General features: G+C 43.9%; 37 protein-coding genes. 21 read left to right on the top strand and 16 right to left on the bottom strand.

Features of this window, described 5'->3' with window-relative positions; genetic code table 11:
• Window positions 1–17 precede the first annotated feature (17 nt).
• Window positions 18–902 (bottom strand): acyltransferase, encoded by an 885-nt coding sequence (locus C7Y69_RS18145; protein WP_260563684.1) that lies wholly within the window; start codon window positions 900–902, stop codon window positions 18–20.
• 461 nt (window positions 903–1,363) lie between these two features.
• Between C7Y69_RS18145 and C7Y69_RS18140 the strand changes: the two genes are divergently transcribed.
• Window positions 1,364–2,476, top strand: coding sequence for a glycosyltransferase family 4 protein (locus C7Y69_RS18140; RefSeq protein ID WP_126873717.1), 1,113 nt, complete (start codon window positions 1,364–1,366; stop codon window positions 2,474–2,476).
• On the opposite strand, the gene C7Y69_RS18135 is transcribed toward C7Y69_RS18140, so the two are convergent.
• The gene (locus C7Y69_RS18135; RefSeq protein WP_126873716.1) at window positions 2,465–3,601 is read right to left on the bottom strand and encodes a glycosyltransferase; all 1,137 of its coding nucleotides are present in this window, start codon (window positions 3,599–3,601) and stop codon (window positions 2,465–2,467) included. The genes C7Y69_RS18140 and C7Y69_RS18135 overlap by 12 nt on opposite strands.
• Before the next feature lie 69 nt (window positions 3,602–3,670).
• Complete coding sequence (locus C7Y69_RS18130) at window positions 3,671–4,459, bottom strand: hypothetical protein (RefSeq protein ID WP_126873715.1); 789 nt, start codon at window positions 4,457–4,459, stop codon at window positions 3,671–3,673.
• A gap of 392 nt (window positions 4,460–4,851) precedes the next feature.
• Here C7Y69_RS18130 and pheS point away from each other — a divergent pair, with 392 nt between their 5' ends.
• The 6 genes from pheS to C7Y69_RS18100 all read left to right on the top strand — a co-directional run bounded on the left by pheS (window position 4,852) and on the right by C7Y69_RS18100 (window position 9,951).
• Entirely contained in the window at window positions 4,852–5,832 is a 981-nt protein-coding gene (gene pheS, locus C7Y69_RS18125; protein WP_013784552.1) for a phenylalanine--tRNA ligase subunit alpha, read from the top strand.
• 14 nt (window positions 5,833–5,846) lie between these two features.
• Entirely contained in the window at window positions 5,847–8,234 is a 2,388-nt protein-coding gene (gene pheT, locus C7Y69_RS18120; protein WP_126873714.1) for a phenylalanine--tRNA ligase subunit beta, read from the top strand.
• Between the two features lie 3 nt (window positions 8,235–8,237).
• Window positions 8,238–8,537 (top strand): integration host factor subunit alpha, encoded by a 300-nt coding sequence (ihfA, locus tag C7Y69_RS18115; RefSeq protein ID WP_013784550.1) that lies wholly within the window; start codon window positions 8,238–8,240, stop codon window positions 8,535–8,537.
• A 117-nt stretch (window positions 8,538–8,654) separates the two neighbouring features.
• Entirely contained in the window at window positions 8,655–9,257 is a 603-nt protein-coding gene (locus tag C7Y69_RS18110; protein WP_126873713.1) for a hypothetical protein, read from the top strand.
• A 189-nt stretch (window positions 9,258–9,446) separates the two neighbouring features.
• Window positions 9,447–9,668, top strand: a complete 222-nt coding sequence (locus C7Y69_RS18105) for a TA system antitoxin ParD family protein (protein ID WP_013784548.1) — start codon at window positions 9,447–9,449, stop codon at window positions 9,666–9,668.
• Window positions 9,661–9,951, top strand: a complete 291-nt coding sequence (locus C7Y69_RS18100) for a type II toxin-antitoxin system RelE/ParE family toxin (protein ID WP_061997674.1) — start codon at window positions 9,661–9,663, stop codon at window positions 9,949–9,951. The genes C7Y69_RS18105 and C7Y69_RS18100 overlap by 8 nt, the downstream gene beginning before the upstream one ends.
• 38 nt (window positions 9,952–9,989) lie before the next feature.
• Here C7Y69_RS18100 and ybaK read toward each other — a convergent pair whose 3' ends face one another.
• Both ybaK and C7Y69_RS18090 read right to left on the bottom strand, forming a co-directional pair.
• Window positions 9,990–10,460, bottom strand: coding sequence for a Cys-tRNA(Pro) deacylase (ybaK, locus tag C7Y69_RS18095; protein WP_126873712.1), 471 nt, complete (start codon window positions 10,458–10,460; stop codon window positions 9,990–9,992).
• Between the two features lie 18 nt (window positions 10,461–10,478).
• Complete coding sequence (locus C7Y69_RS18090; protein WP_126873711.1) at window positions 10,479–13,019, bottom strand: penicillin acylase family protein; 2,541 nt, start codon at window positions 13,017–13,019, stop codon at window positions 10,479–10,481.
• Window positions 13,020–13,117: 98 nt separating this feature from the next.
• On the opposite strand from C7Y69_RS18090, the gene nagZ reads away from it, so the two are divergent.
• Both nagZ and C7Y69_RS18080 read left to right on the top strand, forming a co-directional pair.
• Window positions 13,118–14,176, top strand: coding sequence for a beta-N-acetylhexosaminidase (nagZ, locus tag C7Y69_RS18085; protein WP_312847920.1), 1,059 nt, complete (start codon window positions 13,118–13,120; stop codon window positions 14,174–14,176).
• Window positions 14,163–15,554 carry an SLC13 family permease gene (locus tag C7Y69_RS18080; RefSeq protein ID WP_126873709.1) on the top strand — a complete coding sequence of 464 codons (1,392 nt, stop codon included), beginning with the start codon at window positions 14,163–14,165 and terminating at the stop codon, window positions 15,552–15,554. The genes nagZ and C7Y69_RS18080 overlap by 14 nt, the downstream gene beginning before the upstream one ends.
• Before the next feature lie 102 nt (window positions 15,555–15,656).
• On the opposite strand, the gene C7Y69_RS18075 is transcribed toward C7Y69_RS18080, so the two are convergent.
• The 4 genes from C7Y69_RS18075 to C7Y69_RS18060 all read right to left on the bottom strand — a co-directional run bounded on the left by C7Y69_RS18075 (window position 15,657) and on the right by C7Y69_RS18060 (window position 22,022).
• Entirely contained in the window at window positions 15,657–16,172 is a 516-nt protein-coding gene (locus C7Y69_RS18075; RefSeq protein ID WP_126873708.1) for a cob(I)yrinic acid a,c-diamide adenosyltransferase, read from the bottom strand.
• Between the two features lie 20 nt (window positions 16,173–16,192).
• Window positions 16,193–17,803 carry a CsiV family protein gene (locus C7Y69_RS18070; RefSeq protein WP_126873707.1) on the bottom strand — a complete coding sequence of 537 codons (1,611 nt, stop codon included), beginning with the start codon at window positions 17,801–17,803 and terminating at the stop codon, window positions 16,193–16,195.
• Between the two features lies 1 nt (window position 17,804).
• Window positions 17,805–21,323, bottom strand: a complete 3,519-nt coding sequence (gene mfd / locus C7Y69_RS18065; protein ID WP_126873706.1) for a transcription-repair coupling factor — start codon at window positions 21,321–21,323, stop codon at window positions 17,805–17,807.
• A 99-nt stretch (window positions 21,324–21,422) separates the two neighbouring features.
• Entirely contained in the window at window positions 21,423–22,022 is a 600-nt protein-coding gene (locus C7Y69_RS18060; protein WP_013784539.1) for a PilZ domain-containing protein, read from the bottom strand.
• Between the two features lie 107 nt (window positions 22,023–22,129).
• Here C7Y69_RS18060 and C7Y69_RS18055 point away from each other — a divergent pair, with 107 nt between their 5' ends.
• Window positions 22,130–23,344 carry a lipoprotein-releasing ABC transporter permease subunit gene (locus C7Y69_RS18055; RefSeq protein ID WP_126873705.1) on the top strand — a complete coding sequence of 405 codons (1,215 nt, stop codon included), beginning with the start codon at window positions 22,130–22,132 and terminating at the stop codon, window positions 23,342–23,344.
• Between the two features lie 76 nt (window positions 23,345–23,420).
• The gene (locus C7Y69_RS18050) at window positions 23,421–23,987 is read left to right on the top strand and encodes a phosphoribosyltransferase (RefSeq protein ID WP_013784537.1); all 567 of its coding nucleotides are present in this window, start codon (window positions 23,421–23,423) and stop codon (window positions 23,985–23,987) included.
• Between the two features lie 422 nt (window positions 23,988–24,409).
• On the opposite strand, the gene C7Y69_RS18045 is transcribed toward C7Y69_RS18050, so the two are convergent.
• From C7Y69_RS18045 to C7Y69_RS18035, 3 genes are read right to left on the bottom strand one after another with little or no spacing between them, the layout of a single operon-like run.
• On the bottom strand, window positions 24,410–25,051 hold the full coding sequence (locus tag C7Y69_RS18045) for an energy-coupling factor ABC transporter permease (protein ID WP_126873704.1): 642 nt from the start codon (window positions 25,049–25,051) through the stop codon (window positions 24,410–24,412).
• Window positions 25,052–25,083: 32 nt separating this feature from the next.
• The gene (gene xthA / locus C7Y69_RS18040; RefSeq protein WP_126873703.1) at window positions 25,084–25,893 is read right to left on the bottom strand and encodes an exodeoxyribonuclease III; all 810 of its coding nucleotides are present in this window, start codon (window positions 25,891–25,893) and stop codon (window positions 25,084–25,086) included.
• Between the two features lie 49 nt (window positions 25,894–25,942).
• Window positions 25,943–26,680 (bottom strand): hypothetical protein, encoded by a 738-nt coding sequence (locus C7Y69_RS18035; protein WP_126873702.1) that lies wholly within the window; start codon window positions 26,678–26,680, stop codon window positions 25,943–25,945.
• A 279-nt stretch (window positions 26,681–26,959) separates the two neighbouring features.
• Here C7Y69_RS18035 and C7Y69_RS18030 point away from each other — a divergent pair, with 279 nt between their 5' ends.
• Both C7Y69_RS18030 and C7Y69_RS18025 read left to right on the top strand, forming a co-directional pair.
• Window positions 26,960–27,364 carry a DUF2750 domain-containing protein gene (locus C7Y69_RS18030; RefSeq protein ID WP_126873701.1) on the top strand — a complete coding sequence of 135 codons (405 nt, stop codon included), beginning with the start codon at window positions 26,960–26,962 and terminating at the stop codon, window positions 27,362–27,364.
• 60 nt (window positions 27,365–27,424) lie between these two features.
• Window positions 27,425–27,829: a SufE family protein gene (locus C7Y69_RS18025; RefSeq protein ID WP_126873700.1), complete on the top strand. Its 405-nt coding sequence runs from the start codon at window positions 27,425–27,427 to the stop codon at window positions 27,827–27,829.
• Here C7Y69_RS18025 and C7Y69_RS18020 read toward each other — a convergent pair.
• Window positions 27,824–29,203, bottom strand: coding sequence for a glycosyltransferase (locus C7Y69_RS18020; protein ID WP_260563676.1), 1,380 nt, complete (start codon window positions 29,201–29,203; stop codon window positions 27,824–27,826). The genes C7Y69_RS18025 and C7Y69_RS18020 overlap by 6 nt on opposite strands.
• 360 nt (window positions 29,204–29,563) lie before the next feature.
• On the opposite strand from C7Y69_RS18020, the gene C7Y69_RS18015 reads away from it, so the two are divergent.
• Window positions 29,564–30,409, top strand: coding sequence for an HDOD domain-containing protein (locus tag C7Y69_RS18015; protein ID WP_013784530.1), 846 nt, complete (start codon window positions 29,564–29,566; stop codon window positions 30,407–30,409).
• Between the two features lie 99 nt (window positions 30,410–30,508).
• On the opposite strand, the gene C7Y69_RS18010 is transcribed toward C7Y69_RS18015, so the two are convergent.
• The gene (locus tag C7Y69_RS18010; protein ID WP_126873698.1) at window positions 30,509–31,324 is read right to left on the bottom strand and encodes an acyl-CoA thioesterase; all 816 of its coding nucleotides are present in this window, start codon (window positions 31,322–31,324) and stop codon (window positions 30,509–30,511) included.
• Window positions 31,325–31,494: 170 nt separating this feature from the next.
• Between C7Y69_RS18010 and C7Y69_RS18005 the strand changes: the two genes are divergently transcribed.
• Both C7Y69_RS18005 and C7Y69_RS18000 read left to right on the top strand, forming a co-directional pair.
• Window positions 31,495–32,814: a spinster family MFS transporter gene (locus tag C7Y69_RS18005; protein WP_126873697.1), complete on the top strand. Its 1,320-nt coding sequence runs from the start codon at window positions 31,495–31,497 to the stop codon at window positions 32,812–32,814.
• A 122-nt stretch (window positions 32,815–32,936) separates the two neighbouring features.
• Window positions 32,937–33,740, top strand: coding sequence for an alpha/beta fold hydrolase (locus tag C7Y69_RS18000; protein WP_126873696.1), 804 nt, complete (start codon window positions 32,937–32,939; stop codon window positions 33,738–33,740).
• Window positions 33,741–33,743: 3 nt separating this feature from the next.
• Here the strand turns inward: C7Y69_RS18000 and glgC are convergent, their stop codons facing one another.
• A complete protein-coding gene (gene glgC / locus C7Y69_RS17995; protein ID WP_013784526.1) occupies window positions 33,744–35,018 on the bottom strand; it encodes a glucose-1-phosphate adenylyltransferase in 1,275 nt (424 codons plus the stop codon).
• Between the two features lie 222 nt (window positions 35,019–35,240).
• On the opposite strand from glgC, the gene C7Y69_RS17990 reads away from it, so the two are divergent.
• The 5 genes from C7Y69_RS17990 (at window position 35,241) to C7Y69_RS21955 (ending at window position 41,647) form a co-directional block, all read left to right on the top strand.
• Window positions 35,241–36,212, top strand: a complete 972-nt coding sequence (locus tag C7Y69_RS17990) for a nucleoside hydrolase (protein WP_126873695.1) — start codon at window positions 35,241–35,243, stop codon at window positions 36,210–36,212.
• A gap of 44 nt (window positions 36,213–36,256) precedes the next feature.
• Window positions 36,257–36,790 carry an SRPBCC family protein gene (locus tag C7Y69_RS17985; RefSeq protein ID WP_126873694.1) on the top strand — a complete coding sequence of 178 codons (534 nt, stop codon included), beginning with the start codon at window positions 36,257–36,259 and terminating at the stop codon, window positions 36,788–36,790.
• A gap of 598 nt (window positions 36,791–37,388) precedes the next feature.
• Window positions 37,389–38,549, top strand: a complete 1,161-nt coding sequence (locus tag C7Y69_RS17980) for an MFS transporter (protein ID WP_013784523.1) — start codon at window positions 37,389–37,391, stop codon at window positions 38,547–38,549.
• 115 nt (window positions 38,550–38,664) lie between these two features.
• Window positions 38,665–41,298: an EAL domain-containing protein gene (locus tag C7Y69_RS17975; RefSeq protein WP_126873693.1), complete on the top strand. Its 2,634-nt coding sequence runs from the start codon at window positions 38,665–38,667 to the stop codon at window positions 41,296–41,298.
• 214 nt (window positions 41,299–41,512) lie between these two features.
• The gene (locus tag C7Y69_RS21955; RefSeq protein ID WP_013784521.1) at window positions 41,513–41,647 is read left to right on the top strand and encodes a hypothetical protein; all 135 of its coding nucleotides are present in this window, start codon (window positions 41,513–41,515) and stop codon (window positions 41,645–41,647) included.
• Window positions 41,648–41,787: 140 nt separating this feature from the next.
• On the opposite strand, the gene C7Y69_RS21625 is transcribed toward C7Y69_RS21955, so the two are convergent.
• A complete protein-coding gene (locus C7Y69_RS21625; protein WP_185864196.1) occupies window positions 41,788–42,135 on the bottom strand; it encodes a hypothetical protein in 348 nt (115 codons plus the stop codon).
• Window positions 42,136–42,345 lie beyond the last annotated feature (210 nt).

The following is a 42,345-nucleotide window of genomic DNA, read 5'->3' as shown; positions in this document are numbered from 1 at the left end:
GGGTCTATATTGATCGCTTACACTACAATCGGCCAATGCCAAAGATAAATAGAGTATGACCATTTTCCAAGGGCATGAGTTACACTATTGTTTACAAGTTTAGATTCACCATTATTAGAAACAAGTACTATACAAGCCCCAATAATTGGTAACAAAGATGCGTAACCGGGCCATGGAGTGGCAGATGTGTAAATAACAAACGAGCTTACTATCAAAAGTAAACCTAATAATTGCAAGGGGCTTTTTACACTATCTTTTAGCTGGATGGGATAAAGGAATACCAGACCGCCGGCTAACATTTGCCATGCTCTTGTTGGAAGCAAAAAATATGCGGCACTGCTTGATTTCATGGTTACTAAAACTGAAAGGATAAAGGCTAAAATAGTCCCAGCTACAAGAGCTAATTTTAATTGGTTCAGCGTTAGAAATTTCCTCAAAAAAACTAAAGCGATTGGGTAAATAAGATAAAACTGCCATTCAACGGAAAGGCTCCAAGTGTGTAAAAGCCACTTTTCATTAGAAGACGAGTCAAAGTAATTGGATTCAGTCCAATAAACCATATTGGATAAAAACGTCAAACTAGCAGCAGAGTGTTTCCCTAAATTTAAATAGTCTATTGGTGAAAGTAGAAATAGACCTAAAAACATGAGCACGAAGCAAAGAAACGCTAAAGCAGGAATAATTCGTCTAACCCGCGCCTTATAGAACGATAATGTTGAGAAAGTTTCTTTTTCTAAACCTTTTATTATGATCATGGTCATTAAAAAGCCAGAAATAACGAAAAAGACGTCTACACCTGCGAAACCGCCAGGTAGCCAGTCATGATTGAAATGAAATATAACGACAGAAGCCACAGCAATTGCTCGTAGCGCATTTATATCTTCCCTGAACTTCATTTGCATTTACTTCTTATGATTGAGGAATTTTAAACGGTTAAGCACAGCGTGCTTCTCTTATTGCTATTGTCTTATAGAATTCATTATTAGTCGAGCGCATTAGACTTTAGTTCAGATATTGCGAAAGGCTGATATTCATAATATATGCAAGCTTACAGCCAACTTTATATGCTTGTTCCAATACAACTGTCATCTGTTTTGTTTAAACTAATCAAACTGATTCCTTAAATGATCACAGAAAAAAGCAATACAACTAGTTGCACTAATTTGGTGATGCTTCGTTTTTTCTGCTCGATAATTATCATTTAACCGATTTATACCTCCCTTGATTTCTCTTTACAGACTAAGTAAAACCATATTCAATATCTTTTATTCAGTACTGTGCGAAATTATTTTGTGTATCTGAATCTAGTTCATACTAAACTTACGAAAAACTCAGGTAACGTAGGCTAATAGGGAAATTATTGATGTCACATGTGTGTGTTGTCGGCACAAGAGGGGTACCTAACTTTGTTGGCGGTGTGGAAACAATTTGTCAAAAGCTGTATCCATTGATACTTAAAGAAAACCCTTCATATAAAGTTACCGTTATCACTAGGTTGCCCTATAAACAGCAAGAAAGCTACCAATACGAAAAAGTTGATATAAAAGTAATAAAGGCGCTCAAAATCTCTGGGTTTGAAACTTTTTTTCATACGTTTGTCGCTTTGTGTTATGCCCGTATCTTCATTCACCCTAAAATTATGCATCTTCATGGAATAGGTCCTGGCTTCTTTAGTTTGTTCTCGCGGCTATTAGGGTTCAAAACGGTGGTCACACACCATTCGCCTGACTATAAACGGCCTAAATGGAAATGGTATGCCAAGCTAATACTGAAATTAGGGGAGTTGTGTACTGTTCTGTTTGCTTCACGAATTATTTGCGTAAGCGCTTCGGTAAAAGAAGAGTTAGATGCCCGCTTTCCGTTTTTATTACAAAAACGCTTAGTTATTCGTAATGCTGGCTCACTCAATACCTTGACCGCTGGAACCGAGCAAGATGCGCTTTTGAAGGCGTTAGGTTTAAAACCAAAACAATATATTTTAGCGGTCGGAAGGTTAGACGCAACAAAAGGCTTTGATAACCTTATAGATGCTTACCTAGCAATGAATCCTACTAAATTAAAGCTGGTCATTGTAGGCGATAATTATATCGCTAATGATTACGTTAAAAAGATTATTCAGTTTAGAAGCGTGAATATTATATTTGCAGGTGCTCATACTGGTGCCAATTTGGCTACTGTTTACCAAAATGCTGCACTTCTAGTGAATCCCTCATATATGGAGGGGTATTGCCTAGTAGTAGCTGAAGCTTTGTCGGCCAACACACCTATAGTGGCCAGTGATATACCAGCCCACCGTGAGTTCAAACTCAATGAAGAAAGCTATGTTAAAAAGGGCGACGTGCTCGCGCTTACTGCAAAACTAAATGCTGAAGATTATTCGATTTACAGAAGTAAATCGGCTGAATTTCTACAATCGAATAATACATGGGAGGCAAACGCCCACGAACACCTTAATTTATTCAACTCAATGCTGTAGTAACGTTTGTCGCAAAAATTGCCAATATTCGTTAGCAATCGCCTCTATGGAAAAATCTTCAGCTCGTTTCCTAGCTTTTTCAGCGAAATTGGCGCGAATACGTTCTTCGCTGTACAGGTTAAAGGCTCGAGTTAATTCTGAGGTGTTATTCAATGGTGCTAATAAGCCGTGTTTGGCTTCTGTGAGTTTATCACTCGTATATTGTGGATTTTCGTTTAGTATTTCGGCAGGGCCAGAAGGGCAGTTTGTCATTATTACTGGTAAACCTAAAACCATGGCCTCTACAAGCGCATTGGGAAAACCTTCATTCAATGATGCAGAAACATAATATTTTGCTTTTGATACAATGGCGAAGGGGTTTTCAGCATACCCAAGTAGTAACACTTTCTGCTTCGCATTTTTAAGTAAAATGTAATTTTCTATTTCTTCCTTTTGCTCACCTTCTCCTAAAATACATAGGGGAGCGCTCTCGTTCGATGCCAAGTAAGCATCTATCAGACCTTTTACGTTTTTGCTTGGGGTTAGTCTTCCAGTACTAATAACAAAAGAGCTAGGCAATTCAAATTCAGGTTCCATTTTTGAATGTTTTTCAATTTGTGAAATATTGTAGGGGTTAAATATGGTTGTGGCTTTGGTAGCTGGAACGCTGAAGTTTTCAACAAGATCACTTGTTACGCCAGTTGAAACGCCAATTACAGCGTCGGCAAGGCGATAGGTCAATTTAGGCAATATACCCGCCAAAAACCGCTTCATGTTTTTAAACTGCCCGTCTAGATGACTACTTAAATGCATGCGTTCACATAAAACGACCTTCCTGTTTTTAGAAGTCAATTTAAGTGCAGCGTTCACGACATTAGCCCTAACCAGAAAACTCACGCATAAATCAGGTTTACACTCGCGCTGAAGGCGCATTAAATTAATAAAGCTACGAACTAAACCTCTTTTACTTTCTAATTGATGTAGCGTGATATTATCAGGAAGAGCGCGAACGATGGGCTCATCATCTAGAAGGGCAACATGTACATCGAACTCAGAGTAGAACGCAGGTTTACTCAATAAATTTACCAGTGCCCTTTCTGCGCCACCATACCCAATAGAATTTATAACAAACAAAACTCTCTTCACTAAACTTCCTTTTTATTATGGATTTTGACAGCAAACGTCCATGCTTGATGCAGCATTTTCTGGGGGAGTCTATTTAACAATTATTCGTTTTCTTATAAGGATACCCATAGAGAATATCATAATTAACCAAGTACTTGGCGAATCCACCCTTACCGCACTAACACTTGCCAGCGTAAACGCTAGCGTTGAATCAATATTACGTTCAAAACCGCCAACATCAGGATAAAAGCTCTCGTATACGTTAAACGTTCCTGAACCTCGTTGGTTGTCATCAGTAAAATCTGTATCTTCCCAGAAAAACGATTGCGAGAAGTCGGGTTGTTTGTCGAACAGTTCAGTTTCTTCGCTGAATACCAGAAAGTCATTAATTAAATCGAAGAAATAAATGCTTAAATCGTAGGTTAAGTTTGTTTCACCCTGGGGTGTTGTTTCTGTAAACCTAGCAAAATCGCTAAAATATTCGCCATCACCAATAGGGCCGCCGTCATAATACGGCCCGTTATACATTTCAATGTGCTCCTCAGGAAAGAAGTCATCCTCAAATGCGTTGTAAATACCTTGATTGGCAAGACTGTATGTTTCACTCCCCAGGTTTAATTGGGAAGTTAGTACGGGTAATCCAGACTCAACTTGCCCCCACCAGTACCAGCTGGTTTCCAGTCTGCCTCTTACTTCGTTAGAAAGATCTAATGTGAACGAACCGCTTACAGGCTGGCCAAGTAAAGTAGCTTCGTCGAAAAACGTGGCTTCATAATTTTCAACACTAGAAACTAAGCCTGTGAAATTGAATTGCATGAACGCGGAATGCGCGTTGTAGGAAGTAAATAATAAGAGTACAGCTAATATCTTGGTGTGCATAAAAGCTCCTTTTTACACAATGCGAGTTAAGGCTTGGGTAGGAATTGGTACTGCTTAACCATACTGCGCTTTAATAATAAGCTTTGTATGAAATTTGTTCTATGGTTTATTTAACCAATCTAAAAACTACCTAAAGTCTTGTTTGCCACCAAAGTAACCCCGCATTCAACAACTTTTATTCTAGCTTGGTACAAAAATCTGCCAATATCAGCCATATAGGGTAGCGGTTATGTCTATCAGTCGTGTAAACTGTCGCCTTTATTCAGGCAAGCCACACTTTAACGCACTATATTTAGCCTTTACGGATTTAATCTATTACAAGATTTAGCCTAATTACAGGGCAATGCATAGCGCATCGTGGTTATCCAGTCATCATGTCAATTGAGGAAAACATGGAGCTTGACGCTATTATCAATCAGGCAAAAGAACTGATTGACGCTGCACAAGATGCAGCCACACTAGACCAAGTTAGGGTCGAATTCATGGGTAAGAAAGGTAAACTTACCGACTTACTTAAAGGGCTTGGGAAGCTTTCTAACGAAGAGCGCCCAGCGGCTGGTCAAAAAATTAACGTGGCCAAACAGCAAATTCAACAAGCTATTTCTGCAAAAGGCGAAGCCCTGCGCAGTGAAGAGCTAAACAAGAAGCTTGCTGAAGAAGCCATTGATGTAACGTTACCTGGCCGTACTGAAGCGCCGGGCAACTTGCATCCGGTTAGCCGTACCATTGCGCGTATTGAATCGTTCTTTGGCGAGTTGGGTTTTGCGGTTAAAACCGGCCCTGAAATTGAAGATGGTTTTCATAACTTCGATGCCTTGAACATTCCGGCTAATCACCCAGCGCGTGCCGATCACGACACCTTCTATTTTAATCCAGACATGATGCTGCGTACCCAAACATCGGGTGTTCAAATTCGTACTATGGAAGCTGAACAGCCGCCGCTACGTATTATTTCACCTGGGCGCGTTTATCGTAACGATTACGATCAAACCCATACGCCTATGTTCCATCAGGTTGAAGGCTTGATGGTAGACAAAAACGTTAGCTTTACCGACCTTAAAGGTATATTGCACGACTTCTTGCATCACTTCTTTGAAGAGTCGCTTGAAGTGCGTTTTCGTCCGTCTTACTTCCCGTTTACTGAGCCTTCAGCAGAAGTAGATGTAATGGGTAAAAACGGTCAGTGGTTAGAAGTATTAGGTTGCGGAATGGTGCACCCAAATGTACTTAAGGCCGTAAACATCGACCCTGAAGAATACACTGGCTTTGCCTTTGGTATGGGCGTAGAGCGTTTAACCATGTTGCGCTATGGCGTGAATGATTTGCGTTCGTTTTTTGAAAACGATCTTCGTTTCCTTAAACAGTTCAACTAAGGCAGAGAGTAAGCATGAAATTCAGTGAAAAGTGGTTAAGAGAATGGGTTAACCCTGCTTTGTCGGCTAACGAACTGTCTGAACAGTTAAGCATGGCTGGCCTTGAAGTTGATGGTGTTGAACCTGTTGCAGGCGAATTTAGCGGCGTATTAGTAGGTGAGGTGGTTGAATGTGGCCAGCACCCGAATGCCGATAAATTACGTGTTACTAAAGTAAACGTAGGTGACGGTGAGCTTCGCGACATTGTTTGCGGTGCCCCGAATTGCCGTGAAGGCATTAAAGTAGCCGTTGCTGTTGTAGGCGCGGTACTGCCTGGTAACTTTAAAATTAAAAAAGCAAAACTACGCGGCGAACCTTCTATGGGTATGTTGTGTAGTTTTTCTGAGCTAGGCATTAGCGACGATCACGACGGCATTATTGAATTGCCAGCCGATGCCCCAGTAGGCACGAACATTCGTGAATACCTAGACCTAGACGATACCTCTATTGAAGTAGATTTAACCCCTAACCGAGCAGACTGCTTGGGTATTCGTGGTATTGCCCGCGAAGTAGGCGTGTTGAACAACTTAGATGTATGCGAGCCGGCTATTAGCCCTGTGGCAGCCACTATTGACGATAGCATAGCTATTAACTTAAGCGCGCCAGAAGCGTGCCCACGTTATGTAGGTCGTGTGCTTCGTAACGTTAATGTAGCAGCCGCTACGCCGCTATGGTTAAGCGAAAAGCTTCGCCGCTGTGGTATTCGTAGCATCGACCCTATTGTAGATGTCACCAACTTTATCTTGTTAGAGCTTGGCCAGCCTATGCACGCGTTTAACCTTGCTGCTATTGAAGGCAGCGTAAACGTGCGTATGGCGAATAAGGGTGAAACCCTTACGTTGCTAGATGAAACCGAAGCTAAGCTTAACGACGATACTTTGGTGATTGCCGACGACAACAAAGCCCTTGCTATGGCGGGTATTTTTGGTGGTTTACATTCAGGTGTAAACACAGAAACCAAAGATATTTTGCTAGAAAGTGCGTTCTTTAGCCGCGATGCCATTATGGGCCGTGCACGTCAGTATGGTTTACATACCGATGCGTCGCACCGCTACGAGCGTGGCGTAGACTCACAGCTTCAACGTAACGCTATGGAGCGTGCTACTGCCCTTATCTTAGATATTTGTGGTGGTGAAGCAGGGCCGGTTGTTGAAGCCTGTGAAGAAGACAAATTGCCTAAGCAGGCCAGTGTTTTATTACGACGTGATCGTTTAGCCCGCGTGTTGGGTATAACCATTGATGATGCTCAAGTGCTTGAAATGCTTGAACGTCTTGGTTTAGACGTTGTCCAAACCAATGAAGGTTGGGAAGCGAAGGCGCCAAGCTATCGTTTCGACATTGCTATTGAAGAAGACCTAATAGAAGAAGTAGCGCGTGTGTATGGCTATAACAACATTCCACATGTTGCGCCAACCGCTGCATTGTCTATGTTGCCTTCTCAAGAAGCGGTGTTGCCGATTAACACCATGAAGTCGTTATTATTAAGCCGTGGCTATAATGAAGCGATTACATATTCGTTTGTCGACCCTAAAATTCAAAGTGCACTATTTCCTGATGCGAAAAGCATGGTATTGCCGCATCCTATTTCGTCAGACATGTCTGTGATGCGTGTTAGCTTGTGGCCTGGGTTACTAGGTGCAACGGCTTACAACCAAAAGCGTCAGCAGGGCAGAGTACGTTTGTTTGAAACTGGATTACGCTTTATTCCTCAACAAGATACGCCTAATGGTGTATTGCAACAGCAGGTTATTGGTGGTGTAGTAGCAGGGCGTCGTAACGAAGAACACTGGGACTTAGGCGACAACCCAGTAGATTTCTTTGATGCAAAAGCAGATGTAGAGGCATTACTGGCCTTAACGGGTAAAACCGGTGAGTTTAGTTTTGTAAGTGCCCAGCATAGTGCGTTGCATCCGGGTATGACTGCAAAAATTTTGCTTAATGATGAAGAAGTTGGCTATATTGGTGCTATACATCCACAGTTTACAAAATTGTTGGGTGTTAATGGTCGGGTATTTGTGTTCGAGCTTGAAGTGGAAGCTGTTGTCGCACGTAAATTACCGTCTGCCGCGCCTGTATCGCGCTTCCCATCGAACCGCCGTGATATTGCTATTACGGTGAAAGATGAAGTGAGTGTAGGAAATATTCTTTCTTACATAGAAGAAATTGGCGTAAATCAACTAGTTGGCTTAAACTTGTTTGACGTGTACAAAGGCAAGGGAATTGAACCTGGTTACAAGAGCCTTGCTTTGTCACTTCACTTACAAGATCCGGAAAAAACCTTGGAAGAAGCTGAAATTCAGCAGGCTGTAGATACTGTGGTTAAAGGTCTGGAATCTGAGTTTGAGGCCGCGTTAAGAGAGTAAACTATGGCATTGACCAAAGCCGAGATGGCTGAACACCTATTCGAAAAGTTAGGCATTAACAAGCGTGATGCTAAAGATCTGGTAGAGCTTTTTTTCGAAGAGATAAAAGGCGCTTTAGAAGCTGGTGAGCAAGTAAAACTGTCAGGTTTTGGCAACTTTGACTTGCGTGATAAAAACGAACGTCCGGGCCGGAACCCTAAAACCGGTGAAGACATTCCTATTAAAGCGCGCCGAGTGGTAACGTTCCGCCCGGGTCAGAAATTGAAGAGTCGCGTAGAAAACTCTTCGCCTATCGACCAGTAATCTACCGGTCGTTACAATACTGATAAAAGAGCGGGGTAACTCGCTCTTTTTTGTATTGCCTATTAAAAGCCAGTAACCTTGTTGCTGCGTTTCATTTCATTTTGTCTGGAGGAAAGTGTGGCTAAAGCGCTTCTGATTATTGTTGCTGTTATCACGTGTATTGTTTTTGCCATTGCGGGTTGGTTTGTTTATTTGGCAGAAGATACTAATCAGCGCGATCAAGCGTCGGCGCAAGTTCCAGTTATTACCCTAATGGAAATTCTACACGCCAGTGATTTGCAAGCTGGGGTGAAAGAAGCGGTTAAAAACGGCGATAAAGACGCCATTAATCAGTGGATGGAACAAGCGCAAGTAGTGGCTGAAGCAGGCCACTTAGCGCAAACTCACATAGAATATTTAGATTCGCAGCAAGCCTATGATTATGTAGTGTTTAACGCTAAGCGTCAGCTGTTTAACGAAGCGTTTGAAGCGCGTTATTATGCGCTAGAAGATATGGGTAATTTAAAAGACGAATACCCAGAGGCGTACGACTTGTTCGAACGTACCGAAGCTTTACTTGAAAAGCGCGATGCGATTATTGTTCAAATGGCACAAGCTTTGTCGGGCACTAACCCACCAAGTGACGCGGCGTTGGGCGAAGCTAAACAACGCTGGCTGGCACGTGCCGAAGGTGACTCGCTGTCGCTGACCATAGATGAGCCCCAATCAAATCAAAAGTAAAGCCAAAGAAATTGAACCCAAAGCAAGTAGACCTAAAAAATAAACGATAAGCGTAATGTCATTAACACCCGCATAACGGGCTAAAATACCAAGCGAAGCGCAGCGAGTGTTAATGCGTTTGTTATGCGCAATTTGCTACAATTGTAGCGCATTGCTACAATGTGATGGTGAACTATTAGGAGGCATGTTATGGCAACAGCGAGCGTAAGACTAGACCAGAATTTAGTTGAGAAAGCGACCATTATGGGAAAAGCATTAAACCGAACTATGCCAAAACAGATTGAGCATTGGGCAAAGATAGGCGAAATGATGGAAGATAATCCTGATTTACCATACGAATTCGTAAAACAGGCAATTATTTCCAAAGCGGAAAAAGAGGCAGGAAAGTTAGAGCCTTACGATTTTGGCTAAGATTACCAGTGTCTTACAGACAGCTAATTTCAAGAGAGCAGTAAAGAAGTTACATCAGAACCAGAAAAAAGACTTGGATAAAGCTGTAAAGGAACTGATGGACGATCCTCTACTAGGAGAGCAAAAAAAAGGCGACCTAGCCTTTCTTCGCGTGTACAAGTTCAAGATGGTTAAACAGTTAACCTTACTCGGTTACAGCTACGAAGATGGCACTGTAATACTTGAATTGATAGCACTTGGCTCTCATGAAAACTTTTACCGCGATGTTAAAAAATTATTCTGACCAATTGCGTATAACAATAAGCTTATTGTTTTACTTTGCTAGTCGGCGGCAATCTGGGCAGTCTTAGCTTGCGTTAAGTTAATGATGCATTGCGGGGGGATTTCTAGCTCTAAACCCCGCTTACCTGCACTTACGTAAATCATTTCGTGTGCTAATGCGCTTTCATGCAACACGGTTGCTAGGCGTTTTTTCTGCCCTAATGGGCTTACTCCACCTAATAAATAGCCAGTACTGGCAACCACGGTGTCGCTAGGTGCCATGGTAATTTTTTTAACCCCAAGTACCTTTGCCAGCTTTTTTTCGCTTAGCGTGGTGTTTACGGGCACCAAGGCTACGGCTAATTTACTGGCTTCATCACTTACAATCAGTGTTTTAAATACCGTGTTAGGGTCAAGATCTAGCTTATCGGCGGCTTCTAATCCATAAGAGGGCGCCTTACTGTCGTGGTCGTACTTTAAAATAGTATGCGCAATACGCTTTTTCTTTAACAGAGTAATAGCAGGAGTCATCGCGTTATCCTTCTTCCTTTATCCTTCGTCCTTTGGGTACCATTGTCGTAAGTGAATAAGTTCACTTGGCAGTAACGGGGTAGCGGCTTGTGTGGCGTAGTCGCTAAAGCCCGCTTTAAAAAAGGGTGATAGCGGGTGGCCTGATTGAGCGCCGGGCAGGGTTAGAATGGCATCATCTAAATGCCCTGGGCTAACAAAAAAGCGTTCTGATGCGCCGAACGTCGATGATTGAACGGCTGGCATATAAGTATCCCCAAAGCCTTCAACAGTATCCATATTTAGTTTATGCCCTACAAAAGGAATTTGCGCGGCAAACGGATGCTTTACCGTAAGCGCGTTAACACTGCCCCAACGTAAGTCTTCCATATTGGCTTCAATAGGGGAGTGCTCATCTAATAGCGTGTGTTTGGCGCGGCGATAGGCATCAACCAGTAGATCATCGAAAGATTCAGTACCTTCTGGCAGCCAGCTATCGGGCTGAGTGTGAATGAGTTGCCATACCGCAGGCTCGATGCCGCGAAGTAACGAACGGCTTTGTACGCCTTGGTCATCAATGCTAGACAGTATTTTACCAAACAGTTGGCTTACCACCTCTTTACGAAAATGCTTTACTAGCGTGTAACCTACAGAGTCTTCGCACGCGCATTCACCCCATTTACGCAGATAGGCAAGGTCGGCCTTAAATTCAATATTGTCGTTTAATAACAAACCCGATAGCAGCTGCTGCCACGGCAGCAAAAATTGCGCGTGGTTATCTAACTGAATGGCGTAAAAATCGTTTTCGTTAAAAGAGTCTTTTTCAAATAAGCGATCTCTTATTTGCTGGCCTCTGGCACCAAGGGCATAACCACCATCACCCAGTCTTGCTATGTCATTGGCGGAAATTACCCGCGCATTGGCGGTCCATATTCTGTTGCTGCTTGGGTTTTTTACTACCGGAAGGTTAGTCGTGCGTGAGGGGGCTATTGGTGCAACGGTACTTTCGTCAATGGCGGTAAACGAAGCTTGCTCTCTGTTCATTACTGCGCCGCCGGGTAACCATGCAGCGCTACCAGCATCATCGACTATCACCATGTTTTGGGTAGGAATGGCAATCTCTTTGCCTACGGCAATAGCATCGTCTACGGTATTCGCGGTGCCCATATCAACAATGGTAAGGTTTACTGCAAAAGGATGATGTGCCACCCAGTTTAATGCGTAACGCTTACCATTAACGAGTTTTACAGGGCCGTACTCGCTAAGCGCTAGAGTATAGGTATGCGATACCTCTTTGCTTACTATGACTTCATCTACCATATGGGTAGGCGTGTCGTCGGCAAGGGCTATCCAATCAAGGTTATCTAGGTTGGCATTCGTGAAGCCCCACGCTACCTTGTTGTTCGTACCAACTATTACGCCAGGTAATCCAGGCAGTGACACCCCTGTTACCGACACGTTAGCCACTGATGAGTTTATGCCTGATACAGCAAGGCTATCATACCCTTCGCTTACGGGGGCTCGGGGCGTGTCTTTATAATTCAGCTGTGTGCGATACCAAATAATAGGTACACGCAAACCTAGGTGCATGTCGTTAGCCAGTAAACCGCTTCCTGTTGCCGTAAGGTTTCCGGTAACCGCCCAGTTATTGCTGCCTATATCGGGCAGCTCTTCAGCGTTGTATGACTGTAGCGCAGTTTCAGCGGTAATTGGGGGGACCGAATCACCAATGCCGTCACTAGGTTTTGGGGCCTGCTCAGAAGCGCTAGACTCAGAAGGGCTGATTTCAGAAGGGCTAGGCTCAGACGGGATAGAATCAGAAGAAGCTGGCTCTGGTAATGCAGGCTCTGGTAATACAGGCTCTGGTAATTCAGGCTCTGGTAATAAAGGATAAGGCGGTACGTCGGCATGGTAAAGCGCCAGCTCACTGCCATCCAAAGCGGCTTGATAACGGCTGGGCTGGGTAATGAAGTTATATATCGGCGTGCCGTAGGTTTCTTTTAGTGCGGTGCGCGCTAAATCAATTTCAATTTGCCCGCCTTGTAAATCTAAATACATGCTGTAGGCCACCAAAATACTGTCGGTGGGTTGCCAAGGTGATAGCGTTAACCCGGCTGCAATGTATTCGAAGGGCGGCACGGTATATTCGTCTAGCGCAGCATTTACGCCATGCGAGTAACTTACCAGCAATTGCTTTTGCGTTAATGGTAGGCTGTCGAAAACTTTTACAGCGCGTTTTGAAAACTGGTGAAAGCGGGCGTTTTTATCTATCTCTAGCGCCACATCGCCTACCCATTCTGATAAGCGGCCCGATGCACTTCTTCGTTGTAAGTCCATTTGAAAGAAGCGGTCTTGGCCGTGGGCAAAGCCTAGGGCATATGCGGCATCGAATTTATCTTGTGCATTTATTACCGCATGGCCCATATTGTCGCGGGCGAGGGTAGCGGGCGCAGTAATACGAGACGTGGCATGATTGCCGTCTAATGTAGGTAAACTTAGGTGCAACGCCATATACACGCCACCTAGTGCTAAAACGACTAATGCAATTGCACCTAAAACCAACCACTTAATCCAATTTAACACGTGTATTACTCCATTTTTTTCTCTATCCTAACCACACTATCTACAAATTTGAAGTGATGTTTTATGACACGTTTGCGAGAAACACTATGGGCCCGTTAATGCTTGATTGTCAGGCAGAGCGTTTATTGCCTGAAGAGAGAGAAAAATTAGCACATCCTGTGGTGGGCGGCGTCATACTATTTAGCCGTAATTATTACGATTGCGAGCAACTTACTCAGTTAGTAAAAGAAATTCGAGAAAGTGCCAAAAAGCCTTTATTAATAGCGGTAGATCACGAAGGGGGCAGGGTTCAACGCTTTCGTGAAGGTTTTACCAAGTTACCTGCTATGGGTAAGTTATCGGGGTTGGTACAGGCGAAAGCGGCAGGAAAAGATATTCACTGGGCTGATTTACCGGAAATAGAGCCAGAAGTAGAAGAGACAATAGTCAACGATGCCACGCTAGAACTGGCTAAAGCCTGCGGTACCATTATGGCTCATGAGCTAAAACAGATAGACATCGATTTTAGTTTTGCCCCTGTGCTTGATATCAACGGGGTATCGAAAGTGATTGGCGACAGAGCCTTCGCTGAAACCGCAGAAAAGGTGATCCCCTTAGCCTCGGCGCTAATTGAAGGTTTACAGGTTGCCAATATGCCAGCCATTGGAAAGCACTTTCCTGGGCATGGCAGTGTGGCCCCAGATTCTCACGTGGCATTACCTGTAGACGAAAGACCGCTTGAAGAAATTAAACAAACTGATATGGTTGTTTTTGAAAGATTAATTTCTAAACAGTTGCTAGATGGCGTAATGCCAGCGCACGTTATTTATTCTCAAGTTGATAGCAAGCCAGCCGGTTTTTCCGAGCACTGGTTACAAAAAATATTAAAGCAAGACTTGGGTTTTAACGGTGCAGTGTTCTCTGATGACCTGTCTATGCACGGTGCCAGTGTTGCCGGCAATTATGTCGATCGTGCCATGGCTGCATTATCGGCAGGTTGCCATATGGTATTGGCATGTAATAACCCGAAAGGGGCAGAATCTATTTTAGATGCGCTGCCTCATTCAACAGATTCTTTCGAGGCTTTAACCTCACTTTACGGGCGCAAACCAGCTGTGCATGCCAGTGCAGCTTATAAAAACGCATTAAAGGTGTTGTCGCGCTATGGAACCGGTTAAACCGAAACTAATAATAATATCCTTGGTTAGCGCAGTTGCTCTGTATGGAGTGCTGTTGTTTTCAGGCTTGTCACATATTATGGCCATTAGTGCGGCCATTACTGTGCTGGTGGCCATGTTGTGGGTAACCGAAGCGCTGCATATTGCTTTACCCGCACTCATTCCTTTCTTCGCCTTTCCTATGGCGGGGGTTATTAGCTATCAAGAAGCCGCATCGGCATTAGGTAACCACGTTATCTTGTTGCTGATGGGGGCGTTTATGTTGTCTAAGTCGCTAGAAAAATCTGGCGTACATAAACGTTTAGCGGTGTACCTTATTCAGCTAACCGGTGCAAACAGTGCCCGCAGGCTGGTATTCGGCTTTATGTTTACCTCTGCCATATTAAGCATGTGGATTTCAAATACCGCCACCACACTTATGCTGCTTCCTATTGCCCTTGCCATTATTCATGCATCTAATTCGCCTAAGCTGGGTGTCGCCGTGTTACTGGGTATTGCTTACGCTGCTAGTGTGGGCGGTGTAGGTACTCCTATTGGTACGCCACCCAATATTATTTTTATGAGTGTGTATCAGCAAACTACGGGCACAGAAATTAGTTTTATTGACTGGATGAAAACCGGAGTGCCTATTGTATTGGTAGCATTGCCCTTAATGGCATTGTGGTTAACTCGGCATTTAAAGGGAGTGAAAACCGGTGGGCTTCCCGATGTTGGCCCTTGGCGAAGCGCAGAAGCACGGGTGCTGTTAGTCTTTACTTTAGTGGCGATGGCGTGGGTATTTAGGCCTTATTGGACAGCGTGGTTCGGTATGGACTTCGTGGGAGACAGCACCATTGCGTTAGCGGGTGTGGTGCTAATGTGTATTATTCCCAATGGCGAGCGTGAAGTTACTCCTTCTGGCAGCAAACAAGGTTGCTTACTTGACTGGAATACCGCGCAGCAAATTCCATGGGGAATGCTGTTGGTGTTTGCTGGGGGCATTTGTTTGGCCCAAGCGTTTACTGCGTCGGGCTTAAGTGAATTACTAGGGCAGGGATTAACGGGCTTAGCGGTGTTACCCTTGTTCTTATTGGTGTTAGTGCTGTGCTTGTCGGTAAGCTTTGTAACAGAAATTACATCAAATACGGCTACTGCTACCTTATTAATGCCCATTTTAGCCAGCGCGGCGGTGGCTATAGATGTAGACCCGCTTATTCTCATGATGCCAGCAGCCATTAGTGCAAGCTGCGCGTTTATGATGCCGGTGGCAACACCCGTCAACGCCATTGTGTATAGCAGTGGTGAACTTACGGTGAAAACCATGGTGCGCGAGGGCGTAGTACTAAATATTATTGTGGCGTTTGTGGTTACCGCTGGTGTGCTATTAACGCGAACTTAGCTTCTTAGCCGTGCAAGGCATGGATGAGTTAACATTTAGTAGGTCGGTTTTAAACCGTATTGCATAAGCCGCAAAGTGTGCGGCTAGACACTTAAGCCGCAATTAAACGGCGACTTCATCGAACCCTGCTTCGGCATTTAAAAAGCGGGCGAAGGTAAATAAGTAATCAGACAGCCTGTTTAAGTAAGCAGGCACTACGGCGGGTACATCGTAGTGCTTGGTTAGCACTATAACGGCTCGTTCTGCACGTCTGCACACTGCACGACATACATGGCTTTGTGCAGCCGCTTTGCTGCCACCAGGCAGTACAAACGTGGTTTGGGGGCCCAAAGTGGCTGTCATTTTATCAATATCACTTTCCAGCTTAACCACATCATCTTGCGTAAGAGTAGAGCTGGCTGAAATAGCAAAGCCTGCTTGAAACAAGTTGCGCTGAATAGTGTAAATGTCTTCTTTCAACTGCACGGCTACCATGGAAGCCAATAGCCCTAAGTGGCTGTTAAGTTCATCGATATCACCGTAGCTTTGTACTACCGCATCATCTTTTTCTACTCTTACTGGCTTATCGGCATATATTTGCGTACTGCCTTTGTCGCCCGAGCGGGTATAAATTTTCATGCTGGTATTAATCCTTGTTCTTACTCTTCAGGTGCGCTTGGGCGTTTGTAACGACGAATTTGAACCACCATGCCAAATAAGGGGTGATCAAAGTAATGAAGCTGGTTGCTGATTACCCGGCGCTGTTCGCTAAAGGGTAGTGATACCAATTGATATTCTGGCGTAGCGCTGGCGGAAACATTGCTGCTTTTGCTACTCATAGAGCTTGATGAGCTGGCTGCCGCTTGCCCTTTAACAGGAATAGGTTGGCGATAGAAAAGCTCGCTATCGATATGCAAATAAGGCACACGGTTTATGTATTTCAAAAATACTTTCATGTTGCCGTCTACTTTCCAAATAGGCGCACGAAATGCTGCGCTTATATTACTTTCGTCAGCGTCGTCGATAACATCGGCGTTATCTAACGCTAGTAAATCTTTAAATAAGATGGGTGCTGGACTAGCAAGCCGCGCATCTAAATCGTAAAAGAAGTCGCTTGTTATAGTTTCAGTGCTGGTGGCATTCAGCCCAAATGGCTGGCTGTTACCTTGGTTTTCATTTAACTCGCCAGTAGCACTAACGCTACTGGTGCCACTGGTTGTAACGTCTAGACTTTGGATTTTATCTTCTAAATTTTGATAGCTGTTTTCATCGAAGCTGCTGGAACCAGAGCTGTTTGAACCAGAGCTGTTTTCATCAAAGCTGTTTGAACCAGAACTGCCAGAGATTGACGCAGTGTTGCCAAAGCGTAGTGGTGGCTGCGGCGGGCGCTGAACGCCGTCTTGGTCAAACTCATCTGAAAAGTTGTTGCCAGCAAAAAGGCGAACGTTGAAAGCTTTATCTTTACCGAATTTTACAGGCTGACGCCAAGTAACATGTAATAAGCGAGTGAGATCGCGGTTTTGTCTAATTTGGCGCGATAACGACGCCATTTCTTGTGCGTTCTTCGTTAATAAATGGGCATGGCTAGCGTATGGCCAATCGCTACCTTCAGGGGTAATGGGCAGCTCTTTAGGTGCTGGTAAGCGGTTGTCTGGTCGATGAATATGCCATTTACTGTCGTAATAGCTCAACCAAGGCTTTTGCACTACGCAATACCGCTGGTTAGGTACCGTAACGGTTTCTGTTTCATCTAAACCTAGAAACTCAGTCCAATAGCCGGCTATTTCTTCTGCCGATAAGCCGTTATCTGATAAATCGTCATTTGATAACGTGTCGGTTGAAGCTTGGGTGCCCACTAATGAAGGGGAACCTAGCTCATTAGCAAAATTAGTTTGAGTAGACTGAAGTTGATATGAATCGGCTTCTTTAGATATTACTTTCGATGCCTGGTTTGTTGCTTGCGCATCCGTTTCACTTGAGGCGCTGGCAAAATAATCGAATTCTGGCCACTCAAGCGCATTGGTTTCACCACAAACCGCAATGCCTTGCTTTAGCATGCTAATGTCGGGGGTAATAACCGCGCCTATTACATCGGCATCGGTAGCCGGAACGGCTAATGAATCAGCTAAATCGAACTGTTCTTCAAGGGCAGACATTGCCACCTTTCTTTCAAAAACAATAACTTCAACATCGAACCACCAGTCGTCATTTGCCAACAACGGGGTAGAAGCCAATACAGCAAGTAGTGGGCTCCAACGAAAAAACCTCATGTTATCGCGACTCCTTTGCAAGGTCGGCAATGATATCGCTAATAAACGCAATACGCGCTTTTGCAGTATCAGTCTGTTTTACTAATCGTAGTTTCTGGCTGCCTTCAAATTTGAAGGTATTTGGCTTGGTTTGTACCAGCTTAATAATATAGCCAGGGTCAACCTTGGTGGTATCTGTAAACTCTATGGTACCGCCTTGTGATGACAAGTCTACTTTAAGCACGCCTATGGCTTCTGCTTTTATTTTTATTTCCGCTACTTCTACTAAGTTTTTCGCCGGTTCTGGTAATAAACCAAAGCGGTCGATACATTCTACTTGGAATTCGTCTATGTCGTCTTGGTTTTTACAGCTGGCTAAACGCTTGTATAGCGAAAGCCTGGTGTTTACATCGGCAATATAGTCATCTGGCAGTAGGGCAGGAATGCGAAGCTCTACTTCGGTGTGCCCTGCCATGGCATCGTCTAGCGAAGGTTCTTTACCTTCTTTCAGCGATGTAACCGCTCTATCTAGCATGTCCATGTAAAGGCTGAAACCTATGCTGGCAATTTGCCCAGATTGGTCGTCGCCTAATAATTCACCTGCACCACGAATTTCAAGGTCGTGGGTGGCTAGCGCAAAGCCTGCACCCAAGTCTTCCAATTTCGATATGGCGTCTAATCGCTTCGCCGCATCTTTGGTCATGCGTTTAGGGTGCGGAGTAAGCAAGTACGCGTAAGCCTGGTGGTGTGAACGACCCACACGGCCACGCAATTGGTGCAATTGGGCAAGGCCTAAATGATCGGCTCTGTCCATAATAATGGTATTGGCGCTTGGCACATCAATGCCGGTTTCAATGATGGTGGTACATACCAACACGTTGTAGCGCTGGTGGTAGAAGTCGCTCATCACACCTTCTAGTTCACGTTCGCGCATTTGGCCGTGGCCCATGGCAATTCGTGCTTCAGGTACAATTTCGGCAATTTCTTCAGCGGTTCTGGCAATGGTATCTACTTCGTTATGAAGGAAATAAACCTGCCCACCACGTAAAATTTCCCGCATTATCGCTTCGCGAATAGTGGCCTTGTTACGTTGCTGCACAAAGGTTTTAATCGATAAGCGTCTTGCTGGCGCAGTGGCGATTATCGATAAATCACGCATGCCCGACATGGCCATATTCAACGTTCGAGGAATTGGCGTAGCGGTAAGGGTAAGAATATCTACGTCGGCACGCAGCGATTTTAGCTTCTCTTTTTGGCGAACCCCGAAACGGTGCTCTTCATCGATGATCAGCAAGCCTAAATCTTTGAATTTAATATCGTTCGACAATAGCTTGTGCGTACCTACTACAATGTCTACTTTGCCTTCGCTAAGGCGCTGCATGGTTTCTTTCTGGCCCTTGGCGCTAATAAAGCGGCTCATCACTTCAATTTCAAACGGCCATGCGGCAAAGCGATCTTTAAAGTTTTCGTGATGCTGTTGGGCAAGTAGGGTGGTGGGCACCAAAATAGCGACTTGTTTGCCTTGGTTTGCAGCTAAAAATGCTGCGCGCATGGCCACTTCTGTTTTACCGAAGCCTACGTCGCCACATACCAGTCTATCCATTGCGTGCGGGCTGCCCATGTCGTGAATAACGGCAGCAATGGCTTGGGCTTGGTCTGGCGTTTCTTCAAACGGGAAGCTGTCGGCGAACTTTTGATATTCGTCCCATTCAATGTTGTACGCAAAGCCGGGTTTAGCGGCGCGTCGGGCGTATACATCAAGCAGTTCTGCGGCAACGTCGCGTACTTTTTCAGCCGCTTTTTGTTTTGCTTTGCTCCATGCATCAGAGCCTAACGAGTTAAGCGGTGCATGATCGGCATCGCCGCCGGTATAACGAGAAATAAAGTGTAACGACGCTACAGGCACATACAGCTTAGCTTGTTTGGCGTATTCAATGCATAAGTATTCGGTGGTTACACCGCCAGCATCAAGAGTTTGCATGCCAATATAACGGCCTACACCATGATCTAAATGTACCACGGGCTGGCCGGTGGTTAGCTCGGCCAAGTTACGAATAATGGCACTTTCGTCAGTGGCGGAGCGTTTGTCTCGGCGTCTGCGTTGGCTTACCTTATGACCTAATAGCTCGGTTTCGGTGATAAATAGCAGTTCGCCACTGTCACTTCGCCAGTTAAAGCTATTTTCAACCATGCCCACGGTAATACCGATGTTGTCGCTGGCACTAACAAAGGTATTGAACGATTCAGCCGCTTTAGGCTTGATACCCGCCTTTTGTAAAACGGTAAGTAGCCCTTCACGGCGGCCTTGGGTTTCAGCGCAAAACAGTACCTTGGCACCGCGCTTTTTGGCATTGTTCACCGTGGCAATTAATTGTTCTGCCGGTACTTTCTTTTGGGTGTTAATAGCAATGTCGTCAAGCTTATCGCAGCCTAAGTTAAAGCTGCCTGGCTTTTCTTCAATCACGTCTTTGGTCAAAGTTACCCGCGGCCACTGTTTAATTTCACCAAACAAGGTATTGATTGGTAAGAATAAGTCTTCAGGTGGCAGCAATGGCCTTGCTGGGTTGTATCTGTGCTGTTCGTAACGCTCTTGAATGTCTGCCCAGAAAAACTCGCTAGCATCTTGAACATCACCGTGTAGCAACAGCACACTTTTAGGGTGTAGGTAATCGAACAAGGTAGCGGTTTTATCAAAAAACAACGGCAAGTAATATTCAACACCACTAGGCATGGTGCCTTTAGTTACTTGAGAAAACACCGACTCTGAGGCGTTGTTGGCATTGAACTTTTCTAAAAAGCGCTGACGGAAAAGGGTGATAGATTCTTTATCGGTAGGGAATTCCCGTGCTGGTAGCAGCTTTATTTTTTCAACCGCATCGCCAGAGCGTTGGGTTTCGGTATCGAAAAAGCGAATTGAGTCTACTTCGTCATCGAACAAATCAATGCGAAATGGCTTGTCGCTGCCCATGGGGAATAAATCTATAATACTACCGCGCACCGAAAATTCACTGTGGCTCATCACCTGGCTAACGTGCAAATAGCCCGCTTGTTCTAAGTTGCGTCTGAATTGGTCTCTATCAAGGGTGTCTCCCTTGTTCAGCATCAACAGGTACTTAGCGAGGTAATCGGTAGGTGCCAAACGTTGCATTAACGTGTTTACTGGCACAATGAAAATGCCATTTACCTGCTGGGTGAAGCGGTACAAGGTTTCTAAGCGCTGCGAGACAATATCTTGATGCGGCGAAAACGAATCGTAGGGCAGGGTTTCCCAATCGGGGAACACTGTAATAGGTACGTTGGTTTCACCGCTTTTATCACCAGAGGCGCCGCCAGGCATAAAGAACGCCAGCTCTTTTTCTAGTTTTAGCGCCGATGGAGTGTCGGCGGTCACCAGCACAATAGGGCCATTGTATTGGGCTTGTGCTTGAGTAATGCACAGTGCGGCGCTGCTGCCTTGTAACTGACCCCATTGCTTGTGGTCTTGCACAGAGGCGGATTTTTTCTGGGTCGGCAAAGGCAAAGATAAAAGAGTTGCTGTCATGTCGTCCTATAAACTACTTATTCGGTTTAAGTGTGTTGCTGGGCTTTTGTATTCGAGCTTTGGTTTTCCGGCTTTTATTCTCTGACTTTTATTATAGCGTCAGGCTCCGGAAGCCTTGTCTTGCGCGCGCTTTTTAAGTTGCTGCGTTTGCAAATGCAAGCTGGCTCGAACAAGTAATTCTTGATCTTGCTCTCGGATGCTATTGAAAACAAAAGCTATATGGTAGTCATCCTCGACGTTCTCGCAAGTAATAACTTCCCCGTAGCAAAATATAGCGGCCGCTTCAGTATCAAGAAATAATTTGAGTTCAGCTTGGCTGCCGATGTTCATGGCGGTTGAGCTTTTAATAATTACGCCCCCGCCACCGAGCTTTATTGTGCTAAAACGATGATCTGGTTCATCTTGCTGGTGCAAAATAAATGACATCATCAAATCTATTTTACGAGCTTGGTGGTTTAAGTATTCCGCCAACGATTCAGCATGGTCGCTTAAATGGCGCAACGGGCGAAGTGCTTGAGCTTCAATGCTGGCCATTTCGCTCGCTACGCGAAATGCATAGGGCATGGCTTGCTCTAAACCCGCTTCAGAAGGTACGGATTCACTTTCAGCAAGTGGCTTCACGTTAATGTTAACGTTGTGCTGAATAGAGAAATACTCATCGAACTGGGCTTTTTTTTCTTCTAGGCTTAGGTTTTCCATCATATCTCCCGCCACTTATCTTGTACGGCCAGTAGCTTACACGTAGTATACGCACTTTACTATTTTGAGATTGCCCCGTCATCACACCTTTGGACTAAGCGCGCATTATGTACTTTCCTCTTCCCGCTTTTATTGCTTATCGGTATGCGAAATCTGGCCCAGCGCAGTCGTCTAGCCAAAATAGCTTTGTTTCCTTTATCAATCGCTTTTCAGTAGCCGGTATTGCCCTTGGCCTAACGGCGCTTATTATTGTGCTGTCAGTAATGAACGGCTTTGAAGCACAGTTAAAACAGCGCATTTTGGGTATTGTGCCGCATATTGAAATTAATGCGCCTGTTGAAGATAGCTTTGTAATGTGCTTGCCCAATGTGGTAGCAAGCATGCCGTTTAGAGAAGCTGAAGCGGTAGTGCAATCTCGTTCCGATTTACGTGGTGTACAATTACATGGTGTGCAAGCAGACAGCATGGTGCAGCACACCATGGTTGCTCACGAAATGCAGCAGGGCGATTTTGCAAGTTTAACGGCAGGTAGCTATAACGCTATTATTGGCCGAGCCCTTTCTATTCAATTAAATGTGCGGGCTGGCGACAAACTTCGGGTGATGGTGGCTGGCGCTAGTGTTTACACACCATTTGGTAGAATGCCAAGCCAACGGTTGGTCACTATTTCGGGTGTATTCGATATGGGCTCGCAAATGGATGACAAAGTTATTTATATGCAGCTTGATGATGTGAATCGTTTACTGCGAGATGTATCGGGTAAGAATACGGCTACTCGATTATTTTTAGACGATGCTTTTTTGTATCAAGACACGCTAAAGCCTATTGTTGAGGCTGATTTGCCTGTACGCACATGGCGCGAGCGCCAAGGCCCTTTGTTCGATGCTGTAAAAATGGAAAAGAATATGATGTTCTTAATGCTGCTATTGATTATAGCCGTGGCAGCGTTTAATTTGGTTTCATCGTTAGTGATGGTGGTGTCTGAAAAACAAGGCGACATTGCAGTACTGCAAACCCAAGGCATGCTACCAATCACCATTATGACGGTATTTGTTTTAAACGGATTGTTTAATGGCGTGAAAGGCGCGGGTATTGGATTGGTGGCTGGTGTGGTGATTACTTTACTACTAAACCCCGTCATGAGTTTACTGAATGTGCCTATTGCGTTGTCGTCAGATGGGCAGGGGTTACCGATTGATATGCACTGGCTGCAAATAGTTTTTGTGACCCTGTTTTCATTGTTGCTTTGTATTGTAGCGAGTATTTACCCTGCTAGGCGTGCCATGAAAACCCAACCTTCGCAAGCACTTCAAAACGAATAAGTTAGTGAAATTGCCGTGCAAATTGCGGCAAAATTCACTATAATCGCGGTCTTTAAATTTCGGCCAGTGAGACGTCATGAACAAGAATTTTATCACCTCGCAAGCGTTGCTTCAGGATTCCTTTCGTTTAGCAGCAAAGGTGTATGATGACGGGTTTCGCCCCGATTTCATCATTGGTATTTGGCGCGGTGGTGCACCTATCGGCATAGCGGTACAAGAATTTTTTGAGTTTAAAGACTATTCTACCGACCACATTGCGGTGCGTACTTCTTCTTACTATGGCATTAATAAGCAATCTAAAGAAATTCGTGTTCACGGTTTACACTACTTGGTGGAAAACGCAGACGCAGAACATAAGCTACTTATTGTTGATGATGTTTTCGATTCGGGCCGCAGTGTAGATGCGCTTATTCAGCAAATTCGCAAATTGATGCGTTTGAATATGCCAAAAGACATTCGTATTGCATGTCCATGGTACAAGCCTCAGAACAACACAACTGATATTGTGCCTGATTACTACGTAAACGAAAGTGACGAGTGGTTAGTGTTCCCACACGAAATCGCTGGGTTAAGCGAAGAAGAAATTCGTGAAGGCAAAGGCGAACTAGCCGACGTTATGGATATCTTATTCGACAAAAAGTAAGCGCAACACGCTAGCTTTTACAAAGACACCCATATTAAAACCGCCAATCAGGCGGTTTTTTTGTGCCTAGATTTATCAAGACACCCACGTTATTTCGGCATTCTCTTATCAAGACACCCACGTTATTTCGGCATTCTCTTATCAAGACACCCACGTTATTTCGGCATTCTCTTATCAAGACACCCACGTTATTTCGACATTCTCTTATCAAGACACCCATCTTTATGCTTATCACTATAAGGTGGATGCTCTTGGTTATATTTAAGGCTGCAAACGTGGGTGTCTTCATAAATCTGGTTTTGAAAAAACATGGGTGTCTCCGTAAGGAGTTTATGAATTAGGGTGGGTGTCCAGATAATTCATCAAGGTATAAAGGTGGGAGTCCATGTAATTTAGTAGAGTGCAAATGGTGGGTGTCTTGTTTAGTTATCGAAATAAAACTTATCGTGGAAGGTGTAAACCCAAGTGGGTTGATAGATAACAAGTAAGGTGATGGCCATTCCGTTGAGTAAGGCTTCTGGAAAGACTAAAAGTGGAATGAGAAGTACAAAATTATCGTAAATAACATCCCACGTATAAGTGCCTTCAATGAAGTAATAACCCGCAAGTGCGCCGGTTTTAAGAGCAATGCTGAGTGCGCCTGGAAAGAAAGCGCACACAAAAATATAAACGAACAGCTGGCGGGGTAAATGGTGAAAAGACACTAAATATACCAAGTAGGTTACCGCGACAGGCAGCATAATCCCTAATACGCCATTTACACCTATGGTGTGCCACTGTGCAAAACCAGCGGCGGTAGCACCTAATAACGCGAGGGTGCCGGCCAGAATGGCGTAACGAAACCCGAGCATAAGTGTGACCACACTCAAACCTACAAAATGTACGTCTAGCCCTTCAAAAATTCCCACTTTGAAGATCCAAAAAGCGAACAACGCGGCAGCGCTACCAAACAACAGGTGCTGTTGGTGTTTATCACCCATTAGGCCTACAACAGAAATTTGTTTAATAACGCCAACTAGGGTTAAACAATATAAAGCTAGGCCAAGCCACTGTAGCGTTGTCACGTACTCTCCGTTATTTATCTACTGTCGATTTCTTATTTACTGTAAGTAGCCCAAATAGGCGCATGATCTGACGGCTTTTCAATGCCGCGAAGTTCATAGTCTATTCCGGCATCACTCAATCGTTTGTGCATAGAAGGGGTAGCCAGAATAAGATCAATACGAAGACCACGATTATCATTAAAACCTTTTGAACGATAATCGAACCACGAATACCTGTCGGTAGTGTCAGGGTTCAAGGTTCTAAAGCTGTCTTCAAAACCCCAATCCATCAATGTGTTCAACCACACTCTTTCTTCGGGTAAAAAGCTACATTTGCCCGTACGCAACCAACGTTTTTTATTCTCTTCGCCAATGCCAATATCTGAATCGGTATGTGAGATGTTCACATCGCCCATCACAATGACATTTTCATCAGGAGTATGGTGGGTGTCTAGATAAGTCATTAGATCTTTATAGAACTTACGTTTTGCTGGGTATTTAGTTTCGTGCTTTTCGTTTTCGCCTTGTGGGAAGTAACCATTTAATACGGTTACTGGCTGGCCGTCGTTGTCAGTGGTTTTCAATATGATCATGCGACGCTGCGCATCTTCTTCATCAGTAGGGAAACCCATAAGCACAGATTCAGGCTCTTTTTTCGCTAAAAAAGCCACACCGTAGTGACTCTTTTGACCATGAAAATAAACGTGATAACCCATCGCTTCAACTGCTTCAACAGGAAACTGTTCGTTATGAACTTTTATTTCCTGTAGGCCAATAATGTCAGGCTGATGTGCATCTATTAATGCTTGAAGTTGGTGAAGGCGGGCGCGAATGCCATTGATATTAAATGAGATTACTTTCATAAGAACTTCTTAAAAAAACGAATTAATGAATATTAACAGAATGCTGGGTTTAACTTAATGTTTGTGGTGGCAAATTTGTACTTTTTCCTAGCAAAATAAGATGATCAAACCAAAGGTTGGCATCATTAATAATAGCAACGCTTAACGTTTCACTGTTTTGGCTCTCAACCCGACTCTCAACCTGTCTATCAACCTGTCTATCAACCTGGCTTCCTGCCTGGCTCGCAACATCCGCCCCTTCAATTATTAGGGGTAGTAACCGTACTACTTCTTGCTTAAATTCGGGCCAAGCTTTGGCCTGTTTTGCCATGGATTGATAGTAATGCGTAGGGAAACCGTAGTCTGACTTTTCAAGCCTACGGCTAATAATATTGGCGCCCATCGATGATCCTAGCCACACATACATCGCTGAAATAGTAGCCGAAAGCAGTGTTTGAAAATTAGGTAAGTCAACGCTTTGTAATTCACTAGTACACTGGGCGCTGAATGAATTTAGCTCTGCTAAGTCGTTATCAAGCGCCGTTATCACTGCTTGGGTTTCAAACTGATTTGCTAAAGCCTGAAGGGTAGGGTATTTCTCAGTCGCATCGTTAATGACTAACGTGCAACGTTGGTGGAATTCTCGCATAACGCAAAGCACATTAAGGTAATTTCCCCGGTGAGCTTCATGAGCTTCACTGTCGTTACACCCCACCATATTATGAAAAAGCGCAAAAGGCGTGCTTTGTTCTAGCTCGTCATGTTTGTTGTAAGTTTTTGCTTTTAGGTCGCTAAATAAGTTCTGCATGAAGTTTTAAGCTTTGCGTTTTTTGAAAGAAAGGCAGATGTAATGTACTACCATGAAATGCAGATTGCTAACATACAAGAAGCATGTGGAGTGCGTTTTGAACCCTCAGCTTAAGACTTAGGCAACACTACACAAAACTGCTCGTAATAATATTAGCCGTAGGGAATGTTTTCAACTTGAATTTACAAGATTAAAGAGGCTTTGCTATTTGGCGGAGAAGCCTGCAAAGGGTATACTTAGCGCCTCTTATCGGCGCCTCTTAAATATAAGGTAATTTTTGTGTTTCCAGATACTGTAACAGCCACCCTGAATGATACTGTGCTAGCGCAAGCTAAAAATTTGTCTGCTGAAGACCGACAAATGCTAGTGATCAGCTACGTACCCAAAGCGAAAGAAATTTGGCTAATCCAAGGTACAGAAGGCTTTGTCATGCTGGAAGACAACGAAATCACTCGACTACCCGTTTTTCCTCACAATAACTTAGCGCAGGCGTGGTTGGACGAGAATCAAATTACAGGTACGTGTGTGGCAGTGCCATTTGATGAGTTTACCGAAACGTGGTTACCTGGTTTAACTAAAAATGGGGTGGAATTGGTTATGTTTCCTACCTCTGCCGATGCTGAAAATTTAGTGATGACGGCAGAAGAGTTAAGCGCAGAATTTAGTGCAGATGCTAGTGCCTAGCTGTTGGGCTCAGTTTTCTGAAAACGTTGATATGAACAACCACGCTGTAACCTCATAACGATGACAGAATCTACCCAATTGTTGCCTTTGGGGCAAACCGTGGCTACGGCAAAAGGCTGGGATGGCGCCACTCGCGCCATAATGCTGGCTGGCAAGCAGTTGTTGACTTTACCTGAGTCGGCACGCACTGAAGACTCATTGGTACCGGGTTGTGAAAGTAAAGTGTGGGTAGCGTGCACACCTTCACAGCCCTCGGGCGACCTTGTTATTGCCGCCTATTCACCCAGTAAGATTATTCGAGGCGTACTGGCGGTACTACTAGAAAAAGCAAATAGCCTTTCAGATGAACAAAGAAAGGCGTACGATTTTGAGCAATACATGAACGCGTGTAATTTGCAGCGCCATTTAAGCCAATCTAGAGGCAATGGTATTTTAAGTGTATTGCGCCGCTTAAATACGCTATAAGTTTTGGTTTTTAGCTTCAATCCACTGCGACATGTATTTACTCGCATTCAAGGTTTGATGCCATAGCAGCCCTTGTAAAAACAAGGTCTTGCGATGGGCATTTACATCTGAAGCTATAATGGCAACTCGTTCTGCCAAGGTTTCACTCTCTTTGTCATTTTCAAAAGCGTGATACAAGGCTAACCCTAACTTACTTGCTGACGACCAACTCTCTTCGCTGTTATAAAACCTAGCGGCGTGTTTCGCGAAGTCTTCTGGGGTATCGCAAATTGCGCCTCCCCATGCAGGCTGCGTAGCACTATTCTCTGTTGCTTCTGTACTCTTCAACGAAGAACTTGCCGCCAATGGCGTTATGGGGGACATTTCTTCAGCAATACTTTCAGCAATACCTTCAGCGCCAACCCAGGTTGTAAGGGTAGGGGTACCACATTGCATGGCTTCTAGTATTTTGCCTTTAATACCTGCACCAAAGCGCAGCGGCGCTATAAGAAGTTTAGCGTTAGCAATCACATCGTGTGCATTTTCAGCCCAGCCATCTACGTAAAATCCAGTTTTGGGGCTATGTAATTGCGTTGCCTTTTTAGGTGGGTAGGCCCCATAAATATGTAAATTTGCTTGAGGGAGCACCTTTCTAATAGCAGGCCAAACGGTTTGCTTTAGCTGCAAGACGGCATCCCAATTTGGCGCATGTCGAAAATTGCCAATAGTGACTATGTCGGTGCGTTTTTGAAAATCTGGTGCCTTGTCAGTTACTGTCGCGAGGTTAAGCGGATGGTAATAAAGCTGTTTTGCGGGAACGTGGTAATAATCGGTAAGCAGTGCGTACTCGGTACGAGAAATGACCAACGTAAGGTCGCAGCGTAAAATAGCAGCAATTTCCCGCTGAGCTAAAGGCGTATTGTAGTCAGCTTCTTTCGCGGCGTTGGCAATGTGCGCCACAATAGGAGAGGATGCAGTTTCTTTGGATGCCCGCAGTGCATTATCGTGTGCTTTAACGGCATCGTGCCTAGCTTGTCGCAAACTGTGCAGGTCTTCGGTGTTTAAAATGCGAATGGCAGAAGGACAGGCGTCTTTTACTCGCCAAGAAAATTGCTCTTCGGTCATATATCTGTCGAAAATAACCACGTTAGGCGACAGTTTCTCAATTCGTTCATTAAAGCTGCTGCAATTAAGTGCAACTGCTTCACTACTTACACCTATATTATCTAGGTCAGTTTTATGAATACTGTCTGTTGCCGCGGTCATAAAAGTAACGTTATGGCCGTAGCTTAGAAACTGATTAATTAAGGCCAGCATATTTTGACCAGCGGCGGAGGAATTGGGTTCAGGCCACACGTAGCCAATGACTACAACCTGCATTATGCCTTGTGACATTCCTTCTGACATTCCTTCTGACATGCCTTGTAACATGATTACCTGTGCTTAAATGTGTAAAGCGCGAAATAGTAGCACAGCAGGAAATAAAGAAAATGAAACTCTATCGCGAATAAAAGTGCTTAAAACCTTCTGCTTTTAAGGGGGAACCCCTATTGGGACTGAATAAAATGTAATGTAATTTATCGCATACTATACGAAAGATAATGAATTCTAATTAGCTAGGCTAAATAATCGCGCTATAATGTAGCTAGTAGTGAAAAAGCTAATCATGTTTTATAGTTACCGTTTTATTTTAAGACTTGATTGCGAGATACCCTCTTCTAAATAGAGTAGGTTATATCAGGAGCGTACACCTAAATGACCCTACAAGATATTATCAGTAACGCGAGTACGTTGTTTGTGCTGCCCGACTCGGTAACGCGTTTAAAAGCGTGCATGGATGATGGAGCATCTAATATTGACGATATTGCAGACATCATCTCTTTTGACCCTTCGTTAGCAACACAGCTATTAAGAGTGGCGAATTCGGCCTTGTACCGTTTTCCAAATAAAATAGATACTATTACTAAAGCGCTACAAGTAGTGGGTACGCGCTCTACGTACGATCTAGCACTTGCATTTGGTGTTAGCCAAGCGTTCAAAGAAATAGATGGCCAAGTTATCGACTTAGATAAATTTTGGGAGCAAAGTGTCTCTTGCGGTCTGTTAGCAAAGTATTTTGCTGAAATGCGAAATATCAGAGAGCCGGAACGCTTATTTGTTGCGGGCTTACTGCATAATATTGGTGAGCTGGTCGTCGTAGACATGTTGCCAGATAGCGCGAAACGTTGTCAGGCGTTCAACGCAAGAGTTAGTCCTGCTGAATTACAGGCTGGTGTTTTGGGCTACACATTTACGAACGTGTCTGCGGGGATCATCAAAGAGTGGGGTATCCCTGAAACAATCTATAAGCCTATTGCAAATATACACGGCGACAAAAACACCACTTCTGATGTGGAAGAGCAAATCTTGCAGTTGTCATACGTTTTGGCTTTAGATAACGTGAATTCAGAAATTTATCCTAGCTACAATAACTTAAAACCCGAATTGCACGAGAGCCTATCGCTTAATCGCGACGATTTAGAAGATGCATTGGATATTACCAACTTGCAGTGTATTTCAGTTATTTCCCTGTTCAACCCTAACGCGTTTATGCTTTATTAACGAAAAAGGGGCGTACTGCATTTATGCAGTACGCCCCTTTTTACTATCTACTATTAATGCCTTTCTAGACAAGCATCTCGTTCAAAAATTACGTTCTAACTAATCAAAAATTGCCACGGTCTGGCGGCTTATGGCAACAACTTCGTTGTCTTTATCCCAAATAGTGGCTTCAGTATGCCCATAGCCATCTTCTGCCTGACGGGTATGCGCTTGGTAAGCAAACCAGTCTGTAGGGTCTACCTGCTTATGCGGGTGGATAAATTCCAAATTCCAACTAACGGTACTTGCTGGAGCAGGCAACTTCATCATTTGTAACAGCGTGGGCGGCCAAGCATCAATCATGGTAATGATGTGTGCATCTGTGATCTTCGCCGGTGGCTTTTTAAAACGCATGTGCCCGTGGTAAACGCTGGTCTTTTTGCGGGTGAAGGGAATGCCTCCCTTATCGATGGCTAAATCGAAATGACGCAAAAACTTAGGGGTGACCTTTGGAATTTGCGGGATGAACTTGCCTTTGGTGGGCGTAGGCATGTCATGGGTGTCTTGGTTTTCTACTTTAATGCCCGATTTTCTGCCAATACCAAAGCAGGCTTGCACGAACACGCAGCTTTTACCATTTTGCTTTGCATGAGCGGTATATTGAGATACGTTTTTGCCCTCACGCAATAAAGTTACTTCAATTGAAAATGGCGTATCCGGCGAAAGTGGACCTACAAAGTTAGTGGTAAATGAACGCAGTACGCGTTCTTCACTGACTTTTTGACGAATAGCGCTGTACGCCATGCCTGCTGAAATACCACCGAATGCTGTACGCCCTTGCGCCCAATTACTGGGAATGATGAGGTTATCTACTTTCCATTGATTTTCAGAAAGTGCTTCTAATGAAGAAAGCGTTAAAAGCTCGTCTACCGTCATGGTGTTTGTCTGGTCTGATGAGTAAGGGTGCTGATATCCTACCTTAAGCTCAAGCTAACAGAAAGCCTAGGCTAACATTCCTTTTTATATTTACAAATAAGTAACAATAAGTTGTCAATCTTTTAACCTGGCGCGTAGACTGAGTTTTCATTGAATTTAAAGGGAATGATATGGCCCATAGTCAGGTTCAAACGGCACCAGTAGAGAAAGCGGATACGTCCCGCGCCTACAGAAATTATGTGTTAGTGATACTAACGCTGGTTTATGCATTTAATTTTATTGATAGACAGATCATAGGCATTCTTTCTCCATTCATTAAAGCTGATTTGGGTTTAGATGACGCGCAGTTAGGCTTGTTGAAGGGGGTATATTTCGCCATTCTTTATACCGTGGTGGGCATTCCTATTGCGTGGCTTGCCGATCGCTATAGTCGCGTGAATATCATTGCTATCTCGCTCACCCTATGGAGTGGGTTTACCGCTGCTTCTGGGCTTGCCATGAACTACACCCAACTGGCGCTGGCTAGAATTGGTGTGGGCATTGGTGAAGCAGGGGGGAGCCCACCTTCACACAGTATTATTTCCGACCTATTTCCTAAAGAAAAACGTGCTGGCGCATTGGCGGTGTACTCCTTGGGTATTCCGTTTGGCGTGATGTTGGCATTCTTTGCTTCTGCATTTTTCTTACAAGGCGGTTCAGCTGACTGGCGTACGGTAATGATTAGTGTGGGGTTACCGGGCGTAATACTAGCGCTCTTGCTGAAGTTTACGGTGAAAGAGCCAAAACGCACCGAGTCAGTACAAACGGATGACGCTGAAAAGCCCAGTGTTTCAGCTTCACTCAAAACGTTGTTGAAGATTCCGACGTGGTGGGGAATGGCGTTAGGTATTTCCTTTGGCTCGTTCGGCAACTACGCCATTTCAACATGGATCATCGATTATTATGTACGTGCCTTTGCAGGGCTAGATATAACGCAGTTGCTCATTGCGTTCGGTATTATCAATGGCTCTGCTTATGCGTTAGGCGTGTGGCTGGGTGGTTATATTGCCGATAGGTGGGGTAAACAAAATAAGAAAGCGTATGCGTTGTTACCTGCTATTGCGCTAATTATTGGTGTCCCAGCGTTGTATTTTTCCCTTCAAGTTAACGACTTATGGTTGTCAGTAGGGTTAATGACGTTCTTACTCTTCACTAGTGGTTCCTATTTAGGCCCAAGCTTTGCCATGGCGCAAACTCTTGCACCTATTAATGTTCGTGCTATGTCTACTGCATTGTTTTTCTTTGTATTGAACATAATTGCATTGGGCGGTGGTCCAACGATTACCGGTATTATAAGCCAAGCGTTAGTGCCGTCGTTGGGTGAAGTTGAAGCTCTTCGTCAATCTTTACTGTATTTGATTGTGCCTTATGCGCTTTCTATTATCGTGTTCTTATGGACCAGTACTAAAATTGTTAAAGATTGGGAGATGGCAGAGTCGAGAGGGCTGTAGTACTATCTTCTTCATAATTAACATGTTGTTTTAATTAAGGGCTGGTTTACCAGCCCTTACTTTTCCCGCTTTGCTATCGCTACGTATAGCTTTGGTACCGCTTTTCGTGAAGGAGTATTTCATTGTCGAAAACCGATATAAGTTTTCACTTTGCCCATGCAAATGGATTTCCTGCAGGTAGTTATAACGCGCTTTTTTCTTCATTACCTGAGCACTTTCATCGTCTTCATGTCGACCGGTTTGGTCACGATCCTCAATTGCCAGTAAATGCGAATTGGCGCAATCAAGTTAATGAGCTTATTAAATACGTAAAAGCCGAAAACACCGACAGTAGAGGTGTTTATGCGGTAGGGAATTCTTTTGGTGCGGTGATTTCATACATGGCAGCCTGCGAGGAGCCCAGCTTGTTCCGAGGGCTTATCATGCTTGACCCTCCGTTAGTGATGGGGCCCATGAGTTACTTTTTTCGCTTTGCAAAGAGGACGCCGTTAATTAATAAATTAACCCCAGCAAAGCTAGCTGAAACTCGAAATACGCAATGGCCATCTCATATTGATATGGAAGCGTATTTTCAAGGAAAAGCATTGTTTCGTAATATGGATAAGCGGTGTATTCGTGATTATGTAAAGCATGTAACCCACACTAAAGGTGAGATGACATCGCTAACATTTAAAGCCGAGGTAGAAGCGTCGCTATTTCGAAATGTACCGCACAATTTAGGTAAGTATAAAGGTAAATTGAAGTGCCCGGCATTGCTGGTAACGGCTAAAGATGGTGCCGTGTGTAGGCCGGCTATGTACGAAAGGTTAATTCAGCATAACAACATTGACCATACTGAATTTAAAGGTGGGCATATGTTTCCGCTAGAACATCCTGAAGCAGTGGCCGAACTTATTTCAACCACTATTTCAAAATGGAATAACTAGCTTTTAGTTAGGAGATAGGCCGCCAACAGGTTGGCCTAGCATTTCTCTTGTAACTAACACCACGCCTTTTTCTGAAACACGGAACCCTCGAGCTCTATCATCGTCATGGTTGTAGCCGATAACGGTGCCCTCTGGAATAACACAGCCTCTATCTAGCAGTACTTTTCTTAGCTTACAATGACGCATGATTTCTACATCAGGTAAAATTACCGCATCTTCTATAAGCCCGTACGAGTGCACTCTTACGTTAGAGAAGCAAATTGTGCCGCGAAGGGTTGAACCAGAAATGATACAGCCGCCAGACACAACCGAATTAATCGCTTCACCGCGTCTGTCGTGATCTTCCCACACAAATTTTGCAGGCGGTAATTGTTCTTGGTAGGTCCAGATAGGCCACTTCTGATCGTACAAATTAAGCTGTGGAACCGGCGCAACCATTTCCATATTGGCTTCCCAAAATGAATCAATGGTACCTACATCGCGCCAATAGGCATCGCCACCGCCGGTGCTTTCAAATTCAAACGCATACACGGGATGATCTTTGATAATCGACGGAATAATATCTTTACCAAAATCACGCTGTGAGCCAGAGGTTTCAGCGTCTCTTCGTAATTGTTCGAAAAGAAACTCAGTATCGAAAACATAGTTGCCCATTGATGCTAGGCAGCGGGTATCATCGCCAGGTAGGGGAGCCGGATGCTCAGGTTTTTCTGCAAAACCATTAATACGGAAGTTTTCGTCAACGGACATAACACCAAATGAACCGGCAGCTTCTTCGATAGGCACTGACATACATGACACGGTCATTTTTGCGCCACTTTCAACATGACGAGCTAGCATAGTACCGTAATCCATGCGATAGATATGGTCGCCAGATAAAATCATTACGTACTTGGGGAGTTCGTCTCGAATAATGTCGATATTTTGGAATACTGCGTCGGCGGTACCTTCGTACCAGCTATCTGAAAATCGTTGAGAAGCGGGTAGAATTTCTACCGACTCGCCAAGTTCCTTCTTGAAGTGCCCCCAACCGCGCACTAAGTGCCTTATCAAGGAGTGTGATTTGTATTGGGTAACTACACCAACTCGCCTAATACCTGAGTTGATACAATTGGAAAGGGGAAAGTCGATAATTCTAAATTTACCACCGAAATAGAGAGCAGGTTTTGCACGCCATGTTGTTAGCTCATGCAAACGTGACCCTCGGCCGCCGGCCAGAATCAATGCGTAGGTATCACGAGTCAGATTACTAATATAGCGTGGACTCTGATCTGCCATGTCCTCGTTCTCCATTTTTTAAGACACAATTTTGCGGTGTCGATGAATGTGTAAAAACCGTAATTCATACCGATTGCACTAGGGCGTAGTAAGTAGAATATTGCCCTTGAAAATTAGGTTTTATGATAACCTAACTTCATATTACACAAGAATAAATATAAAGCCACGGCGTTTTACTGAACTATGTAAAAAAAACGTTATTTTTTTCTTAAGGGATTTTTTATGTCTTCTACTACCCCAGTTATTTTTGACCACGATGGTGGTATTGACGATTTATTATCGTTAATACTTTTGCTGCGTTTGCCTAATATTTATGTGGTGGGTGTCACCATTACGCCGGCCGATTGTTATCCTGATGATGCTTTGCTTAGCACTCGTAAAATTTTAACATTGACAGGGAACACTCATATTCCCGTGAGTGTAGGGCAGTTAGCCGGCCCAAATCCGTTTCCGCCTGAATGGCGGGCTCAGCCTAAAATGTGCCATGCTACACCTTTGATGTTGCGTACGTCTCATGATGAAGTGAAAGTAGAAACCAAGGCCGCTCATGAATGGATGCAAGATGCATTAGCTCATGCTGCTGAGCCTGTCACCGTGTTAATGACTGGCCCTGCAACCAATTTAGCCGCCGCGCTGACCCAAAGTCCAGACCTGGTAGATAACGTACAAAAGGTAGTGTGGATGGGAGGTGCGGTGAAGGTTAAAGGTAATGTGGCTATGCATGATCATGACGGTTCAGCAGAGTGGAATGCATATTGGGATCCTAAGGCGACTAAAGCATTGGTAGATAGTGGTGTAAATTTGCTATTGGTGCCTTTAGATGCCACCAACGATTTGCCAGTTAGTTGGGATTTCTTGCAGCAACTTGCGGTAAAAAATACGCCAGTATCAGACCTATCTGGTCAATTCTGGGCGTCTACGGTAACGTCTATTCCGTCTTATGAATTTACGTATTTTTTATGGGATATTCTTTCTACTTGTATCTTAGCGTTGCCAGAAGACAAGTTACGTATTGAAACCGGTCAAGTTGCAGTGAGCACAACCACGCCGAATGCGGGACATACTTACCTCTGCGGCAAATCGGGGAGCTCAATCTCTTGGGTGGCAAGTGTTGATGCTGATTATGTCCGCGAAATGGTAATTCATTATTTAAGCGGAGAATTTAGTCAATCATCAGTGCCATTTGTTAAATAATTGTTATATATTTCTAATCCTATGTGATTATCATGGAGTTTTAGATGGCAGTTTTAAAGAAGATAGTTTTAGGTGTGGGCTTACTGATTGCTGTGGTAGTTGTGGTTGGGCTGTTCCTGCCAAAGCAATACACAGTTGAAAGAAGCATTTTGATTAATGCACAACCTGAAGAAATTTATCCCGATGTTGTCGATTTACGGGCATGGCAAAACTGGGGCGTTTGGTTTCAACGGGACCCTAGTATGGAAATCGATTACTCTGGACCAGATAGAGCTATTGGAATGATGTCATCTTGGACAAGCGTGACTGAAGGCAATGGGGAGATGAAAATTACCGATTTAGAACACAATAAAAAGGTAGTTTACTCATTGGCTTTTCCTGAATGGGAAATGGGTTCGACAGGTTCATTGGTAATATCGCCCGCAGGTGAGGCTACCAAAGTGACGTGGGTTGACTCCGGCGACGTAGGCAACAATATTATCAGCCGCTACTTCGTATTTATGATGGATGGCATGATTGGCCCAGATTTCGAAATGGGATTAGAAAATTTGAAAACGGTTGTAGAAAATAAAGGGTAGTAATTTAGTCTAGCTTTTACCTTAGCGCAAAAGCGCCAAATGGTTTTCACTACAGACTAAGCCGAGTTCGCTTATATGGATATTTTCCAAAGCGAACTCGGCTTTTTTCATTTTTGGCGGTAGAAATTCAAATGGATTTTCTCGTGCTGCTAGCTGGTGTTATTGGCGTTATAGAGATGGCGTTATCGAGACACCCACGTTTAGAAACAATACATCGTTATGAAGACACCCATGCTTTGGTCGTCTTAAAAGCGTTAACGAGACACCCATGCTTTGGTCGTCTTAAAAGCGTTAATGAGACACCCATGATAGTGTTTAAAATATGATATAAAACTCTGATGGAACCCGCGCGATCGTACTTGAAAAAATTAGTGGGTCAGTCAGTTTATGATGGGTGTCTCGATAAGCTTATATTTCTAAATTGGCCTAATTGTTAAGATTGTTCAGTGTGTTAGTACGATATAGTGCCCATAAACGCAGCATGATCAAGTATCAAGGGTTTTTAGTATAAAGTTCTTTAAGTAATGCTAAAATTGATTTTGGTACGCTTGCTGAGTAGTCGCATTTGTGATTTCGTGAAATTACCTTAGGAAAGGACATGCTGGGAAATAAACGTCGTCTAATTGTAGGCCTAGCTTTTAATAAATTGGCCGATTTACTGGCGTCTGCAAAAACTACATTACCCGCACTATTAATCTCTTTAGGGGCTCCTGGCTGGATGGTGATGTGGTTGGTGCCAATTCGCGAATCTGGCGCACTATTACCCCAAGCCCTAATTGGTATGTATTTACGCAGGAAAAGCGCTAGACACCACGTTTGGCGATTGGGTATGGTTGTACAGGTATCGGCCATATGTACCATGTTAGCTGCCGCGCTTGTCACCGAAGGTTTTGTGGCTGGGCTAATTATACTCGCTTCGCTTGTATTTCTTAGTTTAGGCCGCTCTGCAAGCTCACTTACCGTAAAAGACATGGAAGCCGATGTCAGTCAAAAAGGGGAACGGGGGAAGTTAGTAGGGTTAGCTTCCACGGCGTCTGGTGTGATGACGTTGTGCGCCGCAGTACCTTTGGTGTATTTTGAAAAAGAGCTTGAAGGCTATTCACTTTATATTTTGCTAGGGTCATCAGCGCTTGCATTTTGTGTCACGCTATTTTTAATGTTTTCAATAAAAACCCATGTTGAAATAGAAGAATCTAAAAATAAGTCTTTGTTTAATTGGCGTTTTGACAACACGGTATATCGGTTCGTTTTTGTGAGGGGGTTGTTCGTCCACTCTGCGCTAGTGGCGCCATACTTTATGCTGGAAAGTTCACAAAGCGCTAAATCTTTGCTCCCGTTTTATCTTGCTGCACAAGCCTTAGCTTCTATGCTTTCTTCTTTTCTTTGGGGAAAAATTGCAGATAAAAGCGCTCGATTCACCCTTCAATTGTCAGGTGCCTTGGCAATAATTGCCTGTGTTGGCTTACTTGCTATGGAGCCTGAAAATTTGTGGATGTCTGCAGGGTTGTTTTTTATTCTTTCTATTGCTCATGCGGGTGTGCGAACAGGGCGCAAAACTTACAGTTTAGATATTAAAGATGGACAAGACAGGACTGAATTAGTCGGTTTTTCAAATACAGCTATAGGCCTTATTTTACTTGGCTTTGGTGGATTGTACGCGATTTTATCGTCTTTTATCGACTTTTCAGTGGTGTACATTATGGTAGCAATGCTCACTATGGCGATTTGTACTACGCTTATGTTACCAAGGGAAAAATAAGGGAATAGGAGGTCGAACGCCGTGCAAATTACCGTGATTGCATTTCTGAAACCCAATTTATATATCAGTCGATATTGGGCGAACGTGGCTTTAGTAATCAAGTTTGGTTTCACATATGTCTTATAAACAGCAAGAAAACAATGGTCCGGCAGCATTGCCAGTAAAAGATCCCGAGGAATTAGAGGGTTATCTTAATGCGTTTTTGGATATATCAGCTGACCCTGTATTTATAAAAGACGGGGAGGGTAAACTTTTAGTTGCTAACAACGCCTTTTGTGAGCTTGTAAACGTTTCTCGAAAAAAACTCATTGGAAAAACCTTCTCAAATAAAATTTACCCACAAGAATGGGTGAAGTTAGCGCACAGCGATCAGTATGTTTTAGATACCGGAGAAGATAAAGTCATAGAGCAAGCCCTGCAAGGTAAGGGCAACCAGGCACGGGTAGTACTTGCTAAACTGAGCCGATTTATCGACCGCAATAATAGACGATTTATTGTTGGTGTTATCCGAGACGTTACTAAACGCAGGCAGAACGAGTTAAGAGAAACAACGCGTAGCGAGGTATTAGAACTCATTACCAGCGGAGAACCTCTAAAAAAGGTGCTAGACGCCATTGTCAGCGTGGTCGAGCTTAATAACCCAGAAATGATGTGCAGCATCTTGATCCTTGAGGATTCAGGGGGGCATCTGCGCAACGGAACTGGAACTAGTCTTCCTAAATTTTATACCGATGCTATTGATGGTGTAGAGATAGGTATGGGCGTGGGTTCTTGTGGTACAGCGGCGTTTACTAACGAACGTGTCATCGTGGCAGATATTCAAACACACCCTTACTGGGAAAATTTCAAAGCGTTAGCTGAACGCGCTAATTTAGGGGCTTGTTGGTCTGAACCAATTCGTTCTACGCAAGGCGCTGTGCTCGGTACTTTTGCTATTTATCACTCTAGTATTAATAATCCCTCGGATACTGATCTTGCGCTAATTGAGCAAACTGCAAGTTTAGCGAGTATCGCTATCGAAAAGAATCGGTCTGAAGAGACACTAAAGCGTGCTGCCAGCGTTTTCACTCATGCGAACGAAGGCATTATTATAACCGACGCCTCGGCGACTATTATTGAAGTGAACGATACGTTGTGCCGAATCACCGGTTACAGCAAATCGGAAGTGCTAGGGAAGAACCCTAGAATTCTTCAGTCTGGACGACACAGCGCGCAGTTTTATAAAAACATGTGGAATACGCTGAACACCGATGGGCACTGGAGAGGTGAGATTTGGAACTGTCGTAAGGATGGTGAAGTTTATCCTGAGATGGTTACAATAAGTGCGGTCAAAGACGCGGAAGGGCAGGTGCAACATTATGTATCACTCTCAACCGACATATCCGAAATTAAGTTCAATGAAGGTAAGTTAGAACGAATAGCGCATTATGATCTGCTGACCAACTTACCTAACAGAGTCTTGCTTGCCAAGCGACTTAATCAAGCCATTAAGCACAGTCAGCTACAACAAAATTCACTGGCCGTCGCATTTATGGATTTAGATGGTTTTAAAGCGATTAATGATAATTACGGACACGACATTGGTGATCAGTTTTTGGTTGAAGTCTCCAATGGCTTAAAAGCTAGCTTAAGAGCAGGAGATACCATTGCACGTATTGGCGGTGACGAATTCATTATTATTATGGCTAATTTGGATGAGTTTAGTGACTGTGAGCATGTTCTAAATCGACTTCTTAAATCTGCCTCGGCCCCCGTCAATATTGCTGAGGCGGTTATGCAAGTGTCGGCCAGTATTGGCGTGACTGTTTTCCCTCAAGATAACGTAGATGCGGATCAGTTGATACGCCACGCAGACCAAGCCATGTATGTTGCAAAGCAGGGGGGGAAAAACCGATATCATCAGTTCGATTTAGAGCAAGATAACGCGATTAATTCCTATAACAAGAGCATTGATAATGTTCGGGTTGCGTTGGATCGCAAAGAGTTTGTCTTACACTACCAACCTAAGGTGAATATGCGCTCTGGTGAAGTGATTGGTGTAGAAGCTTTGCTCCGCTGGGAGCACCCTGAAAGCGGCTTGATTCCACCGCTCGAATTTTTGCCAGTTATTGAAGGACATGGTATCAGCTTGAAAGTAGGAGAGTGGGTTATTGATGCGGCTTTAACACAAATTTCGCATTGGCAGAGACGCGGTATTTCATTGCCCGTAAGTGTGAATATTAGTGCACATCAACTGCAGCAAGACAACTTTACTTCTCGGTTACAAACACTTTTAGCGGCGCACCCCGACGTAGACCCAGGCTATTTAGAGCTGGAAATTTTGGAAACCAGCGCGCTTCAAGATACCTTTCAAGTATCATCAACAATGAATGCGTGTCACGATTTAGGGGTTAGCTTTGCTTTAGATGACTTTGGTACTGGTTACTCATCACTTACTTACCTTAAACGTTTGCCAGCTTACTTAATCAAAATTGACCAAAGCTTTGTACGAGACATGTTAGATGACACCGATGACTTAGCGATTGTTGAAGGTGTTGTGGGATTAGCAAAAGCATTTAAACGAGAAGTGATTGCGGAAGGCGTAGAGTCAGTTGAACACGGCGTTGCGCTGATCCGCTTGGGATGTGTGTTAGCGCAAGGTTATGGCATTGCTAAGCCTATGCCAGCTAATCAAGTTTCACAATGGCTAACGACCTGGAAAGCTAATGAGTCTTGGTTGGCATTAAGTGGTAATCGAGAACCTGCTTAGATTAAGAATTCTCAGACGTTATAAGAGTTATCAAGAGAGTTATCAAGACACCCAACTTAATAACGCTATCAGAGAGCTAACAGGACACCCATCTTAAGAAGGTTATCAGGGAAACCTTAGCTTATAAGACTACTTAATTTTACGAAGACACCCAAGTTTACATTTAACTAGGATTTGTGGTGAAAATATAAAAGATATGAGGACATCCACCCTAATGAAGGTTTTTAATCTCATTCCTGCTCAAGGAAATACAGTGGGTGTCTCGTTAGTTTTATTAGCCGAGCAGAAGTTTAAAAAGGCCCAAGTATTTGACTCGGCGATTATTTATGGATGTGATGTGCTTATTTAGACAGTTTAAAAAAGGTTAGTAAGGACGTAGTGTTACCACTAAGGTAGGGCTACAAATTAACCTTTAACGTTAATGGGTTGGAGAGTCAAAAAGGGAGACTTTTATCAATTTAGCTCATATTTACGAACAGAAGACAGTAACTAACTTGCGTGGGAAAGCAATTTTGCGTTCTTTATTCCCCTTACTCGCTGCCTATTGGTATTTTGCTTAAACTTTCTCATTGTAACTTCACACCCAGCCGCATAACTAAATAACTTTTCGAAGCTAGTGGTAAGCGTCTGCCAATGCATCTGTTTTATCCCTAATCTAGACAATATCGGGGCGTAATTGCTATTTATGTAACCTGGTTTGTCGTCACGAATGATTCTTCCCATTGTATCGACGAGTTCAAGGTAGTCGGGTAGGCCAACGGATAATAGTTTGGAGTCGTGTTGTTCACACTCTCCTGTGAACGGTAGTAATTCAGAAGTATTCGAATTGCACTTCATTGCCTGTATTCGTGAGTGAATACTGGTGTACCTAGAATTTTCAGGCGTTGTCGCTATATTAGCTCTAACCGGATTTAAGTCCACGTAAGCCATACAGGAAAGTAGGGCGCTTTCATTTAATAAAGCTTGGGATTTAAACCTTCCTTCCCAAAATCGTCCTGTACACTCATCCTCTTTATTAGCTGCCCTTGACGTGGTCAACCAAAATCA

The organism is Alteromonas sp. KS69 (genome assembly GCF_003989595.1).
GTDB lineage: Bacteria > Pseudomonadota > Gammaproteobacteria > Enterobacterales > Alteromonadaceae > Alteromonas > Alteromonas naphthalenivorans.
This window is presented reverse-complemented; position numbering and strand designations above follow the sequence as displayed.

Bases quoted from the DNA above. Each gene is read 5' to 3' on its own strand.
- C7Y69_RS18145 (WP_260563684.1), bottom strand. From the start codon at position 902: ATGCAAATGAAGTTCAGGGAAGATATAAATGCGCTACGAGCAATTGCT.
- C7Y69_RS18140 (WP_126873717.1), top strand. From the start codon at position 1,364: ATGTCACATGTGTGTGTTGTCGGCACAAGAGGGGTACCTAACTTTGTT.
- C7Y69_RS18130 (WP_126873715.1), bottom strand. From the start codon at position 4,459: ATGCACACCAAGATATTAGCTGTACTCTTATTATTTACTTCCTACAAC.
- pheS (WP_013784552.1), top strand. From the start codon at position 4,852: ATGGAGCTTGACGCTATTATCAATCAGGCAAAAGAACTGATTGACGCT.
- pheT (WP_126873714.1), top strand. From the start codon at position 5,847: ATGAAATTCAGTGAAAAGTGGTTAAGAGAATGGGTTAACCCTGCTTTG.
- ihfA (WP_013784550.1), top strand. From the start codon at position 8,238: ATGGCATTGACCAAAGCCGAGATGGCTGAACACCTATTCGAAAAGTTA.
- C7Y69_RS18105 (WP_013784548.1), top strand. From the start codon at position 9,447: ATGGCAACAGCGAGCGTAAGACTAGACCAGAATTTAGTTGAGAAAGCG.
- ybaK (WP_126873712.1), bottom strand. From the start codon at position 10,460: ATGACTCCTGCTATTACTCTGTTAAAGAAAAAGCGTATTGCGCATACT.
- nagZ (WP_312847920.1), top strand. From the start codon at position 13,118: ATGCTTGATTGTCAGGCAGAGCGTTTATTGCCTGAAGAGAGAGAAAAA.
- C7Y69_RS18080 (WP_126873709.1), top strand. From the start codon at position 14,163: ATGGAACCGGTTAAACCGAAACTAATAATAATATCCTTGGTTAGCGCA.
- C7Y69_RS18075 (WP_126873708.1), bottom strand. From the start codon at position 16,172: ATGAAAATTTATACCCGCTCGGGCGACAAAGGCAGTACGCAAATATAT.
- C7Y69_RS18070 (WP_126873707.1), bottom strand. From the start codon at position 17,803: ATGAGGTTTTTTCGTTGGAGCCCACTACTTGCTGTATTGGCTTCTACC.
- mfd (WP_126873706.1), bottom strand. From the start codon at position 21,323: ATGACAGCAACTCTTTTATCTTTGCCTTTGCCGACCCAGAAAAAATCC.
- C7Y69_RS18060 (WP_013784539.1), bottom strand. From the start codon at position 22,022: ATGGAAAACCTAAGCCTAGAAGAAAAAAAAGCCCAGTTCGATGAGTAT.
- C7Y69_RS18055 (WP_126873705.1), top strand. From the start codon at position 22,130: ATGTACTTTCCTCTTCCCGCTTTTATTGCTTATCGGTATGCGAAATCT.
- C7Y69_RS18050 (WP_013784537.1), top strand. From the start codon at position 23,421: ATGAACAAGAATTTTATCACCTCGCAAGCGTTGCTTCAGGATTCCTTT.
- xthA (WP_126873703.1), bottom strand. From the start codon at position 25,893: ATGAAAGTAATCTCATTTAATATCAATGGCATTCGCGCCCGCCTTCAC.
- C7Y69_RS18035 (WP_126873702.1), bottom strand. From the start codon at position 26,680: ATGCAGAACTTATTTAGCGACCTAAAAGCAAAAACTTACAACAAACAT.
- C7Y69_RS18025 (WP_126873700.1), top strand. From the start codon at position 27,425: ATGACAGAATCTACCCAATTGTTGCCTTTGGGGCAAACCGTGGCTACG.
- C7Y69_RS18020 (WP_260563676.1), bottom strand. From the start codon at position 29,203: ATGTCACAAGGCATAATGCAGGTTGTAGTCATTGGCTACGTGTGGCCT.
- C7Y69_RS18015 (WP_013784530.1), top strand. From the start codon at position 29,564: ATGACCCTACAAGATATTATCAGTAACGCGAGTACGTTGTTTGTGCTG.
- C7Y69_RS18010 (WP_126873698.1), bottom strand. From the start codon at position 31,324: ATGACGGTAGACGAGCTTTTAACGCTTTCTTCATTAGAAGCACTTTCT.
- C7Y69_RS18005 (WP_126873697.1), top strand. From the start codon at position 31,495: ATGGCCCATAGTCAGGTTCAAACGGCACCAGTAGAGAAAGCGGATACG.
- glgC (WP_013784526.1), bottom strand. From the start codon at position 35,018: ATGGCAGATCAGAGTCCACGCTATATTAGTAATCTGACTCGTGATACC.
- C7Y69_RS17990 (WP_126873695.1), top strand. From the start codon at position 35,241: ATGTCTTCTACTACCCCAGTTATTTTTGACCACGATGGTGGTATTGAC.
- C7Y69_RS17985 (WP_126873694.1), top strand. From the start codon at position 36,257: ATGGCAGTTTTAAAGAAGATAGTTTTAGGTGTGGGCTTACTGATTGCT.
- C7Y69_RS17980 (WP_013784523.1), top strand. From the start codon at position 37,389: ATGCTGGGAAATAAACGTCGTCTAATTGTAGGCCTAGCTTTTAATAAA.
- C7Y69_RS17975 (WP_126873693.1), top strand. From the start codon at position 38,665: ATGTCTTATAAACAGCAAGAAAACAATGGTCCGGCAGCATTGCCAGTA.
- C7Y69_RS21955 (WP_013784521.1), top strand. From the start codon at position 41,513: ATGAAGGTTTTTAATCTCATTCCTGCTCAAGGAAATACAGTGGGTGTC.
- C7Y69_RS21625 (WP_185864196.1), bottom strand. From the start codon at position 42,135: ATGAAGTGCAATTCGAATACTTCTGAATTACTACCGTTCACAGGAGAG.